Source organism: Pseudomonas sp. CH61 (assembly GCF_059429415.1).
In genome coordinates, this window is record NZ_CM182098.1 from 2,352,302 (window position 1) to 2,409,972 (window position 57,671).

The 57,671-nt window shown below is 59.8% G+C and carries 47 protein-coding genes, 1 tRNA gene and 2 pseudogenes (2 of these 50 running past the window's edge); 27 read left to right on the forward strand and 23 right to left on the reverse strand.

Going from position 1 to position 57,671, the window contains the following annotated elements; all coding sequences use genetic code 11:
• From AC5SEM_RS10510 to AC5SEM_RS10525, 4 genes are all read right to left on the reverse strand, one after another.
• Positions 1-157, reverse strand: the 5' portion of a protein-coding gene (locus AC5SEM_RS10510; protein ID WP_016984229.1) for a hypothetical protein. 140 nt of this gene lie to the left of the window's left edge; 157 of the gene's 297 nt are visible here — the first part of the coding sequence; it begins with the start codon at positions 155-157; its stop codon lies off the left edge, out of view.
• A 187-nt stretch (positions 158-344) separates the two neighbouring features.
• The gene (locus tag AC5SEM_RS10515; RefSeq protein ID WP_495472889.1) at positions 345-1,688 is read right to left on the reverse strand and encodes a cation:proton antiporter; all 1,344 of its coding nucleotides are present in this window, start codon (positions 1,686-1,688) and stop codon (positions 345-347) included.
• A 160-nt stretch (positions 1,689-1,848) separates the two neighbouring features.
• Positions 1,849-2,706 carry a glucose 1-dehydrogenase gene (locus AC5SEM_RS10520; RefSeq protein WP_108224535.1) on the reverse strand — a complete coding sequence of 286 codons (858 nt, stop codon included), beginning with the start codon at positions 2,704-2,706 and terminating at the stop codon, positions 1,849-1,851.
• A 212-nt stretch (positions 2,707-2,918) separates the two neighbouring features.
• A complete protein-coding gene (locus AC5SEM_RS10525; protein WP_495472890.1) occupies positions 2,919-4,073 on the reverse strand; it encodes a MalY/PatB family protein in 1,155 nt (384 codons plus the stop codon).
• Between the two features lie 323 nt (positions 4,074-4,396).
• Between AC5SEM_RS10525 and fdnG the strand changes: the two genes are divergently transcribed.
• From fdnG to AC5SEM_RS10560, 7 genes are all read left to right on the forward strand, one after another.
• Positions 4,397-7,462 carry a formate dehydrogenase-N subunit alpha gene (fdnG, locus tag AC5SEM_RS10530; RefSeq protein WP_495472891.1) on the forward strand — a complete coding sequence of 1,022 codons (3,066 nt, stop codon included), beginning with the start codon at positions 4,397-4,399 and terminating at the stop codon, positions 7,460-7,462.
• A 14-nt stretch (positions 7,463-7,476) separates the two neighbouring features.
• Positions 7,477-8,412 (forward strand): formate dehydrogenase subunit beta, encoded by a 936-nt coding sequence (fdxH, locus tag AC5SEM_RS10535; protein WP_008082738.1) that lies wholly within the window; start codon positions 7,477-7,479, stop codon positions 8,410-8,412.
• Positions 8,409-9,074, forward strand: coding sequence for a formate dehydrogenase subunit gamma (locus AC5SEM_RS10540; protein WP_495472892.1), 666 nt, complete (start codon positions 8,409-8,411; stop codon positions 9,072-9,074). The genes fdxH and AC5SEM_RS10540 overlap by 4 nt, the downstream gene beginning before the upstream one ends.
• A 3-nt stretch (positions 9,075-9,077) precedes the next feature.
• Positions 9,078-10,004, forward strand: a complete 927-nt coding sequence (fdhE, locus tag AC5SEM_RS10545) for a formate dehydrogenase accessory protein FdhE (RefSeq protein WP_495472893.1) — start codon at positions 9,078-9,080, stop codon at positions 10,002-10,004.
• 180 nt (positions 10,005-10,184) lie between these two features.
• On the forward strand, positions 10,185-11,597 hold the full coding sequence (gene selA, locus AC5SEM_RS10550; protein ID WP_495472894.1) for an L-seryl-tRNA(Sec) selenium transferase: 1,413 nt from the start codon (positions 10,185-10,187) through the stop codon (positions 11,595-11,597).
• Entirely contained in the window at positions 11,594-13,510 is a 1,917-nt protein-coding gene (selB, locus tag AC5SEM_RS10555; RefSeq protein ID WP_495472895.1) for a selenocysteine-specific translation elongation factor, read from the forward strand. Before selA ends, selB begins: the two co-directional genes overlap by 4 nt.
• Positions 13,511-13,516: 6 nt before the next feature.
• Positions 13,517-13,612, forward strand: a tRNA-Sec gene (locus tag AC5SEM_RS10560).
• Between the two features lie 157 nt (positions 13,613-13,769).
• Here AC5SEM_RS10560 and AC5SEM_RS10565 read toward each other — a convergent pair.
• From AC5SEM_RS10565 to AC5SEM_RS10600, 8 genes are all read right to left on the reverse strand, one after another.
• Positions 13,770-14,129 (reverse strand): DUF6124 family protein, encoded by a 360-nt coding sequence (locus tag AC5SEM_RS10565; protein WP_371043435.1) that lies wholly within the window; start codon positions 14,127-14,129, stop codon positions 13,770-13,772.
• Positions 14,130-14,601: 472 nt separating this feature from the next.
• The gene (locus AC5SEM_RS10570; protein WP_150811839.1) at positions 14,602-14,961 is read right to left on the reverse strand and encodes a DUF6124 family protein; all 360 of its coding nucleotides are present in this window, start codon (positions 14,959-14,961) and stop codon (positions 14,602-14,604) included.
• A 621-nt stretch (positions 14,962-15,582) separates the two neighbouring features.
• Complete coding sequence (locus AC5SEM_RS10575) at positions 15,583-16,104, reverse strand: hypothetical protein (RefSeq protein WP_495472896.1); 522 nt, start codon at positions 16,102-16,104, stop codon at positions 15,583-15,585.
• Positions 16,101-16,622, reverse strand: a complete 522-nt coding sequence (locus tag AC5SEM_RS10580; protein WP_495472897.1) for a hypothetical protein — start codon at positions 16,620-16,622, stop codon at positions 16,101-16,103. Before AC5SEM_RS10580 ends, AC5SEM_RS10575 begins: the two co-directional genes overlap by 4 nt.
• On the reverse strand, positions 16,619-17,272 hold the full coding sequence (locus tag AC5SEM_RS10585; RefSeq protein WP_495472898.1) for a hypothetical protein: 654 nt from the start codon (positions 17,270-17,272) through the stop codon (positions 16,619-16,621). Before AC5SEM_RS10585 ends, AC5SEM_RS10580 begins: the two co-directional genes overlap by 4 nt.
• A 290-nt stretch (positions 17,273-17,562) precedes the next feature.
• Entirely contained in the window at positions 17,563-18,858 is a 1,296-nt protein-coding gene (locus AC5SEM_RS10590; protein WP_495472899.1) for an OprD family porin, read from the reverse strand.
• 331 nt (positions 18,859-19,189) lie between these two features.
• A complete protein-coding gene (locus AC5SEM_RS10595; RefSeq protein ID WP_495472900.1) occupies positions 19,190-20,893 on the reverse strand; it encodes an amidase in 1,704 nt (567 codons plus the stop codon).
• A 306-nt stretch (positions 20,894-21,199) separates the two neighbouring features.
• Positions 21,200-22,582: an aspartate aminotransferase family protein gene (locus tag AC5SEM_RS10600; protein ID WP_495472901.1), complete on the reverse strand. Its 1,383-nt coding sequence runs from the start codon at positions 22,580-22,582 to the stop codon at positions 21,200-21,202.
• Positions 22,583-22,739: 157 nt separating this feature from the next.
• Here AC5SEM_RS10600 and AC5SEM_RS10605 point away from each other — a divergent pair, with 157 nt between their 5' ends.
• The 5 genes from AC5SEM_RS10605 (at position 22,740) to AC5SEM_RS10625 (ending at position 26,800) form a co-directional block, all read left to right on the forward strand.
• Complete coding sequence (locus tag AC5SEM_RS10605; protein WP_460110596.1) at positions 22,740-23,345, forward strand: TetR/AcrR family transcriptional regulator; 606 nt, start codon at positions 22,740-22,742, stop codon at positions 23,343-23,345.
• A 105-nt stretch (positions 23,346-23,450) separates the two neighbouring features.
• Complete coding sequence (locus tag AC5SEM_RS10610) at positions 23,451-24,566, forward strand: AI-2E family transporter (RefSeq protein WP_331695735.1); 1,116 nt, start codon at positions 23,451-23,453, stop codon at positions 24,564-24,566.
• Between the two features lie 109 nt (positions 24,567-24,675).
• Positions 24,676-25,464: a DUF2092 domain-containing protein gene (locus AC5SEM_RS10615; protein WP_495472902.1), complete on the forward strand. Its 789-nt coding sequence runs from the start codon at positions 24,676-24,678 to the stop codon at positions 25,462-25,464.
• Between the two features lies 1 nt (position 25,465).
• Entirely contained in the window at positions 25,466-26,044 is a 579-nt protein-coding gene (locus AC5SEM_RS10620) for a hypothetical protein (RefSeq protein WP_495472903.1), read from the forward strand.
• 111 nt (positions 26,045-26,155) lie between these two features.
• Complete coding sequence (locus tag AC5SEM_RS10625; RefSeq protein ID WP_495472904.1) at positions 26,156-26,800, forward strand: nucleotidyltransferase domain-containing protein; 645 nt, start codon at positions 26,156-26,158, stop codon at positions 26,798-26,800.
• Here AC5SEM_RS10625 and AC5SEM_RS10630 read toward each other — a convergent pair.
• The gene (locus AC5SEM_RS10630) at positions 26,774-27,436 is read right to left on the reverse strand and encodes an NADPH-dependent F420 reductase (RefSeq protein WP_495472905.1); all 663 of its coding nucleotides are present in this window, start codon (positions 27,434-27,436) and stop codon (positions 26,774-26,776) included. The two genes, AC5SEM_RS10625 and AC5SEM_RS10630, sit on opposite strands and share 27 nt — an antisense overlap.
• 99 nt (positions 27,437-27,535) lie before the next feature.
• Between AC5SEM_RS10630 and AC5SEM_RS10635 the strand changes: the two genes are divergently transcribed.
• A complete protein-coding gene (locus AC5SEM_RS10635; protein WP_495472906.1) occupies positions 27,536-28,423 on the forward strand; it encodes a LysR family transcriptional regulator in 888 nt (295 codons plus the stop codon).
• Positions 28,424-28,450: 27 nt separating this feature from the next.
• On the opposite strand, the gene proP is transcribed toward AC5SEM_RS10635, so the two are convergent.
• The 3 genes from proP to AC5SEM_RS10650 all read right to left on the reverse strand — a co-directional run bounded on the left by proP (position 28,451) and on the right by AC5SEM_RS10650 (position 31,187).
• On the reverse strand, positions 28,451-29,953 hold the full coding sequence (proP, locus tag AC5SEM_RS10640; protein WP_116030251.1) for a glycine betaine/L-proline transporter ProP: 1,503 nt from the start codon (positions 29,951-29,953) through the stop codon (positions 28,451-28,453).
• Between the two features lie 263 nt (positions 29,954-30,216).
• Positions 30,217-30,876 (reverse strand): DUF3313 domain-containing protein, encoded by a 660-nt coding sequence (locus AC5SEM_RS10645; protein ID WP_116030252.1) that lies wholly within the window; start codon positions 30,874-30,876, stop codon positions 30,217-30,219.
• Positions 30,876-31,187 carry a hypothetical protein gene (locus tag AC5SEM_RS10650; RefSeq protein ID WP_077572959.1) on the reverse strand — a complete coding sequence of 104 codons (312 nt, stop codon included), beginning with the start codon at positions 31,185-31,187 and terminating at the stop codon, positions 30,876-30,878. The genes AC5SEM_RS10645 and AC5SEM_RS10650 overlap by 1 nt, the downstream gene beginning before the upstream one ends.
• 147 nt (positions 31,188-31,334) lie before the next feature.
• Between AC5SEM_RS10650 and AC5SEM_RS10655 the strand changes: the two genes are divergently transcribed.
• Positions 31,335-32,057, forward strand: coding sequence for a response regulator (locus tag AC5SEM_RS10655; RefSeq protein ID WP_116030254.1), 723 nt, complete (start codon positions 31,335-31,337; stop codon positions 32,055-32,057).
• The gene (locus tag AC5SEM_RS10660) at positions 32,054-33,382 is read left to right on the forward strand and encodes an ATP-binding protein (RefSeq protein ID WP_495472907.1); all 1,329 of its coding nucleotides are present in this window, start codon (positions 32,054-32,056) and stop codon (positions 33,380-33,382) included. Before AC5SEM_RS10655 ends, AC5SEM_RS10660 begins: the two co-directional genes overlap by 4 nt.
• Before the next feature lie 113 nt (positions 33,383-33,495).
• Here the strand turns inward: AC5SEM_RS10660 and AC5SEM_RS10665 are convergent, their stop codons facing one another.
• A complete protein-coding gene (locus tag AC5SEM_RS10665) occupies positions 33,496-34,599 on the reverse strand; it encodes a GlxA family transcriptional regulator (protein ID WP_495472908.1) in 1,104 nt (367 codons plus the stop codon).
• A 47-nt stretch (positions 34,600-34,646) separates the two neighbouring features.
• Here AC5SEM_RS10665 and AC5SEM_RS10670 point away from each other — a divergent pair, with 47 nt between their 5' ends.
• The 9 genes from AC5SEM_RS10670 (at position 34,647) to AC5SEM_RS10710 (ending at position 47,406) form a co-directional block, all read left to right on the forward strand.
• Complete coding sequence (locus AC5SEM_RS10670) at positions 34,647-35,630, forward strand: ABC transporter substrate-binding protein (protein ID WP_495472909.1); 984 nt, start codon at positions 34,647-34,649, stop codon at positions 35,628-35,630.
• A gap of 60 nt (positions 35,631-35,690) precedes the next feature.
• Positions 35,691-36,809: an aryl-sulfate sulfotransferase gene (locus AC5SEM_RS10675; RefSeq protein WP_495472910.1), complete on the forward strand. Its 1,119-nt coding sequence runs from the start codon at positions 35,691-35,693 to the stop codon at positions 36,807-36,809.
• Between the two features lie 78 nt (positions 36,810-36,887).
• Complete coding sequence (locus tag AC5SEM_RS10680) at positions 36,888-38,177, forward strand: NAD(P)/FAD-dependent oxidoreductase (RefSeq protein ID WP_495472911.1); 1,290 nt, start codon at positions 36,888-36,890, stop codon at positions 38,175-38,177.
• A gap of 13 nt (positions 38,178-38,190) precedes the next feature.
• Positions 38,191-38,748 (forward strand): helix-turn-helix domain-containing protein, encoded by a 558-nt coding sequence (locus AC5SEM_RS10685; RefSeq protein WP_212622113.1) that lies wholly within the window; start codon positions 38,191-38,193, stop codon positions 38,746-38,748.
• Between the two features lie 21 nt (positions 38,749-38,769).
• Positions 38,770-40,116: a glutamine synthetase family protein gene (locus AC5SEM_RS10690; RefSeq protein WP_495472912.1), complete on the forward strand. Its 1,347-nt coding sequence runs from the start codon at positions 38,770-38,772 to the stop codon at positions 40,114-40,116.
• A gap of 167 nt (positions 40,117-40,283) precedes the next feature.
• Entirely contained in the window at positions 40,284-40,772 is a 489-nt protein-coding gene (locus AC5SEM_RS10695; RefSeq protein ID WP_495472913.1) for a DUF2867 domain-containing protein, read from the forward strand.
• 139 nt (positions 40,773-40,911) lie between these two features.
• Positions 40,912-42,069, forward strand: a complete 1,158-nt coding sequence (locus tag AC5SEM_RS10700; RefSeq protein WP_495472914.1) for a response regulator — start codon at positions 40,912-40,914, stop codon at positions 42,067-42,069.
• A 43-nt stretch (positions 42,070-42,112) separates the two neighbouring features.
• A complete protein-coding gene (locus AC5SEM_RS10705) occupies positions 42,113-46,501 on the forward strand; it encodes a response regulator (protein ID WP_495472915.1) in 4,389 nt (1,462 codons plus the stop codon).
• Positions 46,502-47,034: 533 nt separating this feature from the next.
• Complete coding sequence (locus AC5SEM_RS10710; protein WP_495472916.1) at positions 47,035-47,406, forward strand: hypothetical protein; 372 nt, start codon at positions 47,035-47,037, stop codon at positions 47,404-47,406.
• Positions 47,407-47,673: 267 nt separating this feature from the next.
• Here the strand turns inward: AC5SEM_RS10710 and AC5SEM_RS10715 are convergent, their stop codons facing one another.
• The 3 genes and pseudogenes from AC5SEM_RS10715 to AC5SEM_RS10725 all read right to left on the reverse strand — a co-directional run bounded on the left by AC5SEM_RS10715 (position 47,674) and on the right by AC5SEM_RS10725 (position 50,243).
• Complete coding sequence (locus AC5SEM_RS10715; RefSeq protein ID WP_495472917.1) at positions 47,674-47,868, reverse strand: transposase; 195 nt, start codon at positions 47,866-47,868, stop codon at positions 47,674-47,676.
• An 815-nt stretch (positions 47,869-48,683) separates the two neighbouring features.
• A complete protein-coding gene (locus AC5SEM_RS10720; protein WP_495472918.1) occupies positions 48,684-49,058 on the reverse strand; it encodes a hypothetical protein in 375 nt (124 codons plus the stop codon).
• A 227-nt stretch (positions 49,059-49,285) separates the two neighbouring features.
• Positions 49,286-50,243, reverse strand: a pseudogene (locus tag AC5SEM_RS10725) (IS4 family transposase).
• A gap of 281 nt (positions 50,244-50,524) precedes the next feature.
• Between AC5SEM_RS10725 and AC5SEM_RS10730 the strand changes: the two are divergent.
• Entirely contained in the window at positions 50,525-50,785 is a 261-nt protein-coding gene (locus tag AC5SEM_RS10730; RefSeq protein WP_163013585.1) for a hypothetical protein, read from the forward strand.
• A 63-nt stretch (positions 50,786-50,848) separates the two neighbouring features.
• Here the strand turns inward: AC5SEM_RS10730 and AC5SEM_RS10735 are convergent, their stop codons facing one another.
• A complete protein-coding gene (locus AC5SEM_RS10735) occupies positions 50,849-52,147 on the reverse strand; it encodes a carbohydrate porin (protein WP_455805483.1) in 1,299 nt (432 codons plus the stop codon).
• Between the two features lie 105 nt (positions 52,148-52,252).
• Complete coding sequence (locus AC5SEM_RS10740; protein ID WP_495472919.1) at positions 52,253-54,658, reverse strand: glucose/quinate/shikimate family membrane-bound PQQ-dependent dehydrogenase; 2,406 nt, start codon at positions 54,656-54,658, stop codon at positions 52,253-52,255.
• A 373-nt stretch (positions 54,659-55,031) separates the two neighbouring features.
• Here AC5SEM_RS10740 and solA point away from each other — a divergent pair, with 373 nt between their 5' ends.
• Positions 55,032-56,210 carry an N-methyl-L-tryptophan oxidase gene (gene solA / locus AC5SEM_RS10745; protein WP_495472920.1) on the forward strand — a complete coding sequence of 393 codons (1,179 nt, stop codon included), beginning with the start codon at positions 55,032-55,034 and terminating at the stop codon, positions 56,208-56,210.
• Positions 56,207-56,986, forward strand: a complete 780-nt coding sequence (locus tag AC5SEM_RS10750) for a MetQ/NlpA family ABC transporter substrate-binding protein (RefSeq protein WP_495472921.1) — start codon at positions 56,207-56,209, stop codon at positions 56,984-56,986. The genes solA and AC5SEM_RS10750 overlap by 4 nt, the downstream gene beginning before the upstream one ends.
• A 42-nt stretch (positions 56,987-57,028) precedes the next feature.
• On the opposite strand, the pseudogene AC5SEM_RS10755 reads toward AC5SEM_RS10750, so the two are convergent.
• A pseudogene (locus tag AC5SEM_RS10755) lies at positions 57,029-57,671 on the reverse strand (bestrophin family protein); it runs 261 nt beyond the window's last position.

Below are 57,671 nucleotides of genomic sequence, written 5' to 3' on the forward strand. Positions count from 1 at the left end.
GGTAGTGCTCAAACTGTTCAATGTCCATATCAGCCACGTCAAGCAGCGCATTGGCCGCTCGATTAAGCGTATGGGCGTTATCGAACAATTGACGATTGCGTTCCAGAGCCAGTGCTCTGCAAGCCTTGATTTGTGCCGGAGTCGAGCATTCTTTCATGACCGTAACCTTATTCTTCAAGGATTCCTTTAACAGGCTTAAACGCCGCAGTGGAACCGAACCTGCCGGGCCCCGCCTGATGTTTCCGGCGAGGGGTTATGCTTGTGACTGCCGGCCATTACGCAGGGATCCATTTTTTTACAGAAAAAAATTCGATCAATCAGCCGATAAAGCTCTGAATTAAAAATCAGGTTTTTAGTTTCTTGTGCTGCTCATAGCGAGCGAGGATCGGTTGCGTGCTGATCCCGTGGAGCAAAATGCTCAGCGCCACCACCGACAAGGTCAGGTCGGTACACACGCTGGCCACGGTGTCGGTCAGCCCGTGATTCAAGGCATAAAACAGATAGAACAGGCTACCGATCCCGCGAATGCCGAACCAGCCGATCAACAGCTGTTGCCGCCCCTCCAGCAACGCGCCCCACGGCATCAGTGCGACGCAGGCCGGGCGGATCAGGCAGAACAGCACGCCGCCCACCAGCAACGCTCGCCAGTCCCAGTGCGCCACCAGCACCACGCCGAGCAGGGTCACCAGAAACACCTCCATGGCGCGTTCGACCAGACTGCCGAACGACAGCATATCGCCCATCATGATCCCGGCGGCGACCTGGCTGCTTTCCAGCCGTTCGGTGTCGCCGTGCACCGCGTGTTGCGGTTCGACGTTCTGATGGCCGACCACCGGTTGCACCAGATGCTCGGCAGGTGTTTGGCTGGCGCCGGTGGATTTCACCTCGACCTGACGCAGGCCCAGCCCGGCCGCGAACACCGACAGGAAGCCGTAACCGCCGATGGCTTCGGCGACGACATAGGCTAGGGCAATCAACGACAACGCCAGATAATCATTGGGGCTGAGCGTTCTGTCGTCATTGTGGATACGCAGCGACAAAGTCACGCGGCCAATACCGCGCCCCATCCAGTAACCGGTGAGCAATCCGGCAGGCACCGCCCACAATAAACTGCGCAAGACCCAGCCCTGCCACTCGGCGGCAGAGCCGTCGCCGTGAATCAGCAACAAACCGAGTATCACGAACGGAAACGCCACCCCGTCATTGAGCCCTGCCTCACCCGACAGGCCGAAACGCACGCTGTCGACATCCCTGGCATCGTTGACCTGCACCAGCGCCGCCAGCACCGGGTCGGTCGGCGCCAGAATCGCGCCGATCAACAGCGACGGTCCCCACGGCAAGCTCAAGCCAAAGTGCAGCAGCAGACAAACGCCGACAATGGTCAACACCATCACCGGTCCGGCGAGGCCAAAAGCAATCCGCCAACGCTTGTCGCGCAGGGGCAAACGCAACTTCAAACCGCAGACGAACAGGGAAAACAGCACCGCGACTTCCGTCAGGTGCTCCATCCACAACGAGGCGTTTTCCAACGACAGTTTCAGCAGATCGAGGCCGCTGGGGCCGATGCCGATTCCCAGCAGCAAACATACAGCTGAAGTGGTCACCGGCATCCAGCGCAGGTACGACGAGGTCAGTGCCAAGGTCAACAGCACGGCGCCGAGCACCGCCACCCACACGACAAAACTCATGATGTGCCGCCCTCAGTGATTAATGACGGCCGCCTGCAGAGACCCTTTCGCTTCTGACGCCGCTCCTGTAGAAGCTGCCGCAGGCTGTGATCCTTTGACCTTGTTTTTAACATCGAAATCAAAAGATCGCAGCCTGCGGCAGCTCCTGCAGTGCGTTTACTCACAGCATCGGTTTACCACCGGTCACGCCATAGCGCTGGCCGGTGATGTAACTGGCTTCGTCCGAGGCCAGCAGCACGTAGATCGGCGCCACCTCCACCGGTTGCCCGGGGCGGCCGAGCGGTGTGTTTCCGCCGAAGTTTTGCACTTCTTCATCGGGCATGGTCGAGACGATCAGCGGCGTCCAGATCGGTCCGGGTGCCACGCAGTTCACGCGAATCTCTTTCGGCCCGAGCATTTGCGCCAGACCGCCGGTGAAGTTGGCAATCGCGCCTTTGGTGGTGGCGTAGGCGAGCAGGGTGGGTTTGGGCATGTCCGAATTGACCGAACTGGTGTTGATGATCGATGCCCCTGCACCCATGTGTTTGATCGCCGCCTGACACAACCGGAAAATCGCGGTGATATTGACGTCGAAGGTCATCACCCATTCGTCATCGGGGATTTCCTCGAAGGTTTCGTGGGTCATCTGGAACGCGGCGTTGTTGACCAGCACGTCGATGCGGCCGAAGCGCTCGACGGTCTTGTCGACCAAGGCCTGGCAGTGGGATTTCTGCGCGATATCGCCGGGCAACAACAGACACTGACGCCCGGCTTGTTCGACCCAGCGTGCGGTTTCTTTGGCGTCTTCGTGTTCATTCAAATAGGCCACAGCGACGTCAGCGCCTTCCCGGGCGAATGCGATGGCCACCGCGCGGCCAATGCCGCTGTCGGCGCCGGTGATCAGGGCAATCTTGCCGGCCAGTCGCCCGGAACCGACATAGCTTTGCTCGCCGCAATCGGGATAGGGCTCCATTTTGCGTTGCGAACCTGGAACGGCTTGGGCTTGTGCGGGGAAGGGTGGTTTTGGATAGTCGGTCATCGCGGGTCTCCGAGGTCTCATGGCTGGTATGGGTGGTTGACCCGGTGCGTTTGCCGTGAGTTCGATCGGATTTACGACGAAGATTTTGCGTGAACATACATTCCCTGTAGGAGTGAGCCTGCTCGCGATAGCGGTATTTCAGTCAACAATGATGTTGAATGTCAGGACGCTATCGCGAGCAGGCTCACTCCTACACGGGGGATGTGGTGCTCTTAAATGTTGCGGTGGGTCAGCGCGCGCTCCATACGGGCGATGCCTTCTTCGAGCAACGAGCGCGGGCAGCCGAAGTTCAGGCGCACGAACTGCTGATGTTGATCGCCAAAGTCCAAACCTGGGCTGAGCCCCACTTTGCCCTGCTCAAGGAAGAACTGCTGCGGGTTGTCCAGATCCAGCGCCGAGCAATCCAGCCAGGCCAGATACGTGCCCTGCGGCACATTGATGGTCACGCCCGGCAAGCGGCTGCGTACGGCGTCAACCAGCCAGTCGCGGTTGGCCTGCAGATAGGTTTTCAACTCGGCCAGCCATGGCGCACCTTCGCTGTAGGCGACGCGGGTGGCTTCCATGCCCAGCGGGTTGACGCTGTCGACCATGCCGCAACGGGCGTGGTTGACGCGTTCGCGCAGGGCGGCATTCTGGATGATCATGAACGAAGTCTTCAGGCCGGCGATGTTGTAGGCCTTGCTCGCCGACATCAGGGTGATGGTACGCTCGGCGATCTCCGTGCTCAGCGACGCGGTCGGAATGTGCACGCGACCGTCGAAGCACAGTTCGGCGTGGATTTCGTCGGAGATGATCCAGGCGTCCTGCGCCGCGCAGATATCCGCCACCGCTTGCAGTTCCTCACGGCCAAACACCTTGCCGATCGGGTTGTGCGGGTTGCTCAGCAACAGTGCGCCGCCACCGTTCAGCGACTCACGCAGTACGTCCAGCGGGGTGGCGTAGGTGCCGTCGGCTTGTGCGACGAACTCCAGCTCGACCTTGTTCAACCCCCAATGCCCCGGCGCGTGGCGCAACGGTGGGTAGTTCGGCACCTGCACCACGACATTCTGTTGTGGCTGCATCAACGCTTTCAAAGCCATGTTGAAACCGGACTCGACGCCTGGCAGAAAGATCAGCTCTTGCGGTTTGACCTTCCAGGAAAACTTGTTCCAGAGGTCGGCGACGATGGCTTCGCGCAGGTTGTCCTGCGCCACGCTGTAGCCCACCAGTGGATGCAGCAGGCGTTGTTGCAGCGCCTCGATGACCACCGGCGGCGCGGCGAAATCCATATCAGCGACCCACATCGGCAACACCTCGGCCGAATAGCGGCTCCACTTGGTGCTGCCGGTGTTGTGGCGGTCGAATACCTGATCAAAATCGAAAGTCATGCGCGGTCTCGTGAAGGCGGGATTGGTCCTGCGGGCATGATAAGCCCATGGCCGTGCAGGAGCACACAAAACCTGTGGGAGCGAGCCTGCTCGCGAAGGCGGTGTGCCAGTCAATATTTGTCTCAACTGAAAGGGCCTCTTCGCGAGCAGGCTCGCTCCCACAGGTTTTCCAGTGCATGACCGATTGTCGCCGACGGTCGGTTTTCACACGGATCGTGTGGTCATTGTCTACAGTGAAAAGGTCGGCACTCAATTGCCGCAACCGTGATTGTCCAGATAAAACCCGGCTCAAGTACCGGGTTCCACCTGATCAGGAGTGCACGATGGATCTCAGCCGTCGTCAGTTCTTCAAGGTCGCCGGTATCGGCCTTGCAGGCTCGAGCCTGGGCGCGTTGGGCATGGCCCCGACGTCAGCCTTTGCCGAGCAGGTGCGCCACTTCAAGCTTGCCCACACCCATGAAACCCGCAACACCTGCCCGTATTGCTCGGTCGGCTGCGGTTTGATCATGTACAGCCAGGGCGATACCGCGAAGAACGTAGCGCAAAGCATCATTCACATCGAGGGCGACGCCGACCACCCGGTCAACCGCGGCACCCTCTGCCCGAAAGGCGCAGGCCTGCTCGACTTCATTCACAGCCCCGGCCGTTTGCTCTACCCGCAAACCCGCAAACCGGGCAGCAGTGAATGGACGCGGATCAGTTGGGACGAAGCGCTCGATCGCATCGTCGACCTGATGAAGACCGACCGCGACGCCAACTTCATCGAGAAAAATGCCAACGGGCAAACGGTGAATCGCTGGCTGAGCACCGGGTTCCTCGCAGCCTCGGCGGCGTCCAACGAAGCCGGTTACATCACCCAGAAGGTGATTCGCAGTCTCGGCATGCTGGGGTTCGATAACCAGGCGCGTGTCTGACACGGCCCGACGGTGGCAAGTCTTGCCCCGACGTACGGCCGTGGTGCCATGACCAATACCTGGACCGATATCGCCAACGCGAATCTGATCCTGGTGATGGGTGGCAACGCAGCAGAAGCGCATCCGTGCGGCTTCAAATGGGTGACCGAGGCCAAAGCGCACAACGCTGCGCGGCTGATCGTGGTCGATCCGCGTTTTACCCGAACCGCTTCGGTGGCCGACTATTACGCGCCGATCCGCACCGGCACCGACATCGCCTTCATGGGCGGGCTGATCAATTACCTGCTGACCGAGGACAAGATCCAGCACGAATACGTGCGCAACTACACCGACGTGTCGTTCATCGTCAAAGCAGGCTATGGCTTCGAAGACGGCATCTTCAGTGGTTACGACGTCGCCAAGCGCAGCTATACCGACAAGTCTGGTTGGGGTTACGAGCTGGGCGACGACGGCTTTGCCAAAGTCGACCCGACCCTGCAAGACCCGCGCTGTGTCTATCAATTGATGAAGGTGCATTACAGCCGCTACAACATCGACCTCGCCAGCCAGATCTGCGGCATGCCGGTCGACGCCATGCAGAAAATCTGGGAAGAGATCGCCACCTGCTCGATGCCGGGCAAGACCATGACGATTCTTTACGCCTTGGGCTGGACGCAGCACTCGATCGGCGCGCAGATCATTCGCAGCGCGGCGATGGTGCAACTGTTGCTGGGCAACGTTGGCATGCCCGGTGGCGGCGTGAATGCCTTGCGCGGTCACTCGAACATTCAGGGCCTGACCGACCTTGGCTTGCTCTCCAATGCACTGCCGGGCTATCTGACCTTGGGCCAGGACAGCGAGCAGGACTACAACGCCTTCATCCACAAACGCACGCAAGTCCCGCTGCGCCCGGGGCAATTGTCCTATTGGCAGAACTACAGCAAATTCCACGTCAGCCTGATGAAGTCGTGGTACGGCGCCAACGCCACCGTCGAGAACAATTGGTGCTACGACCATTTGCCGAAACTCGACATCCCCAACTACGACGTCCTGAAGATGTTCGACTTGATGAGCCAGGGCAAGGTCAACGGCTACTTCTGCCAAGGCTTCAACCCGATCGCTGCACTACCGGACAAGAACCGCGTGATGGGCGCACTGGCCAAGCTGAAATGGCTGGTGGTGATGGATCCGCTGGCCACCGAAACCTCGGAGTTCTGGCACAACGTCGGGCCGTACAACGATGTGAAAACCGACGAAATCCAGACCGAAGTCATTCGCCTGCCGACCACCTGTTTTGCCGAAGAGGACGGCTCGCTGGTCAACAGCAGTCGCTGGCTGCAATGGCACTGGAAGGGTGCCGACGGCCCGGGCGAAGCGCAGACCGACATCCGCATCATGAGCGAATTGTTCCTGCGCCTGCGCAAGCGCTATCAGGCCGAGGGCGGCAAATTCCCTGATCCGCTGTTGAAACTGACGTGGCCATACAAGATCCCTGACGAGCCTTCGCCGGAAGAGCTGGCCAAGGAAATCAACGGCAGCGCTGTTGCCGATTTCACCGACGCCACGGGTGTCGCGGTCAAGGCCGGCTCGCAACTGGCCGGATTCGGCTTGCTCAAGGATGACGGCAGCACTGCATCCGGCTGCTGGATCTTTGCCGGTAGCTGGACCGAGGCCGGTAACCAAATGGCGCGGCGCGACAACAGCGATCCGTTCGGCATGCACCAGCATCTGGGCTGGGCGTGGGCCTGGCCGGCGAACCGGCGGATTCTCTACAACCGCGCTTCGGCGGACGTCGCCGGCAAACCGTGGGATCCGAAAAAACGCTTGGTGTGGTGGAACGGCAAAACCTGGGGCGGCACCGATGTGCCGGACTACAAGGCCGATGTGCCGCCAGAGGCGGGGATGAACCCGTTCATCATGAACCCCGAAGGCGTGGCGCGGTTCTTCGCCGTCGACAAGATGAACGAAGGCCCATTCCCCGAGCACTACGAGCCGTTCGAAACGCCGATCGGCATCAACCCGCTGCACCCGCAAAACAAGAAGGCCACCAGCAACCCGGCGGCGCGGATCTTCGATTCGGTCTGGGAAACCCTCGGCGAGGCCAAGGACTTCCCGTACGCCGGCACCAGTTACCGGCTCACCGAGCATTTCCACTTCTGGAGCAAGCACTGCAAGTTGAACGCGATTGCTCAACCCGAGCAGTTCGTCGAAATCGGTGAAGTGCTGGCGAAAGAGAAGGGCATCGCCGCCGGTGATCGCGTGCGCGTCAGTTGCAAACGCGGCTTTATCGAAGCGGTGGCGGTGGTGACGAAGAGGATCCGGCCGTTGCGGGTCAACGGCCAGGTCGTGCATCAGATCGGCATCCCGCTGCACTGGGGGTTCACCGGCCTGACGCGTCACGGTTACCTGACCAACACCCTGGTGCCGTTCCTCGGCGATGGCAATACACAGACCCCGGAATCCAAGTCATTCCTGGTCAACGTGGAGAAGCTCTGATGGAGAATCTTTAAATGGCCAGCCAAGACATCATTGCCCGCTCGGCCACCACCACGGTGCCGCCATCGGTGAGGAATCAGGAGGCGGTCGCCAAGCTGATCGACACCACCAAATGCATCGGCTGCAAAGCCTGCCAAGTCGCCTGCTCGGAATGGAACGAACTGCGCGACGAGGTCGGCCACAACCACGGCACCTACGACAACCCGCAAGACCTCAGCGCGGAAACCTGGACGTTGATGCGCTTTACCGAGCACGAAACCGACGCCGGCAACCTCGAATGGCTGATCCGCAAGGACGGCTGCATGCACTGCGCCGAGCCCGGTTGTCTGGCGGCGTGCCCGAGTCCCGGCGCGATCATCAAGCACGCCAACGGCATCGTCGATTTCGATCAGGATCACTGCATCGGTTGTGGTTATTGCATCACCGGTTGCCCGTTCAACATTCCGCGCATTTCGCAGAAGGATCACAAGGCTTACAAATGCACCTTGTGTTCGGATCGCGTGGCGGTAGGGCTGGAACCGGCCTGTGTGAAAACCTGCCCGACCGGCGCCATCGTTTTCGGCACCAAGGAAGACATGAAGGAACACGCCGCCGAACGCATCGTCGATCTGAAAAGCCGTGGCTTTGAAAACGCCGGTCTGTATGACCCGGCCGGTGTTGGCGGGACGCACGTGATGTACGTGTTGCACCACGCCGATACGCCAACCATCTATGCCAATCTGCCGCAGGATCCGGCGATCAGTCCGTTGGTGGGCTTGTGGAAAGGCATCAGCAAACCGTTGGGCCTGTTGGCCATGGGCGCGGCGGTGCTGGCCGGGTTCTTCCACTATGTGCGCATCGGTCCGAATCGCGTTGAAGAGGATGAACATCCGACGCCACCCGACACCTCGGTGCACGTCGTCGACCCGGCGGTGCACACCTTCGATCCACGCGGGGAGGACCGGCCATGAGCAACAAGACGATCCTGCGTTACACCGCCAACCAGCGCACCAATCACTGGCTGGTGGCGATCCTGTTTTTCATGGCCGGGCTGTCCGGGCTGGCGTTGTTTCATCCGTCGCTGTTCTGGCTGAGCAACCTGTTCGGCGGTGGGCCGTGGACGCGAATTCTGCATCCTTACATGGGCGTGCTCATGTTCGTGTTGTTCCTCGGACTGGTGCTGAATTTCTGGCGGGCGAATTTTTTCATCAGCAACGACGGTAAATGGCTGCGGCGCATTGATCGGGTGCTGGTCAACGACGAAGAAAGCGTGCCCCCAGTGGGCAAATACAACGCCGGGCAAAAGCTGCTGTTCTGGACTTTACTGCTGTGCATGCTCGGTTTGCTGTTCACCGGGCTGGTGATCTGGCGCGCCTGGTTCAGTGCGTATTTCGGCATCACCGTGATTCGCTGGGCAATGTTGTTGCATGCGCTGGCCGGGTTCATTCTGGTGCTGAGCATCATCATTCACATCTACGCCGGGCTGTGGATCAAGGGTTCGGTCGACGCGATGATGCACGGCTGGGTGAGCCGCGCCTGGGCGAAGAAACACCATGGACTCTGGTATCGCGAGATCACCCGCGATGAACGCCAACCGGACGTGCCGGAGCGACCGATCACCAAAAAGGGCTGACGTTTGCCAACCATTCTTGAACCTGGGGAAATCGAAGCGGCGGCGAGTTCGCCGCCGTTTCTGCATCTGCCGCCTTCGAATCTGTTTGCGCTGCGGGCTGATCGACTGGAGCAACTGGCCGAGGGGCATGCGCTGGCTGACTATCTGCGGCTGATTGCCGGGTTGTGTCGGGTGCAGCAGCAGGTATTCGATGATCCGCCGCTTGTGGCGCCTTTTGATCAGCAACGGATCGAGGCTTGTCAGCAGCATGGTTTGCCGCCGTTTGCGGCTGATACCTTGGTGCGCGAAGAGGGCTGGCAGGCTTATCTCGAAGCTTTGCTGCAGCGTTATGAACCTGATGAACAGCCCGCCGTCATCGAGGCGGTGACAACGTTGCGGGTCGCCAGTCCCGGCCAGTTACGTGCATGGGCCGTGGCGTTGGTCAGCGGTCAATATTCGATGGTGCCGGCGCAGTTGGTGCCGTTTCTTGGCGCGGCACTGCAAGTGGCGTGGAGCCACTGGCTACTCAGCGCGGCGAATCTGCAACTGAAACCCGGCGACAGCCTCAGCCAATGCCCGGCCTGTGGTTCACCGGCCATGGCCGGGGTAATCCGTCATCGCGGCAAGCACAACGGTTTGCGTTATCTGGTCTGCTCGCTGTGTGCCTGTGAATGGCATGTGGTGCGGGTCAAGTGCGTGTACTGCGAGTCGAGTAAGGGGCTGGATTATTTCAGCCTTGAGAACGATCGCCATGCGGCCAATCAGGCGCCGATAAGGGCGGAGGTCTGTCCGGGTTGTAACAGTTATCTGAAACTGGTGTATCTGGAAAACGATGCTGATGCGGAGGCGTTGTCGGCGGATCTCAGCAGTTTGTTACTGGACATGCGTCTGGCCCAGGACGGTTATCAGCGGCTGGCACCGAATCTGTTACTGGCCCCGGGAGACGAATGACGAGAGCAAAACTGTGGGAGGGAGCCTGCTCCCGAAGGGGCCATTTCAGTCACATCCACACTAACTGGCACACCGCTTTCGCGAGCAGGCTCGCTCCCACAGTGCGTCTACACTTCTGAAACCCTTGTGGGAGGGAGCTTGTTCCCGAAGGGGCTGTTTCAGTGGAATCAGGAGTGGCTGATGTCTTCCAGCGTTGCCCTGCGGTTGCCGTCTATTGACGGCTTGTTGCGTCACCCGGCGTGCGCGCCGTTGGCCGAGCGTTACGGCCGGGATTCGTTACTGACGGGGCTGCGTCAACTGCTCGATGAGCTGCGGCCCGGCGTGTTGAGCGGGCAGTTGTCCGCCGTTGAAATCGGCGCCGAAGTCCTTGCCGGCCGAGTCGGCGAACGCTTGGCGCAACAGCAGCGCAGTCAGGTTCGTCGGGTGTTCAACCTCACCGGCACCGTCCTGCACACCAACCTCGGCCGCGCCTTGTTGCCCGACGAAGCCATCGACGCGGTGCAAATGGCCGCGCGATATCCGCTCAATCTGGAATTCGATCTGGCCAGTGGCAAACGCGGCGATCGCGATGACCTGATCGAAGGCCTGATCCGCGAGCTGACCGGCGCCGAAGCCGTCACCGTGGTCAACAACAATGCCGCCGCCGTGCTGCTGACGCTCAACAGTCTGGGCGCGCGCAAGGAAGGCATCATTTCCCGTGGCGAGCTGATCGAAATCGGCGGCGCCTTCCGCATCCCCGACATCATGGCCCGCGCTGGCGTGCGTCTGCACGAAGTCGGCACGACCAATCGCACTCATGCTCGTGACTACGAAGCAGCGATCAGCCCACGCAGCGGTTTGATCATGCGTGTGCATGCGAGCAACTACAGCATCGAAGGTTTTACCGCGCGGGTGCCGACCGCTGAACTGGCGGAGTTGGCCCATCGACATGGCTTGCCGTTGCTGGAGGATCTGGGCAGCGGCAGCCTTTTGGATCTGACCCGTTGGGGGTTGCCGGCCGAACCGACGGTGCGTCAGGCGCTGCTGGAGGGCGCGGACATCGTTACCTTCAGCGGCGACAAACTGCTCGGTGGCCCGCAGGCGGGATTGATCGTCGGGCGCAAAGAACTGATCGCGAAGATCAAGAAGAACCCGCTGAAACGCGCATTGCGGGTGGACAAGTTGACCTTGGCGGCGCTGGACGCGGTGCTGGGGTTGTATCGCGATCCGGATCGCCTCGCTGAACGTCTGCCGAGTCTGCGGCTGTTGACCCGCCCGCAAGCTGAGATATTCGCCCAGGCTTCACGCCTGCAACCGGCGTTGGCTGAAGTTTTGGGTTCGCTGTGGCAAGTCAGCGCAGTCGAGGCCTTGGGCATGATCGGCAGCGGCAGCCAACCGGTCGCGCGTTTGTCGAGTGCGGCGCTGTGCATGCTTCCGCAAGTATCGAAGCGTTTGCGCGGTCGCTTTCTGCTTAGTCTGGAAGCGGCGTTGCGGGCCTTGCCGATCCCGGTGCTCGGTCGTATCGACGATGATGCGCTGTGGCTGGATTTGCGTCAGCTCGACGATGAGCCGGCGTGGCTCGGGCAATTGCCGCAGTTGCAGGTCGATTCATGATTGTCGGCACAGCAGGGCACATCGACCACGGCAAAACCTCGCTGCTGCAAGCCCTGACCGGACAGACCGGCGACCGCCGCCCGCAGGAACGCGAACGCGGCATGACCATCGACCTTGGCTATCTCTATGCCGAACTGGAACCGGGCGCGGGGCTGACCGGGTTTATCGACGTCCCCGGCCACGAGAAATTCACTCATAACATGCTGGCCGGCGCCCAAGGCATCGATCTGGTGTTGCTGGTTGTTGCCGCAGATGACGGCGTGATGCCGCAGACCCGCGAGCATCTGGCGATTGTCGAATTGCTCGGCATCCCGCGCGCTTTGGTGGCGATCAGCAAATGCGACCGCGCCGAAGCGGGCAGGGTGGAAGAGGTTCAGCGGCAGGTGCTCGATCTGCTGGCCCTAGGACCGTTTGCCGAGGCGCCGATCCTGACCGTGTCGAGCCTGAGCGGGCAGGGTATTGATGGGTTACGCGCGGTGTTGCTGCAGACGCAAAGTGAAGTGCACCAACGTAGCCGTGAAGGTGGTTTCCGCTTGGCCATCGACCGCGCGTTCAGCGTTGCCGGTGCGGGGATTGTCGTGACCGGAACGGCGTTGTCGGGCGCGGTCGCTGTCGGCGACAAACTCACCCTCGGGCCATCCGGGAAAACCGTGAGAGTGCGCGGCTTGCATGCGCAGAATCAGCCCGCTGAACACGCCGTCGCCGGGCAGCGAGTGGCGTTGAACCTCACCGGCGAACGCCTCGAACTGGCGCAGATCCATCGCGGTCAGTGGCTGCTGAGCGAGTGGCTGCACGCGCCGACGCAACGGGTCGACATCGACTTTCAACTGCTGCCCGGCGAGCGCACTTTCGAACACTTTCATCCGGTACACGTGCACATCGGCACGCAAGATGTGATCGCAAGGGTGGCGTTGCTCGAAGGCCCGCGCTTGAGTCCCGGCGAGCGCATGTTTGCGCAACTGCTGATCAACGCGCCGGTGCACGCGGTGAAAGGTGATCGCTTGATCCTGCGCGACCAGAGCGCGCAACGCACCTTGGGCGGCGGACAGGTCCTTGACCCGTTCGCCCCGGCGCGACAACGTCGCAGCCCCGAACGTCTCGCGCAACTGCACGCCTTGGTTTCGGGCGACGAGTTCGAACAGGTCCTGCCCGTGTTGCTCAACTACAGCGCGGGTGGCCTCGACCCGCAGCGGCTTGAACGCCAATTCAATCGCCCGCGCGCAACCTGGTCGTTAGCGGAAAACGTGCGCCTGATCGACACCCGCCAAGGCCCGCTGCTGTTCAACGTCCAGCGCTGGGCACAGTTGAAATTCACCTTGCTGGAACAACTGGCGCAGTTCCATGAACTGGAACCCGATCAGATGGGCCCGGACCGCGATCGCCTGCGGCGCTTCAGTGGTCTGGCGCTTGAGCGTTCGACGTTTGTCAGTTTGCTGGATGAATTGCTCACCGCCGGATCGATCCAGTCAAGCGGCCCGTGGCTGCATCTGCCGGATCATCAGGTACGCCTGAATGCCGAGGACGAAAGCCTCTGGCTGGAATTACAACCGTTGTTCGAACAGGCCGGTTTCGACCCGCCATGGGTGCGCGACATCGCGAAACTGCTCGGGCAGGACGACGCCGTCGTACGCCTGCTGCTACGCAAACTGGCCCGGCTCGGTCTGATGCATCAAGTGGTACGCGACCTGTTCTTGAGCGACGTGCAACTGCGCCAAATGGCCGAAGTGCTGGTCAACCTCGCCAAGGAAAATCCGCAGATCCAGGTGACAACCTTCCGCGATGCGCTAGGCTTGGGACGCAAACGCAGTATTCAGTATCTGGAATATTTCGACCGCGTCGGCCTGACCCGACGCCTCGGCGAATCCCGCCAGATCCGCCCCGACAACGCACTGGCTAACGCCGACGCACAATAAGTTAAAGGAAGGCAATCGCGCCCGGTGGCGCGGCCGGGCTTCAAACCCGGTTGGGGACGGCATCCGTTCCCGGGCAGGTTCGACTCCGGCTGCCTTCCGCCAGTTTCCAAAAAGCCAAAGAACGGCTGCCGTAGATTGATCGTTCCCACGCTCCGCGTGGGAATGCAGCACGGGACGCTCTGCGTCCCATCCAGAGCCGAACGCGGAGCGTCCGTTGAGGCATTCCCACGCAGAGCGTGGGAACGATCATTGAGGCCCGCTACTGTGGCACCTCCAGATTATCCATCACCCGATTCACCGCCAGCTCCCCGAGCATGATCAATTGCGCGATCCCCAACAGCGTCCTGCGCTGCGACGCGGGGATGAGGTGGGCGAAGTCATGGGCGATGGTTCTGGCGGAGGCGAGTGTTTCGCTGGCATCGGCCAGCAGTTCCTCGTTTTTGAAGTCGGCGGTGACGGCGTACATCCGGCGGGTTTTACGCGGTGGTGGCGTGGAACCGGGTGGGCAGAGGTAGTGATCGAGGGCGCGTTCGGCGGCGTCGTTGAGCTTTTTTGAATCGAGGGATTCGTAGGGGGAGGCGAGGTCGGTTTCGGGTGGGTTGGGTGTTGGTTTGATCATGGTGAAGCTCCTTGAGATGTGGAGCCGTCATTCCATCGCTGCTAAACGGATAGGGTGGCGGCTGTACGCGGGTTAGCAGACCAGGCTCAAGGATCCCGGCGCACCGAAGTGCCCCACGCAAAGCCGCCATAACGTAATGGCGAAACTCGCCTGCCTTGAAATTTGCCGAGCTGCTAAACCCGATCGCTGATTCGTCAGCGACCGCACCACAATAGAACCCGCCCCCAAGGCGCACAAGCCGGCGGATTCTGGCGTAGCTGTAGGCAATGGCGCAAGGGTGTGTAGCCTAGAAGGCGTGTCGGGAGGTGTCTTTTAAACGCCTGAGTTTAAAAGCCGATTTGCGCTGACCTCACTGGCCCCTTCGTGAGCAAGCTCACTCCCACACTTGGAATGCGTTTCCCTGTGGGAGTGGGCTTGCCCGCGAAGACGTCAGCCGCTGCACCGACTCATTCAAGGCTTGTCACAGCCCTTGCTACTGGGGCAACTCCAGATTATCCATCACCCGATTCACCGCGAGTTCGCCAAGCATGATCAGCTGCGCGATGCCCAACAGCGTCCTGCGCTGCGACGCGGGTATGAGGTGGGCGAAGTCATGGGCGATGGTTCTGGCTGAGGCGAGTGTTTCGCTGGCATCGGCCAGCAGTTCCTCGTTTTTGAAGTCGGCGGTGACGGCGTACATCCGGCGGGTTTTGCGTGGCGGAGGGGTGGAGCCGGGTGGGCAGAGGTAGTGATCGAGGGCGCGGTCGGCGGCGTCGTTGAGCTTTTTTGAATCGAGGGATTCGTAGGGGGAGGTGAGGTCGGTTTCGGGCGGGTTGGGTGTTGGTTTGATCATGGGTAAAGCTCCTTGATTGCTGGAGCTGACACATTTCGCTGCGAAACGAAGAGAGGTGGCAGCTGTACGCAGGTTCGCAGACCGGGAATCAAGGTACCCGGCATACCCGAAGGTATCCCGCGCACAGCCGCCATGAAGCACCGTTGCATAAATCTTGATAGCAACGATTGGGAGCGCTGTGCGCCTTGATTGGTCCGGGCTGCGAAACCCGATCGCTGATTCGTCAGCGACCGACCCACAATAGAGCCCACCCCCATGGCGCACAAGCCGGCGGATTCTGGCGTAGCTGTAGGCAATGGCGCAAGGATGTGTAGCCTCGAAGGCGTGTCCAGAGGTGTCTTTTAAACACCTGAGTTTAAAAGGCGATTTGCGCTGATTTCACTGGCCCCTTCGCGAGCAAGCTCGCTTCCACAGGGAAACGCATTCCAGATGTGGGAGCGAGCTTGCTCGCGAAAGGGCCATCCCGGTCAGCAGAAAAACGTCGATCAAGCCCCACTGTTTAAATCACTGGTTAAATAAATCTTTACCCTTTTCTCTGGGGGCAAACGGGGTCTGTCCCTGATAAAGGGCTCGCTCCCACAGGGGATTTGCGTTGTTCCAGTTGAATCCGCGTTCATCCCCTCACGGCTGATACGGAATCACCTTGTCTTTGTCCATTTCCACCAGCAACTGATCAAGCATCTGCCGCTTGTTTTCAAACGCTGGAATCGGCACGTACCAGGTGATGACACTCCAGCCTTCGCGCGAGTAGTTGTAGGTCTTGAGCAGTTCGCCGTCCTTGAAGACCGAGCCGCGCAGGTTGTCCTGGTAGTGATAAGGCATGGGAAAGGTGAACAAGGTGAAGACGTTCACCAGCGCCAGCCAGTTGACCTTGCCGTCGTGCGGTTCGGTGATCAACAGGCTGTAGCCGTTGCGGCTGTAGCCACCGTCGAGCATGGAAAAGGCACCGGTGTTTTTCAGGGCACTGATGGTTTCGCGCTGATGCTGTTCGTCGATTCGGCTGTAGGCCGGTCCGAGCCCGAGTGTGACCGGTACGTAGGCGGTGCTGGCCTTATAGTCGAGCGGTTGCAGGGTATTGGCGCAACCGCCCAGTGTCAGCAGGGCGAAGAGCAGGGCGGCGGGTTTGATGAAGTTGAGGTTCATTGCGCAGCCCCGGCGGCAGGGATCAGACGATCATGCTGGACGTCCTGGGCAAACGCGCGGGCAATGCGGCTCAGGTTCTGGCCTTCCAGTTCGCCGCCCTGATCCAGCAGCCAAGTGTATTTCTGCGTGGTGTTGCGGTAGCTGTATTGCTTCAGGCGCTTATCGCCCTGATACACGGAGAACTGCGCCTCAGTGTTGTATTCCTTGGACAACGGCAGTGTGAACAGGGTAAGGCAGCTGAGCATCACCAGCGGAAACGGCGGAAACTCACGCTGCATGTTCAGTTTGATCTGCACGCTGTATTCGTCACCTTTGGCGGTACCGGTCTGGACGTCACGGAACACCCCGGTCTGGCGCAGATGATTGCGCAGGGTCGAGGAGTTCATCGGGTCATCGACCATGACGTGGATCGGCATCAGATAATCCTGACCGTCGGCGAGGGTGCGCTCAGGCAAGGTGTTGGTGGCCGTGCAGCCGGTTAACAGCGCGGCGGTACTGAGGGCGATGATTTTTTTCATGGTTTGACGTCCACGGCCACACCCGGAGTGGGGCCGGTAAAGATGTAGGGTTCGGCGCGTTTCAGATCGAGTTTCAGCGGTTGCAGCGTTGGCAGCCCCTGGGTCATGCGCTGAGCGATCGCTGCGTCACGGGCGTTCTGGTCGCTCCAGCGGAACGCGCAGAAACCGGCGGTCAGGCAGAACGAGCGAAATTCGCCGATGTAATAGGCCTTGCCGGGTTCAAGGCGCATCGGCAGGTTGAATTTCTCTCGCGCTTCGGCCGAGGTGAAAACAGTGCCGAGCCCAGGCTGGTATCGGGCGGAAAAGAACTGGAAGTCATAGAACTCGTAGTCGCCCGGCTTCAGTGGCAGTACGAATACACTCGCCGCGCCGACGCCATCCTGAATGTCCTGAGGCGTCGAGTAGGCACCGGCCAGTTTCCAGATACCGGCCGCGCCATATTCAGAACCGCGCTTGCGGAAAAAAATGCGCTGGTTGTCAGCGGCAGGGAATTTGACTGACTGCGGCCCGATCGAGCCGACGAGGTAGCTGACCGGCTCGTTGGCTTTGGGTTGCAACGGCTCGCTGACCCACGAGGCGCTTTCGGTAATGCAGCCGCTGAGCGTCGCGGCAAGCACAAGCGCGGCGCCTAGTTTGAATAACTGGAACATGTACTTCCCTGAATCTGCGTGTGTTGATTGACGACAAATCGGGAAGGTCAATCAATGCCTTCCTGGCTTGGCGTTTTTTGGCGGGTGCGCAGGATAAGGGAGGTGATGGCATTTGGCTAGCTGTGAAAGGTATGTTGCGTACACGGATGTTTGGCTGAAACTCAAACCTGTGGGAGTGAGCCTGCTCGCGATAACGGTGTATCAGTCAGCATGAATGTTGCTGGAAAAACGCTATCGCGAGCAGGCTCACTCCTACAGGGATAGCGTTTCAAATCGGGATGGGTGGTGGGTTAGAAACCCAGCGGGTACTGGATCACCACGTAAATCCGGTCAATGTCATCACCGGCCTGTGCCTCATTGGCCCGATGTGAAACATGCGAGACCTGCACCGACAGATCCTTCGCCGCGCCCGATTGCACGATGTACTTCAAATCGATATCGCGTTCCCAGTGCTTGCCGCCGTCACCTTGCTGCGGCTGGTAACTATCGCTGTCAGGATCGAACGGGTTATAGGCACCACCCTTGGGCGCGTGGGTGCCGTCGATGTGGCTGCCGGAGACGTAGCGGGTCATGAAGGTCAGGCCGGGGATGCCGAAGGCGCCGAGGTCGAGGTCGTAGCGCGCCTGCCAGGAACGTTCGTTGGCGCCGTTGAAGTCGGCGTATTTGATCGAATTGGCGAGGTAGATCGAGTCGCCGCCAACGAAATCAAACGGCGTGTCGCCGTTGATTCTTTGCCAGCCGAGCATCACCGCGTGGGGGCCGAAGGCGTATTTGCCGGACAGGCTGAACGCGCTGTTGTCGATGGCGCCGGCCAGTGCGCGGCCGGTGTCGCGGGTGTGGTAGAGGTTGGCGTCGAGCAATATGCCGGATTGCTTGAAATGCAGATTGCCGTAGTACTGGTGCCAGGTGTCGCTGAGTTCAGACACGTACAACGCGCCGCCAATCGGGGTGTCAGCGAACAGGTCGGCGCCGAGAAAACTGATTCCACCGGCCTCGGTATTGGCGCCGTAACCGTAGAAGTCGCCTTTGCCGGATGAGCTGTCCTGATTCTTGAACGCGGTGAAATGCCCTGCTACCAGATTGAGGTGATCGAACTCGGCGCTGTTGAGCAGAAAACCTGTGGCGTACTCCGGTTGCAGGCGTTTGTCGGAGGTGTCGAACACCGGGGTTTCCACGGTCATTTCGCCGAAGGCGAGGGTGGTGCGCGAGGCTTTCAGCTTGAGCGCGCCGCCGGCGCTGGAGTAATCGTTTTCGCTGCGACCGTCGCTGTCGACTGGCAGTAGACCGGTGCCGGAATGGCCCCGACCTCCGTCCAGTTTCAGCCCGGTGAAGGCGTGGGCGTCAATGCCGAAACCGACTGTTCCCGCTGTGAAACCAGATGAGAAGGTGCCGATAAAGCCCTGAGCCCATTCCTGTTTGTAGTTTTTGCCGGACGGTGAGGGAGAGCGGTAGTCGTTGCTGAGGAAGAAGTTGCGGCTGAGGATTTCGCTTTTGGCGTCGTCGAAAAAACCGCTGGCGTGGGCGGTTGGGTTCAGACCGCAGAGCAGCGCGAGGAGGGTGAGACGCAAAGGGGCGCGGTCGATCATGGTCGGTGGCCAGCGGCAATGAAGGTGGCCTGGATGATCGAGGGATTTCAGCGCCGGGGATTGAGCGGATGTGCTGAATGAACGGCATCACACAACCCCCTGTAGGAGTGAGCCTGCTCGCGATAGCGGTGTGTCAGTCTCGATAAATTTAACTGACAGACCGCTATCGCGAGCAGGCTCACTCCTACAGGGATTTGGGTTGAATGGGGATTTTGTGGCGGAGCTGAAACCTGTGGGAGCTGGCTTGCCAGCGATGGCGGTGTGTCCGTCAAGTTTATTCTGGCTGACACACCACATCGCGAGCAGGCTCACTCCTACAGTTTTGATCGCGTTACGACAGTGGCGGCGTACGCGGCGGGATCTGGCGTTTGCTGCCGGTCGATTCAAACGCAGCGGCGAAACGCAGCAGGTTCGAGTCGTCGTAGGCGCGGCCGGCGAAGGTCAGGCCGACCGGCATGCCGATGTCGGCCATCACGCCCATCGGCACGGTGACGGTCGGCACGCCGAGGTGACGGATCGCGAGGTTGCCGTTGGCCACCCAGATGCCGTTGCTCCAGGCGATGTCGGCTGACTCAGGATTGACATCGGCGTCCACCGGGCCGACATCGGCGACGGTCGGGAACAGCACGGCGTCGAGGCCCAGCTTGTCCATCCACTCCTCAAGATCAATACGTCGAGTCTGCTCGAGACCGCGCAGGCCGTCGGGTACGGTAGAGATTTCATTCCACGGCGTGATGCCGCGTTCAGCCATGCGCACGTATTCATCCATGCCCGCAACCAGATCGCCCTCACGGTTAGGCAGCGTGCCCGGTTCGTGCGGGAAGATTTTCGGCCCGTCGACGTCGACCAAACGATTGAGTTTCGGGTCGCCGTTGGCTTGCAGGAAGTCGTCGAACGCCCACGCAGTCAGGTCCCACAGCTCATGGTGAAGGAACTCTTTCGAGACCAGACCACGGGTGAATACGGTTGGCGCACCGGGACGATCGCCTTCGCAGTTGGAGACCAGCGGGAAATCGGTTTCGACGACTTCGGCACCGGCCGCTTCGAGGGCCTGGCGCGCCTGCTTCCACAAGTCGATTACCGAAGCGCGGGTATTGATGCGCTGGCCGGTCGGGCCACCGATGCCCGGTGCTGCGCTGGTGCCGGCTTCAGGGTCGGCATTGATGAACATGCGCGGCACGGCAAACCGTTTGCCGGCCAGCGCTTTGGCGTCGGCGGCCAGATCGGCGTAAGCGACGGGGCGCACTTCGTTGACGCTCGGAATCGGCACCCACGGTTGCAGGCGCCAGAGGTCGCCACGGGTGTCCGGGTCTTCGGCGACGACGATGTCGAGGACTTCGAGCAGGTCAGCCATGGTCCGCGCGTAAGGCACGACCACGTCCATGGTCGGCGTCAACGGCCAGTTGCCGCGCACCGAGATCACCCCGCGCGACGGCGTGTAGGCGCACAAACCATTGTTCGACGCCGGGCCACGCCCGCTCGACCAGGTTTCTTCAGCCAGACCGAACGCAGCGAAACTCGCGGCCGTGGCGGTACCGGCACCGTTCGACGAGCCGGAGGCAAACGGCGCAGTCAGGTAATCGGCGTTGTAAGGGCTTTCAGCGCGACCGTAGACGCCGCGCTGCATGCCGCCATTGGCCATCGGCGGCATGTTGGTTTTGCCCAGGCAAATTGCCCCGGCCGCGCGCAGGCGTTCGATGGTGAAGGCATCGCGATAGGCGACCAGATCAGCGAAGGCCGGGCTGCCGGACGCGGCGGTGAGGCCCTTGACCAGATAGCTGTCTTTGGCGGTGTAGGGAATGCCATCGAGCGGGCCAAGGGTTTCGCCTTGGGCGCGGCGGGCATCCGATGCGAGAGCCTCGTTCAACGCTTCAGGGTTGCGCACGACCACGGCATTCAGCGCCGTTGGGGTGTCGGCGCCATCGTAGGCATCGATGCGTGCGAGATATGCCTGCACCAGTTCGACCGCAGTGGTCTGGCCGGACTCGAGCGCGGCGCGCAGTTGGGCAATGGAAACTTCGGTGACTTCGATCATGCGCTCACCGCTGTTTGAATTTGGGTGTTTTTCCTGGAATGGGTGTTCATATCGGTTCTCGTTGCACAGCTTTACGCGACAAGGTTTAAGACTGGCGCCTATTTAACACCAAGCGGCGTGCGGAGTAATCGACGGGATTGATCTCCCACCGAGTTTCTCTCCGGCCGGCCCCTTCGCGAGCAGGCTCGCTCCCACAGGATCGCATTTCAAACAGGCATCCAGGCTGCCAAAGTGGAATGCATTCCAAATGTGGGAGCGAGCCTGCTCGCGAAAGCGTCAGCCCGGCCAACCCATCACTTGAGCCGATCACAAAACGCCGTACTCCCGCGCCGTCCGATCCACCGCAATCCGCGTCCTGTCGATCAGCTCATCCAGCTCCGCACGCGTGGCCACCAGCGCCGGCGCCATGATCATCCGCCCCAATGTCGAACGAATGATCAGTCCTTCCTCAAAGCCAATCGTGCGGCAACGCCAGGCGATATCATTTTCATTGGCAAAGCGCTTGCGGCTGGCCTTGTCTTCAGCAAACTGCAACGCCGCCACCAGACCAACGCCCTGAATCTCACCCACCAACGGGTGATTGCCGAACACCTCGCGCAGGCAGTTTTGCAGATATGGTCCGGTATCGGATTTCACCCGAGTGACCACGCCTTCATCACGCAAGGCCTTGAGGTTGGCAATCGCCACGGCAGCCGCCACCGGGTGCCCTGAATAGGTCAGGCCGTGGGCAAACACGCCGCCTTTTTCCACCAGCGCCTCGGCCATGCGCCGCGACAGAATCAAACCGCCCATGGGGATGTAGCCGGAGGTCAGGCCTTTGGCGATCGACAACGTGTCCGGCTCAAACCCGAACGTCTGATGCGCAAACCATTCGCCGGTACGGCCAAACCCGCCAATCACTTCGTCAGCACACAGCAACACATCGTACTTACGGCAGATACGCTGAATTTCCGGCCAGTACGTCACCGGCGGAATGATCATCCCACCCGCACCCTGAAACGGTTCGGCGACAAATGCGGCGACCTTGTCGGCGCCCAGTTCGAGAATCTTGTCTTCCAGTTGCCGCGCGGCTTGCAGGCCAAATTCTTCCGGGCTGAGATTACCTTCGTGGGCGAACCAGTACGGTTCATCGATATGCGCCACATCAGGAATGGTGCCGCCCATCTCGTGCATGAACTTCATCCCGCCCAGCGCCGTCGCGGCGAGGGTCGAGCCGTGGTAGCCGTTCCAGCGGCCGATCATGATTTTCTTCTCGGGCTTGCCCATCACCTGCCAGAACTTGCGTACGGTGCGGATCAGCACTTCGTTGGCTTCGGAGCCGGAGTTGGTGTAGATCGCGTGGCTGTAATGCTTGGGCAGCAGGCTGAAGAGCAGCTCGGACAGCTCGATCACCGCCGGGTGAGTGGTGTGGAAGAACATGTTGTAGTAGGGCAGTTGTTCCAGCTGCGCGGTCGCAGCGGCGGCGAGATCCTTGCGCCCGTAACCGAGGTTGGTGCACCACAGGCCGGACATGCCGTCCAGGTAACGCTTGCCGTCGTTGTCCCACAACGCCAGCCGATCGCCGCTGACCATCACCCGCGGGCCTTCCTCGTTGAGGGCCTTCTGATCGACGAACGCGTGGATGTGGTGAGCAGCGTCAGAGGCTTGGTAATCGCGGGTACTGCGGGTCGAATCGAATTCGGCGGACATGGCGGATCTCCAGAGCAAAGGGTAAGTGAGTGAGTTCGTTGCAGCGCTGCACGGAGAAAGTTTTGTCATCTAAAAATATTTTTGTAAAGAAAATGTTTGTCGGTGAAAAAAGATCTCCGTAGGCTGAGGGCCATTGGCAAGGATCATCAGAGGCAACATGAGCGGACTCAGAGAACGGCAGAAGGAACAGCGCCGGCAGGTGATTGCCGAAGCGGCGCTCGAGTTGTTCAAGCGCAACGGCTTTGCGGCCACCACGCTGGACCAGATCGCCGTGCAGGCCGGCGTTTCCGCACCGACCGTGGTGAATTATTTCGGCGGCAAGCAGGAGATTCTGCTGGCCCTGCTCAAGCAACCCGACGAGCAAGCCATGCGCGAGGCGCGGGCGAATCTGGACGAGAACAGCGATCCCCTGGAGGCGCTGTGCGAGTTCGAAGGGCTGATGACCGATTACCAGCTACAGGCGATGCCGGCTTCGTTGTGGCGGGAACTGGCGCCGTTTCTGTTGACCGGCGAACTGGCCGAGGCGATGAGTCCGTGGAATGCCGCCGTGATCGAAGAGACCAAAGCGCTGCTCCTGCATTTCCAGCAGACGGGCAAAGTGCGCGAATCGATCGATCTTGACGTGGTGGCGACGCTGTTCAACCAATACGCGAACATGGCGTTCATTCGTCTGGCGACGCAGGAAGTCCCGGACCGCACCGCGCATGCCTTGCACATGCGCGGGGTCTTGAATCTGTTGTGTCACGGCATGCTGGAGCGCTGATCGCCGCCATCAAGCGCGACTCGTGTCGGGCAACCGTCGAGACGATGTGCCAGAGGTGAACTAGGCTCACAGCGGTTCAACGCTGGCCCAATCAGGAGAGCCGACATGGAAGACAAACCGCTGATAGCGTTTCAAAGTTCCAGAGCGCTGCTGGATGTGCTCATTCGAGCGGGGCTGATCACCGTTCTGGTGCTGTTCTGCTACGACATTTTCCATCCGTTTCTCAATGTCATGCTCTGGGCGTTGATCCTGGCCGTCACGCTGTATCCGCTGAATCAGCTGCTGGGCGCGAAACTCGGCAATCGCTACGGCTGGGCGGCAATCATTCTGGTGCTGCTGGGCCTGGTGATTCTGATGCTGCCGTTAAGTCTGTTGGGCGCGTCGATCGCCGATTCGATCAAGGGCAGCATGCACACGTTCGAGGCCGGGCAGTTCGAAATTCCGCCGCCCCCGGCCAGTGTGGAAGGCTGGCCGCTGATTGGCGCGCCGCTGTACGGCATCTGGACGCATGCGTCACAGGATCTGAGCTGGGTGTTTCAGGAACTGGCGCCACACCTCAAGGACTGGAGCAAAGTGGTGTTGCATCAAGCCGCCGGTGTCGGAGCGGGCATTGTGGTGTTCGTGGTTGCCTTGATCGTCGCCGGGCTGATCATGCATCACGGCGAGCGCGGCCACCGCACAGCGGTGGCTGTCACCACACGCATTTCCGGGCCGGTGCGCGGCCCGCAGATTGCCGAACTGTGCACGGCAACCATCCGCGCCGTGGCGCAGGGCGTGGTTGGCATCGCGTTTATTCAGATGCTGCTGGTCGGCGTGGCGCTGGTGGTCATGGGCGTACCAGCGGCCGGTGTTCTCGCCTTGATGGTGTTGCTGCTGGGCATCACCCAATTGCCGGTGTTGCTGATCACGCTGCCCATCGTGATTTATGTCTTCGCCGTGGACGGGGTCAGCGCCGGCACGATTATCTTTGCGGTGTGGATGGCGATTGCCGGGCTTGCCGACAACGTGCTCAAGCCGATGTTGCTGGGGCGCGGCGTCGCGGTGCCGATGCCGGTGGTGCTGATTGGCGCACTGGGCGGCATGGTCACCAGCGGCATTATCGGTTTGTTTACCGGGCCGGTGATTCTGGCGGTTGGCTATGAATTGTTCATCGGTTGGGTGTATCAACCGGCCGATGTCACCGAGCTTCTGGAGAGCCAGCGCAAAGAACATCTGCCGTGACATTCACCCCCTCTCGCTGATGCATTGGCGTACCCCCGGACTGAGGTCTAGGCTGGTCAATCAGTCGCCCTTCGGGCGCAACGCCCACCCAGGGACAGGAGCGGAACCGATGAAAGCCCCAGCCAGTATTGTCTGCCTGATGTTCACACTGGTTCTCGCGCCGGGAGCCCGCGCCGAAGACCCGCCGGCTGCGCCCACTGCCGAGGCCACGGACGACGCGCCATTGATCAACCCGCAAGTGGTCGACAAGCTCATCGACATGGGCAACTACTTGCGCAGCCTGCCGAAATTCCAGGTCGATGCCCAAGTCTCGCGCGACACGGTTCTGGAGTCCGGGCAGAAGATCAAGACCGAGTCCGCCAATACCCTGAAAGTGCTCGGCCAGGATCGCCTGTATGCGAAAAGCGAAGGCGATGTGCGCACCCGCGAGTTTTTCTATAACGGTAAAAAACTCACCCAGTATTCGCCGTACCTGAAGTACTACACCACCGTCGACGCCCCGGCCACCGTCGCGGAAACCCTGCACAAGGTCGAGAACTTCTACGGTGTGCAGGTACCGATGGAGGACCTGTTTCTGTTCGGCAGTGATCAGGCGCAGATCGATGCCTTGAAAGCCGCGCTGTACGTGGGTCCATCGGTCATCAAGGGCCAGCTCTGCGACCATCTGGCGTTTCGTCAGGAAGGCATCGACTGGCAATTGTGGCTGACCCGTTCCGACAAACCTTTGCCGTGCAAACTGGTGATTACCACCACCGACGAGAAGAGCTTTCCCGAGTACAGCGCGGTGTATCAGTGGAACCTCAAGCCGACCATTCCGGACACGCAGTTCACCTTCAAACCGGGCAAAGGCGATGTGGCGATTGCGTTTAAAAAAGCCAGCGATCAGGGAGGGCAGTGACATGAACAAGTCGATGATGTGGAGTCTGTTGTTATCGCTGGCCGTCGCCACGCTGCTCACCGCCGGTTATGTCGCCGAAGCCGGCGCCCGGGGGCAACGCGCTCAGGGACATGCCCGCGCCAACGTCAACCGCGCCCCAGCGCCGAACGCGCAACGGGCGCAGCGCATCAATGCGCCGCAGCGCACCAACAATGTCAGTGCCGGCAATCGGGTCAATTCGGGCAATCGGGTCAATGCCGGCAACAATGTCGGCAACCGCACGAACGTCAATAACAGCAATCGCAACGTCAACCGTAATGTCAACATCGATAACAGTCGCGATGTCGATATTGATGTCGACGGCCATGGCCGCTATGGCTACGACGATCACTACCATCCGCTGGCGGCCGCAGCGGCGGTCACGGCAACCGTCGCGGTCACGGCGGCGGTGGTGGGCTCGATCTTTACCCCGGCGCAAATGCCCAGCACTTGTGTGCAGGTGATTCAGTACAACGTCGCCTACATGCAGTGCGGTTCGACCTGGTACCAGCCGCAGTATCAGGGCAGTGATGTGACGTATGTGGTGGTCAATGCGCCTTGAGTCACGTGCGATCGGATTCAAGGCTAGCTGATAAAAATGTTGAGTCGGGTGGTGAAAGCAGGTCGAATGGCGCCGTTACGAAGCCCTTCGATTAATCTACGAGCCCCAGACATGACAACAGCCCATCCGGTGGTGCCCGACCAAAAGCAATGGCAAGCCTGGACACCCGATGAGTTGGCGCGGCGACTGCGTTCGGTAGACCGCCCATGGTGTGTGGTCGGTGGCTGGGCGCTGGACCTTTGGCTCGGTCGGCAAACCCGCGCGCACAGTGACCTGGAATTCACGGTGCTTCGGGCCGATTTCGCCTGTTTTCGCCAGGCACTCGGTGATCTCGATTTCTATGCAGTAAAGGACGGTACGTTCCAGTTTCTGTCAGCGACTTGCCTGCCCGCCGAAGACGTTTTTCAGATATGGGCTTACGACCGCGCCGCACCGGCCTGGCGCGTGGACGTGATGATCGAGCCGGGCACCCCGCAAACCTGGGCCTATAAACGCGATCCGTCGATTACCGGTCCACGCGCGGAAATGGTTCTGCAAAGCACGGGCGGCATCCCGTATCTGCGACCTGCCGCCGTTCTCTTGTTCAAAGCCAAGCACACGCGCCCCAAAGACCGCAGCGACTTCACGACGGTCTGGCCTGATTTGTCTGCGCCGGAGCGCGCGTGGCTAATTCGGCATCTGACGCTGTTGCACCCAGAGCACGACTGGCTGAGCAGCGTTCAGGTGTTATCAGCGCCGCCAACTGCCCAAGGGTAATTCGACCTCGCGCTCGGCAGCAGCCAAGGCGATCTCCAGCCCGGACTTGTCCAGCGGCGCGCAGTAAGCCGGTTTCGCCCGCTCGAATCGCCAACTGTCATCGAGGCTTCCGGCGTCGACCGCATCGAAGCCAAGTTCGTCCAGCAAACCCACGACCAACGCCTTGGCGTCAGCGTCATCTGCGGCGACGGGCAGGGCGCGCCGCTCGCTGGAGCCGTGCGGCCGGGTATCGGTGAGCAGGTCTGCGGCGAGGATGGCATTGAATACCTTGACCACCGTGGCGCCGCGCAAATGCTCGGCAAGCAAACGGCTGGTGGTGGTCTGGAAGGTGTCGAATGCGGCGATGTGGCCATCGCGATCGGGGTAATAGTTGTTGGCATCGAGGACGGTTTTGCCCTCGAACCACGCCGGCGGCAGGCTCGGGATGTGTGCGTAGGGGATGGCCAGCAACACCACGTCGGCAAACTGCGTGGCCTGTTCGGCCGTGCCGATCTGGCAACCGGTGATGCCGGCGAGCACGCTGCTCATGGTCTGCGGGCCGCGGGAGTTACTGAGCAGCACTTCGTGCCCGGCGGCGAGGGCGATTTGCGCGACGGCGCGCCCGATGAAGCCGGCTCCAACGATTCCAATGCGCATGGTGTGTTCCTCTGTCAGGTGGGGAGCCACTATGATGATTGCTGACCAGATGCAGATAAATTGCACTCTGTTACTTACTTTCGCTAACAGGAGTTTCGAATGGATCGGCTGACCAGCATGGCGGCTTTCGTGATGGCGGCCGAAGCCGGCTCGTACGCCAGTGCCGCGCAACGCCTCGACATGTCGGCGCAAATGGTCGCCAAACACGTAACCGCCCTTGAGCAACGGCTCGGTGCCCGGTTACTCAATCGCACCACGCGCCGGCAAAGCCTGACCGAGCTGGGCCAGGCCTATTACGAGCGCTGCAAGCACATCGTCACTGAGGCAGAAGCCGCTGATTCGCTGGCGCAGATCATGAACGACACGCCGCGCGGCAAGCTCAGGATCAGCGCGCCGGTGAGCTTTGGCTCTTACAGTCTGATGCCGTTCGTGACTGCGTTTTTGCGCGAGTACCCGGAGGTGGAAATCGACCTGCACTTGACCGACCGTGCCGTGGATCTGGTGGAGGAGGGGTTTGAGGTGGCTTTTCGGATCGGCCCGCTGGCGACGGCCAGTCTGACCGCCAGACCGTTGGCTGCGTATCGCTTGATCGTTTGTGCGGCGCCACGTTATCTGGCCGAACACGGCACGCCGCAAGTGCCCGCCGATCTGCAACAGCATGAGTGCTTGGGGTATGCCTACTGGTCACGGCCCGCCGACCACGAGTGGTCGTTTTTCAACGGCGCCCAAGTCGAGCGTGTGCCGGTGCGCAGTCGCTTGCACGTCAACGAGAGCAAGGCGCTGTTGTCAGCGGCGATTGATGGGTTCGGGATTGTGCTGGGGCCTGCCGATTTTCTTGAGCCGGCATTGCGCAGGGGGGAATTGGTGAGGTTGTTGGAGGGCTTTGAGGCGCCGAGCAGAGCGATGCATTTGCTGTACACCGCGCATCGGCAGAAGACCGCGAAAGTTCGTCAGTTCATCGATGCCGCAGTCAGCCGATTTGGCTGACCGGGCGATTCGAATGAATGATGTGACTTAGTTAATTCGCGGATGCTGCTGCACCAGCTCCTTGCGCTTGGCTTCCAGCGCAGCGATTTCAGCGTCGATGTCTTCGATTTTCTGCTCGATGTTGTCGTGGTGTTCTTGCAGCAATTCCTTGGCCTCTTCAAGATCAGAAGCGGCCGGCGCTGCGCCACGCAACGGCTTGTTGGCGGTTTCCTTCATGGTCACACCGGTGACCAGACCGACCACGGCGATGACCATCAGGTAATACGCCGGCATGTACAGATCGTTGGTGCTTTCGACCAGCCAGGCGACCACGGTCGGGGTCAGGCCGGCAATCAATACCGAGACGTTGAAAGCCGCCGCCAGCGCGCTGTAGCGAATGTGCGTGGGGAACATCGCCGGCAGCGTCGAGGCCATGACGCCGATAAAGAAGTTCAGCAACACGGCCAGCATCAGCAGGCCGGCGAAGATCAAACCGATCTTGCCGCTGTTGATCAACATGAAGGCCGGGATCGCCAGAATGAACAAACCGATGCTGCCAACCACGATGAAAGGCTTGCGGCCGATCTTGTCGCTGATGAAACCGATTGCCGGCTGCACGAAGAGCATGCCGACCATGATCGCGATGATGATCAGCACGCCACGGTTTTCGCTGTAATGCAGGTTGTGCGACAGGTAGCTCGGCATGTAGGTGAGCAGCATGTAATACGTGACGTTGGTTACCGCGACCACGCCGATGCAGGTCATCAGGCTGCGCCAGTGTTTGGTCGCGACCTCCTTGAACGAGACTTTCGGGCCACCGGCGAGGCCTTCGCGATCGCCTTGCTCAAGCTTTTCAACGTGCTGTTGGAAGGCAGGGGTTTCCTCCAGGGCGTGACGCAGATAAAGGCCGATCATGCCCAGTGGCAAGGCGAGGAAGAACGGCAGACGCCAGCCCCATTCCTCGAACTTCGCCTCGCCCAGCGTCGTCGAGATCAACACCACCACACCGGCACCGAGGACGAAACCGGCAATCGAGCCGAAATCCAGCCAACTGCCGAGGAAGCCGCGTTTGCGGTCTGGCGCATATTCAGCGACGAAGATCGACGCACCGGTGTATTCGCCACCGACCGAGAAACCCTGGGCCATTTTCGCCAGCAACAGCAGGATCGGCGCCCAGATGCCGATCGAGGCATAGGACGGAATCAGGCCAATGGCGAAGGTGCTCAGCGACATGATCACGATGGTCGCGGCGAGGACTTTCTGTCGTCCGTACTTGTCGCCCAATGCGCCGAAGAACAAGCCGCCCAGCGGCCGGATCAGGAAGGGCACCGAGAACGTCGCGAGCGCGGCAATCATCTGCGTGCCCGGGTCGGCGCCGGGGAAGAACACTTTGCCGAGCACATAGGCGACAAAGCCGTAGACACCAAAGTCGAACCATTCCATGGCATTGCCCAGTGCGGCGGCGGTGATCGCCTTGCGCATCTTGGCGTCGTCGACAATGGTGATGTCTTTCAGGCCAATCGGCTTGACGGTTTTCTTGCGTGATTTCATCCGGGTCTTCTCTTTGCTGATCCATCGTGCCGCGTAGATGCCATCTATTTGATGGCGCGTACTCTTTGGCTCAGATACATGAGGACACGAAATAATTCACTGCTCGCTGCTTTTTTTCCTGGCGCACCTGTGCAGGAGCTGCCGGAGGCTGCGATCTTTTGATCTTGCTTGATCGTTCACACGCTCTGCGTGGGAATGCAGCCGGGGACGCTCCGCGTCCCAACAAGATCGCAGCCTTCGGCAGCTCCTACAGGGGAATGCCGCTACCGGCGAAGGCTGGCGTAGGATTTGCCGAGGTCACTGGCCCAGCCATCCAGCACCACCTTGACGTCATCGGCAGTCAGCACCTGCTTGTCGTTCTCCAGCGGCACACCGGTGCCTTTGCGCACCACTTCGGCAATCACTTCGCCGGTCGAACCGTCCTCGAACGACACCTCGGTGGCAACCTTGCTGTCCTGATCACGGATGCCGGTCACCGTACTGACACCGGCAGCGACGAGGGTGACCGGCAGCCACTCATAAAAGCGCAAACCCTGAGTGCTGGTCGCCACTTGGGTGATAGCGGGGCGCACTATCAGGGTGTTCGGCCCGGGTTGATTGACCAGATGCATCACTTTGCTCAATTCCCGCCGCAGCGCCGCGTCGTAATAGTCAGTGACGCCGGACAGGGTGCTCAGCGGAATCCGTTGCGTCGGCTCGGCACTCGGGTAGAACTGACTCGGCGCCAGATAAACCTGGGTGTATCGACCCCGGGCGAGGGCCGGGCTGACCCACGCCAACACGGGCTGCCCGGACGGCGACTGGCGCTCGGTCAACACGCTGTAGTCATGCAGAAAGCCTGTGTGTTCCGGCGTTTTGTTGCTGCACGCCGCCAGGCTCAGCGTGGCGACAATTGACAGCGACAGCGAACGAATACGCGACATCAAACGGCTTCCTTGTTTTGCGCCAGGTTGTCCGAGCATTCGATGTGCAATCGGCCATGGGCCATGATCCAGTTCATGAGATCGGCGGTGTTGACGCTGTGCACGTATTCCACCCAGTGCGCATTGGTCGGGCTGAAATGCTCGAAGTAACGGCGCAGAACCACCGTACCCTGATCAATGGAAACCCCCAGGCACGATTCCTGAAAGACCACCGGTGTGTCCGGGCCGAGCGCGGCGGTGCGCTGGCTGAGAATCAGTGGTCGATTGCCGTTGTGCTGCGCGACGCCCGGTTTTTTGTTTATGACCTTCATGCCAATCCCCCTGCTTGAAATACCGGCAGAGTGCCCGCGAGGTTTTGCCAGAGAATGTCCGCTTGATGTCTGGCGCGTAGAAATGTTGCTCGATTGAAATAAATGACCCGGGCGGCAAAATGGCTTTAGATTGGCTTTTTTTGGTGCATGGATCCTGTGACTGTGAGCAGACTGCTGTTCGTCGACGACGACGTGGAAATCCTCGCGCTGCTGAAGAAGTTCTTCGTGCAGCACGCCTATGAAGTCGACGTGGCGCCGCACGGCGAAGCCATGTGGGCGGCGATCGCGCAGAACCGTCCGGACACGATCATTCTTGATCTGATGATGCCCGGCGAAAGCGGCCTGAGCCTGTGTCAGAAGGTGCGCGCGCAATTGGGCATTCCAATCATCATGCTCACCGCCATGGCCGAGTTGAGCGATCGCATTGTCGGGCTGGAACTGGGTGCCGACGATTACCTGACCAAACCTTTTGCCCCGCAGGAACTGCTCGCTCGGGTGCGTGCCTTGCAGCGCCGTGCCGGTGAACAGCGCAATCCGGTCGAGCCGTCACGCCCGGTGATTGCCTTCGCCGGTTGGCATCTGGACATCACCTGTCGCGAACTGCGCTCACCGGAAAACGTGATGATTCCGCTGTCCGGTGGCGAGTTCGATTTGCTCGTGGTGTTCCTCGATCACCCGCAGCGCATCCTCACTCGCGAACAATTGATCGATCTGACCCACGGCCACGGGCATGACGCCTTCGATCGCAGCATCGATGTGCAGGTCAGTCGCCTGCGGCGCAAGATCGAACCGGACAGCAAGCGCCCGGACCTGATTCGTACGGTGCGCAACGGCGGCTATCTGTTCACCGCCAAGGTCACTCGCTCGTGATTCGCCGGCTGTGGCGCGGCGACACCCTGCGCCGACACATCGCCCTGACCATCGTGGCGGCGATGCTCGCTTCGCTGGCGTTGAATGCGCTGTTCGTGCAAGTCGCCGGCATCTGGGCGCGACCACCGATTGAACGCACCGGCCTGCTGGAGCAGATTGCCGCGACCTCGCGGGTGATCGAAGCAGCCCCGGCCAACCTGCGCCCGCAACTGGCCGCGGCGGCGAGCAGCGCAATGCTGCAGGTGTCGTGGCAAGCGCAGCGCGCGGATTTCGATCTACCCAATGACGGCCTTCGCCTGCCAGCGAGCAGGGTGCCGGTGCTCCAGCAACTGTTGGGCAAAGATCGAAAAATCGAGGTGTTCAGCCCAGGCGACTGGCCGAGCGGCAGTCCCCAGGCGCATTACGCCGCCGTCGTGCAATTGGTCGATGGCAGCTGGCTGTCATTTATCCCGCCGGAGCGCAGTTGGGGTCTGGAATTTGGCGTGCGTATCGCGATCGTCATCGCCTTGGGACTGATTGCCACATTGCTCGTCGCCTGGGTCGCCACCCGGCAACTGGCCAACCCCTTGCAGCGTTTCACGCGGGCCGCCAGACGTTTCGGCACCGACCTTCGCGCACCGCCGATCAAGCTCGAAGGCCCTGACGAAATTCGCCAGGCGATCATCGCCTTCAACACCATGCAAGCGCAGATTCAGCATTTCATCGCCGAGCGCACGCACATGCTCGCGTCAATTTCCCACGACCTGCGTGCACCGCTGACACGCATGCGTTTGCGCAGTGAGTTCATGGAAGACCTCGATCATCAGGGCAAACTGATTCGCGACGTTGAAGAGATGCAGTCGATGATCAACGCTGCGTTGGCGTTCTTCCGCGAAGACACCCACCGCGAGCAAACCACCGCGTTCGATCTGTCGGAGCTGCTGCAAACCATCGTCGACGATTACCGCGATCAGCAGATCAATGTCGATTTCGATGGCCCGGCGCATCTGGTGTACGAAGGCCGGCCGCTGGGGATCAAGCGGGTGATCGTCAATCTGCTGGAAAATGCGCTGAAGTATGCGCAGCGTCCGGCCATTGCGTTGACGCGTGACGAGTATTCGATTCGCATCGAGGTCAGCGACGAAGGCCCAGGGATTCCCGAGGCAGCGCTGGAGCAGGTGTTCGATCCGTTCTTTCGTCTGGAGGCTTCGCGCAATCGTGACACCGGCGGTGTGGGCCTCGGGCTGTCGGCGGCACGGGCGATTGCGCGCGAGCAGGGTGGCGAGTTGACGTTGAGCAACCGCCACGCTGGAGGGTTGTTGGCGCGAGTCGAACTGCCACTCTAGGGCGGACAGCTTGTACGAAGTTCGCTGGAACACTTTGAAGCATTCGAGCGGCGTAGGCGTCTATCTGGAACATTGCCGGCGCTATGCGCTGCAGCATTGATCCACGCAGCGAGTCATTGGGCCAGCCCGGCGAGTGCAATGCCCAACGGCTGCGCCGCTCCCGTCGCAGCGGCTTTCATTTCACTGCGATAGCCGTGGGGACTGATGCCCAAATGCTTCTGGAAGGCCCGGCGCATACGTTCCTCGCGGCCAAATCCCGCCGTTTCGGCAATGCGCTTGATCGGCTCGCGGGTGGTCTTGAGTAGTCGAGTCGCCGTCTCCAGACGCAGGTTCTCCACCGCTTGCGCCGGGGTTTCTCCGGTGGCGGCGACATAGGCACGGGCAAAATGGCGCGGACTCATGCCGAATTGTTCGGCCAGCCGCTCGACGCGCAAGTCTCCGTTCAGGTTCGCCGCAATCCAGGCGTGCAGCCGCGCCAGACGCGCGTCCGGGTCGGTGCGCAGGGCCTTGGATTGAGCATTGAGCGAGGCACTGAGCTGCGGCTGTTCGGCATCACGCCACATGAACACCGTGAAGTACCGCGCCAGGGCCAACGCCGCGTCGGCACCGAGGTCTTGTTCAACCAGACCAAGGGCCAGATCGATACCGGCAGTGGCGCCGCCGCAGGTCCAGAGGTTGCCATCGTGCAGATACAGCGCATCGGTCTGGCAGCGTACCGCTGGGTAGCGCGCCTGCAGTTCGGCAGCGAATTTCCAGTGTGTCACCACTTCGCGACCATCGAGCAGGCCCGCTGCGGCCAAGGCAAACGACCCCGTACCGATCGAGCACAGCCGACGGATGTCAACCGAGCGGCGGCGTAGCCAAGCGCGCGCGGCTTCGTCAGCTTCAAGCGCGGCCATGCCCGGCCCACCGGCGACGATCAGCGTGTCGATCACCGGGGCCATGGCATCGATCTGGTCCAGCGAACAGGTGGTCACGCTGATGCCGGAAATGGACATCACCTGACCGCCGCGCGGCGATGCCACCAGCAAGCGGTACGGCGGACTTGCGCTGTAGGGCACAGCCAACACGCGCGGTATGGCTGCAAACACCTCAAGCGGGCCGGCCGCATTGAGCAGCAGCAAGTCATCGAACGCCAACACCACGACAGTGCGAGCAGGCAGCGGTGCGGCGTCCGTGATGGCAGCAAAGGAGGGGTGTTTGGCATGGAGCGACACGGCGGGCCTCGACATACTGAAATCAATGCACAAATGAGCGCACGACAATGCCGGTAAAACTTCCTGCTGCCAAGCGTCTGCTGGCACACCCTGTAAAAGCGCTGCTGTGCGGCGTTGCGTTGCTGCTCAGCCAGCCGCTGTCGGCCACTGCCGAGCCGTTGAAACTGGGCGATCAAAGCGGTTTGACCCAGGCATTGCTGCATGCCGCCGGCGAAGATCAACACCTTGCCTATGCGCTGTCCTGGCACCCGTTTCTGGCCGGGACCACGATGCTCGAAGCCTTGAGCGCCGGGGCGATCGATGCCGGTGTCGTCGGCAACGCACCGCCGGTGTTCGCGCAGGCCGGCGGCTTCGACATCCGCATCATCGGCGTCGCGAGCGGTGCACAAAACAACAATGCGCTGCTGGTTCCCGCAGGCTCCAGCGTTCAGCAGGTCGCCGATCTGAAAGGTCAGCGGGTGGCCGTGGCCAAGGGCAGCAGCGGGCATTATTTGTTGTTGGCCGCGCTACATAAAGCAGGCCTCACGCCTCGGGATGTGAACATCGCTTACGTCAGTCCGGTGGACGCACAGAATGCGTTTGCCAGCGGCAAGCTCGATGCCTGGGCGGTGTGGTACCCCTTCGTCGGCCAAGCCACATCGCGCGGTGCACGGGTTCTGGTCGATGGCAGCGCCTGGCCGGAAACCGGGCTGAATTTTACCGTCGCCAGTCTGCAGGCACTGAATGATCCGCAGCGGGCAGGGCCGTTGGGCGATCTGCTCGCCAGGCTGGCCCGCGCCCAAGCCTGGGCCACGGCACACCCTGAAGAATGGGCCGAAGTTTTCGCGCAAACCACCCGACTCCCCGTGGCGCTGGTGCAAGAAATGCTCGCGCATCAAGCTCTTCGCTATGTGCCGATCGAATCCTCGGTCATCGCCTCGCAACAGCATCTGGCCGACCTGTTTGCCAGCGAACGTCTGATTCCGCGACCACTGCAGGTCGGTCAGATCTTCGATGATCGCTTCAACCCTTTACTGCCAAGCCACCCATAACCCTTCAGTTCACCTTGCCGCGTTGCTCGCGGCGGGGGCTCATTCGCCCGGAGAAAAGCCATGCCAAACCTTGAAACCACCACACTCAAGCGCCGCAAAACCGGCCTGATCGCTGTCGATCATGCCCGCAGCGCTGGCGGCTACACCCTGTTCGCGCCACAAACAGCAGATGGCAATGTGTTCCTGATCGATCTCGATGGCGAGGTCGTCCACCGCTGGAAACTACCCCAGCGCCCCGGCCGCGACGCGGTGATCCTGCGCAACGGCAACCTTGGCTACAACGGCAACCATCCGGATTCACCGGATCTTTTTCCGGGCTGGTCGGTGTGGCATGGCGGCGCGTTCAGCGAAGTGACGCCGCAAGGCGAAGTGGTCTGGGAGCACACCGATCTGCTTCACCACCACGACGCGCAATGGCTGGACAACGGTAACCTGCTTTACACCACCGCCGAGCCGTTGAGTGCCGATTTGGCCCAGCGTGTGGTGGGCGGTATTCCCGGCAGCGAGGCGCCGGGCGGGGTGATTTATGCCGACGTGGTCAAGGAAGTCGATCGTCAGGGCAATGTGGTTTGGGAATGGCGCAGTTGGGAACATCTGCGACCTGAAGACTATCCGCTGCACGAATGCTTCGAACGCCATCACTGGCCAATGACCAACGCGGTCACGCCGGGTCGCGACGGTAAAGTGATCCTCAGCCTGCGCAGTGTTTCTTCGGTGATTGCCGTGCAGCGTGGCAGTGGTGAAGTGCTGTGGCGATTGGGTCACGATCTGGTCGCGCAGCAGCACTGCCCGAGTGAGCTGGAAAACGGCAACGTGCTGGTGTTCGACAACGGCATCTTCCGCCCGCACGTGAGCATGCCGCACTCGCGCATTCTCGAAATCAACCCGTCGACGCAACACATCGAATGGCAATACGCGGACACCCCGGGGTATGCGTTTTTCACCCCGTTCATGGGCGGCGCGCAGCGTTTGCACAACGGCAATACGCTGATCACCGAGGCCAACTTCGGCCGTTTGTTCGAAGTCACTCCGACTGGCGAAGTGGTCTGGGAGTACGTCAATCCGCACTTCGCCACGTACCCCGATGCGGCCTCGCGACGTTATTTGCCGGGGGAAAACAACGCGATATTCCGTGCTCACCGTTATCAGCGCGCAGACCTGCCTTGGCTGCGTGACTGAGCACCTTGGCTTGCCGGCGTGAAATATATTCTGTAGATTTTCATGAAATTATAAAAAGATAATTTCATGAGGTCGCGAATGTTCCTGCAATCCAGCCAACACGTCGACAGCTATTACGCCCACAGTTGCGCCGATCTTCTGCGTGATCGGTCGGCTCTGGAAGGTGAAGTTGACGCCGACGTGGTGATTGTCGGCGCCGGTTTCAGTGGTCTGCACACGGCGTTGCGTCTGGCCTTGGCGGGTAAACGCGTGATCGTGCTGGAGGCCAGTCGCGTGGCGTGGGCGGCCTCGGGGCGTAATGGCGGGCAGGCGATTCTCGGCTGGTCGTGCGACATGCCACCGCTGGAAGCTGCACTCGGTCATGAGCGGGCGAAACGCTTGTGGGACGGTATGCGCTGGGCTGCTCGGGAATTGCGTGAATTGCCGGGTCGTCACGGCTTCGACATCGATTATCGCCCCGGGCACCTGTGGACATCGGTAATGCCACGCCGGGTCAGTCTGCTCAGGGAATGGCAACACGAGGCCAGCCACAAGTGGGGCCACGATGGGTTGCAGTTCATTCCGCGTGAACAACTGCCGGAATGGGTGGCCACCGAGCGCTATCAGGCTGGGCTTTACGACCCCGAGGGCGCGCACCTCAATCCACTGAAACTGGCCCTGGGCCTGGCGGATGCCATCGAGCGAGCCGGCGGGCGTATCCACGAGCAAAGCAAGGCGTTGAGTTATCAGGAGCAGGGCGGTGGTTTCCGGGTCAACACCGAGCGCGGTTCAGTGCGCGCCGATGTGCTGGTGCTGGCGTGCAACGCTTATCTCGATGAACTCGACCCGCAGTTGTCCAGCTGCATTCTGCCGGTGGGCACTTACCAGGTCGCCACCGCAGCGCTGACGTCCGAGCAGGCCACTGCGCTGTTGCCGCGCAATGTCTGCGTGACCGACAACCAGTTCGTCCTCGATTACTTCAGGCGCACGCCGGACAACCGTTTATTGTTCGGTGGCGGCTGCACCTATCTGGGCGGCATGCCCAAGGACATTGCAGCAGCGACCCGGCCGTTTCTCGAGCGGGTGTTCCCGCAGCTCAAAGGCGTCGGCATCGAGTTTGCCTGGGGCGGGCATATCGACCTGACGATCAACCGCACGCCCGACGTTGGCGGCGCGGGTAATCGTTATTGGCTGCAAGGCTATTCGGGCCACGGCGTTCTGCCGACATTGGCTGCCGCGCGCGCGGTGTCCGATGCGATTCTTGGCGACGCGGATGAGCTGGCGTTGTATCAGGGCTTGAGCAATGGCCGTTTCCCCGGCGGCAAACATTTCGCGGCACCGCTGGAGGCCATTGGCAAGGCCTGGTATCGACTGCGCGACAGTATTTGATGAGATTTTGACGATGAACAAGCAAGAAGAAATCGCCGCACTGGCGATCCTTATCCATGACCTGCGCAAGCACAAGAAATGGACCCTGAAGGAACTGGCCGACAAGATCGGCCGTTCGGTGGGTTTTCTCTCGCAGGTCGAGCGCGGCTTGTCACGGCCGACCGTGGCGGACCTGACCGCGATCAGCGAAACCTTCGGCGTGCCGACCACCTATTTCTACAGTTTGCCCAAGCCCAAGGAATTGCCTTGGGTGACCCGTCCGGACGAGCGCCGCACGTTGTATTTCGCCAACGGCATCACCGACATTCTGGTGTCGCCGCAGATCCGCGCCTCGTTCTCCATGCTCGAAAGTCATCTCGAGGCCGGTGCGAGCAGCGGCGACCGCCATCTGACCGACAGCTCGGAGCAGGGCGGTTACGTCCTCGAAGGCGAATTGACGCTTTGGCTGGGCGACGACGAAGAACCGACGACGTTGAAGGCCGGCGACAGCTTTCAATTCGACAGTCATACCCGCTGCCGCTACGGCAACCTCACCGAGCAGCTGACCCGCGTGCTCTGGGTCTACACCTGATCACAACAAAGGATGAACACGATGGACGCTGTCTGCGCTGACCTGCTCGCCGAAGTGCGTGCCTTTCGCCAACGCTACCCCGAGGTGCGTTATGTCGACCTGATTTGCCTGGACATTCCCGGGCACTTCTATGGCAAGCGCTATCCAATCGACATGCTCGAAAAAGTCGCCGCCGGCAGCGTACTAAAGCTGCCGCAAAACTGCGTATTACTGGGCGTGCAGGGTGGTTTGTTTCCGATCGGCGATTACTGCTTCAACGACGGCGACCCGGATGCCGTGCGCCGTCTGGTGCCGGGCACGCTGAAGCCGGTGACCTGGGAGGCGCAGCCGCTGGGGCAGATGCTGATCACTTCGGACGGCACCGAAAAACCGATCGAATTCGAACCCCGTGAAGTCCTCGCGCAGGTGCTCAAACGCCTGGCGCGCAAAGGCATTCACCCGGTGGTGGCGTTCGAACTGGAGTTTTATCTGTTCGACAAAAAACTGCGCGACGGCCTGCCGCAATTTGCCCGCGACGATCTGACCGACGATGCTGATGATCAACCGAACTTGCACATCGAACGGCTCTCACGTTTCGCGCCGGTGCTGGATGACATGGTCGAAGCCACCCGGGCGCAAGGTATCGACGCCACGGTGATCACCGCAGAACTCGGCCCCGGTCAGTTTGAAATCAACTTCGGCCATCTCGACGACGGTTTGCGTGCGGCGGATTGGGCGGCGTTGTTCTGCCGCAGCACGCGCGGCGTTGCGCTTAAACACGGCTACCGCGCCAGTTTCATGGCCAAGCCGTACTTGCAGCATCCGGGCAGTGGCATGCATGTGCATGTCAGCCTATATGACGCTGAGGGAAATAATCTGTTGGCCGCCAATGATCAGCAGTCGTTGCGCCATGCAGTCGCCGGGTGCCTGGAATTGCTGCCGCACAGCATGCCGATCTTCGCCCCGAACCAGAACTCGATGCGTCGCTTGGGCGGTACGGTGAACACCGCGACCAAAGCCAGTTGGGGCTTTGAGGATCGCGATGCGTGTCTGCGGATTCCAGAGTCGGACGTGAAGAACCTGCGGGTTGAACATCGCTTGGCGGGCGCGGACGCCAATCCGTATCTGGTGCTGGCGGCGATTCTGGTGGGGCTTGAACACGGGCTGGAGTCGGGCAAAGAACCCATTGCGCCGCTGAATGAAGATCGCAGCAGCGGGATCGATTTTCCCAAGGATATGTTCGAGGCTGTGCGTGCGATGCAGCATCAGCCGCAGTTGCGTGAGGGGCTGGGCGCGGAGTTTGTCGATGTGTATTGCGAGAATAAACGCCAGGATCATTTGGCGTTTATGCAGGAAATCACTGCGCGAGAATATCGCTGGTATTTGTGAGGGCGAGGGCAATTTCTTGAATGTAATGAATTCACGCGAGCTTGCAGAGTGCCTGTGAGAAGAAGGATGTAACCCGTGCAATTATTCCATCGGCTCTCTGCCGAAACTCGAAGTGCCGGTCTCCGGCAGTACGGCAAGGGCAGGCGGATCACTGAAAGGAATCACGTATGACCACCCCATCACCTGCTCACACCCTGAGTGCATTGCCCGATCTTGATTACTATCACAGCAGATCGGTGCTGGTGCCTGTTGAAATCACCACTCTTGATGCCTGGAACTTCATGCGGGCCAAGCCGGGACGGTGCATGCGGCTGGCGTTTCGAACGAGGGATGCGATTTCTTCGTTATTCGGTGTGGAGCGCATCGGCGGGTTCTCCGGTGCCAGGCGAGAAACCGTACAGGCTGGCGAAAAGCTGGATTTTTTTCTGGTGGAGCATAGCGCCCCCGACTTGCTCGTTCTGAGTGTGAGAGACCGGCACCTGGATGTCATGATTTGTCTTTCGATAACAGATCGGGTGTTCACGATCACATCGTCTGTCGTAACGCATAACGTCTTTGGGCGCCTCTACATGTTGCCGGTGGGCTTGGTCCATAAGTTACTGGTCAATAGGGACCTCGAGCGTCTGAAACGCGAGACAGGCGCCGCCGCAACGTGATTGTCGACGCCAGCGTCGAGAGGGGTCGCTATCGACCAATTTCCACCTAGCGATTGCAGCTTTTCTAGCTACGCTTGCCAGCAAGAGATTGGTGCAAGTACGCCGACTCCTTAATTGTCTGGCAAGGGAGCCAACAACCATGGATAGCACTCACGGCGTTTACCCATCAGCTACCGTTCTGGTAGTCGACGATACCCCCGATAACCTGATGCTGATCGCCGAGTTGCTCAAGGACAAATATCGGGTCAAGGCCGCCAACAGCGGCGAAAAGGCCCTGCGCCTTCTACAGGCCGACCCGCTTCCCGACCTGATCCTGCTGGACATCATGATGCCCGGCCTGTCCGGTTATGAGGTTGCCGAGCAGCTCAAACTTGACGCTCGCATTCGCCATATTCCGATCATTTTCCTGACCTCGATGACCGCTACGGAGGACGAGATTCGCGGCTTGAGCCTCGGTGCTGCGGATTACATCACCAAGCCGATCATCCCGCCGGTGCTCATGGCCAGGGTCGAGACTCAGATCAAGCTCAAGGCCGTTGCCGATTTCCTGCGCAATCAGAACGACTTTCTGGAGCAGGAAGTGCAGCGGCGTACCCGCGAGGTGATCGCCATCCAGGATGTCACGATCCACGCCATGGCTTCGCTGGCCGAAACCCGTGACAACGAAACCGGCAACCACATTCGTCGCACCCAGCACTACATCAAGCGCCTGGCTGAACTGTTGCGCAATCACCCGCGCTTCCGGGACTTCCTCGACGAGGACACGATCAAGCTGCTCTTCAAATCGGCGCCGCTGCACGATATCGGCAAGATTGGCATTCCTGATTGCATCCTGCTCAAACCGGGACGGCTCACCGCCGAAGAGTTCGAGATCATGAAGACCCACACCACCTTGGGGCGCGACGCCATCCAGCACGCCGAGGATCAGTTGGGAATAAACGTCGACTTCCTTCATCTGGCCAAAGAAATTGCCTACGGCCATCAAGAAAAATGGGATGGCAGTGGCTATCCACAAGGCGTGGCCACCGATGACATCCCGATCAGCGCCCGATTGATGGCTGTGGCGGATGTCTACGATGCGCTGATCAGTCGCCGCGTGTACAAGCCCGGCATGCCCCACGAGCAGGCGGTGAAAATCATCCGCGAAGGCCGCGGCTCGCATTTTGATCCGGACATCTGTGACGCGTTTCTGGCCAATGCCGAGCAGTTTCGCGAAATTGCCGAGCGCTTCGCCGACAGTGACCAGGACATGGCCAGGCAGGTAGCTCTGCTTGAGCAGATTGCCGACCGTCCCTGAACCTCGCGAATCCGTTTGCACATCCAGTTGAAAGAGGCCGTTTATGAACAGACTGTTCGAGATGCTCGAGCGCCTGTCCCTGCGCAGTAAATTGATCATCGGCTTCGCCGCGCTGCTGATATTGATCCTGATACTGGGCGTGCAAAGCCTGCGCACCCAGTATTCGCTCAGAAATGAAATGCAGCAGTTGTACCAGCAGGATCTGGTGGGTATCCAGCATGTGCAGGAAGTTCGGGTGCAGTTGCCGCATCTGTTGCTCGCCATGCAACGCGCAATCGCTACCAACAACGCGGACATCCGTATCAGCGCCAGAGCCCAGATGGATGTCGCCCAGGCGCGACTCCATGAAGCGCTGGAGCAGGTCCGTCCAACACTGCGCCGACAGAGCAGCATCAGCAGCCTGCTGGAATTCGAACGGGTATTGCAGCGTCTGCAAAAAGATGGCGATGAAGCGTTGGAGTTCGCCGGCAAAGGTTCCTTGGGGCAGGCCTTGATGTTGCTCAACAGTAAGGACTTTCTTGCGTTGGAGCAGGGCGGCGACGGGCTGCTCAACCAGATCGAGAAAAACAAGGAAACCGACATCCACGATACAGCGAAGAACCTGGCTGAATACGCAGAGCGTAGTACTGCGATCACGTACATCTTGCTGTTGGGCGGTTCGACGCTGGCCTTGCTGTTGACCTGGCTGGTCAGTTATTCCATTCGCGTGCCGTTGAATCGCGTACGCGTGGCCGTGGATGAGTTGGCGTCGGGCAAGCTGGACGGCCAGATCCCGCACACCGACCTGCGCAATGAAACCGGTGATCTGGCGCGCGCCATTGCCACGCTGCAGGTGGAGGCTTGTCAACTTGAACGCCAGCGTTGGGTGAAAGCTCATGCCTCGCTCCTGCAAGTCGATCTGCAACAGGCCGAGACGCCGCAACAATTGGCTCAGGCTTTTTTCAGCCGCATCGCGCCCCGTTTGGGCATGTGCCAGGGGGCGCTTTACGTGCTCTATGAAGGCGCATCACGCCTGCGACTGGTCGGCGGTTATGCGGTGGACAGTGAGCACCCGTTGCCCGCCGAGCTTGAACTCGGTGAGGGATTGCTTGGCCAGTGCGCACTGGATCGCCAGCCCCGTCAGCTTGAGGATCTGCCCGAATCGTTCTGGCATGTGCGCGCGCAGTTGGGCGCAGCTGCCGCCAGCCACCTGATGGTGCAGCCGGTGCTGCGTGGCGAGCGCCTGCTCGGGGTTGTGGAAATGGCAGGCTTTCGCTCGCTGGAGGAGAACGAGGTGTTGCTCTTGCAAGAAGTCCTGCCCAGGCTGGCCGGTGCGATGGCCATTATGGAACGCAGCGAGGCAGCCCAGGCGCTGCTGCAGGAAACTCGACGCCAGGCTGACGAAATGGGCGCGCAAACCTTGCAGCTAGAACACCAGGCCAGAGAGCTGGAGGCCCAGCAGGCCGCACTGCGCGCCACCGAGGCCTGGTACCGCGGCATCATCGAGGCCGCACCGGACGGCATGCTGGTGCTGGGGGCCGACGGCCGTATTCTGATGACCAACCCGCAAATGGACACCTTGTTTGGCTACGCCCCGGGCGAGCTGATTGGCGCCAGCATCGAACGTCTGGTACCGCAGGCTGCCCGCGAGCGCCATGTCAAGTTACGCGATGGCTTCATTGCCAGCGGCGGAACCCGGCAGATGGGCGGCGATCTTGACGATCTGAGCGGGGTACGCAAAGACGGCAGTCTGTTCTCCGTGGAAATCGGCCTTTCTCATCTACCGCGTCTGGAGGGGCGTGGTGTCTGCGTGTGTGCCTCGGTGCGCGACGTGAGTGAACGCCGCGCGATGGAAGCCCGGCTGCGAACCGCCAGCGATCGCCTGAACCTGGCACAAGAGGCCGGTGACATCGGGCTGTTCGACGTCGATCTGGTCAGCGGCACAAATTATTGGACGCCTCAGCTCGAAACCCTGTTCGGACTTGAGCCTGGCGGATTCGGTGGCACGTTGGCGCACTGGCAGGCGCTGATGCATCCCGAGGACGTGGCACGCGTCAGCAGCGCCTTCGAGAGCGCCATCCAGAGTGGCAATGACCGCGTCGAGTTCGACTTCCGGATCGTCCGCAAAAACGATGGACGGGTGCGCACGCTGCGGTCGCTGAACCGCTTCTCGCGCACGCCTGACGGTAAGCCATTGCGCGCAACCGGCATCAACATCGACGTCACCGCTCTGGCAGAGGCAAGGGCCGCGGCCGAAGAGGCCACGCAGGCCAAGAGCGAGTTCCTCGCCAACATGAGCCATGAAATCCGTACGCCGATGAACGCCATCATCGGTATGAGCCACTTGGCACTGCGTACCGAACTGGACAAACGCCAGCGCAACTACATTGAAAAGGTCCACCGCTCGGCGGAGAACCTGCTGGGGATCATCAACGACATCCTCGACTTCTCAAAGATCGAGGCCGGCAGAATGAACCTCGAACAGGTGCCGTTCCGCCTCGAAGACGTACTCGACAGCTTCGCTGCCATGATTGGCCTGAAGACCGAGGACAAGGGCCTCGAGTTGTTGTTCCAGATCCCCCCCGACTTGCCCACGGCACTGCTGGGCGATCCCTTGCGGCTGGGGCAGGTGCTGATCAACCTCGGCAACAACGCGGCCAAGTTCACCGAGCACGGCGAGATCGTGGTCGGTCTGGAACAAGTGGAGGCGCACACGGACAGCGTGGAGCTGCATTTCTGGGTGCGCGACACGGGCATCGGCATGACCGTTGAGCAGTGTTCACGCCTGTTTCAGTCGTTCAGTCAGGCGGACACTTCGATCACCCGCAAGTATGGCGGCACCGGTTTGGGATTATCTATTTCCAAGAAACTGGTGGAGCTGATGGCCGGCCGAATCTGGGTCGAAAGTGAACCGGGAGTCGGCTCCACGTTCCACTTTCAGGTGCAGCTCGGCGTGCAGCAAGACGTGCAGCCGCGTCGCATGTTCAAGGCTGGCGAGCTGTTGGGCATGCGCGTGCTTGTCGTGGATGACAACACCAGTGCCCGTGAAATTCTCTCGGGCATGGCTCGCAGCTTTGGCCTGGAAGTGGATGTCGCGCAGAGCGGTAGTCTGGCGCTGCGCATGTTGGCCGACGCCGAGCACAAGGTCCTGCCTTACGATCTGGTCTTGATGGACTGGCGGATGCCTGGCATGGATGGCATGGAAACCGTGAACAGAATGCATTCCGCCAGTCTGCTGCGCACGCCATCGGTCATCATGGTGACGGCTTTTGGCCGCGAAGAAGCCCGCGAAGAAGCCGAACGCCAGGGCATCCAGCTGCCGGTGGTACTGACCAAACCCGTCACCCCGTCATCGTTGCTCGAAGCCATCGGTGTCGTGCTGGGCAGAGACACGCACAGCGACACTCGGGCTGGCGAACGCTCCCAACACAATGCCAGTACCGTCGCCAGTCTCAATGGAGCCCGGGTGCTTCTGGTCGAAGATAACGAGCTGAATCAGGAACTGGCCAGCGAACTGCTGGCGAGTGTAGGTATACGCTTGCGACTTGCCACGCACGGCCAGGAGGCCTTGGATATCCTTGGCGAGGATGGCGACTTCGACGGCGTGCTGATGGATTGCCAGATGCCGGTGATGGATGGCTACACGGCCACCCGGCACATTCGCCAGCAACCGCGCTTCAGCAGTCTTCCGGTGATCGCCATGACCGCCAACGCCATGGACGGTGACCGCGAGCGCGCGCTCGAATGCGGCATGAACGACCATATTTCCAAGCCATTGAATGTCGAAACCATGTTCGCGACAATGGCAAAGTGGATCAAACCAAGAGCCGCTCAAACACCGCTGAACGCCGGTTTTGCCGATGGCTTGCCAGATCATCTTGAGGGCATTGACCTGGCGGCGGGTCTCGCCACCTGCATGGGGCGGCGGGATCTCTACTTACGTCTGCTCTGCAAGTTTCGCGATACTCAGACAGACTTTACCGAGCAATTCCAGGCCGCACGAATCGATCCGGATCCTGCTGCCGCCGGGCGGCTGGCGCACAGTGTGCGCGGTACCGCCGGCAACCTCGGCGCCAAAGCCGTGGTGCAGGCTTGTGCGTTGTTGGAACAGGCCTGCCAGAACGGCGAGCCGGCTGCGGTAGTGCAAGCGCTAGCGATGCAGGTCGAGCAGTGCTTGCGCCCGATCCTCGCGGCTCTGGCCGACTTTAAGGCGGACACAACGGTCTCCACGGATGGAGACCTGCTGGACGAATCGGTAATCAGCGAGCAACTGAACAGGCTTGTTGTTCTGTTGGACGAAGGTGATACGGCGGCTTTGGACGTGCTGGCGGCACTGCGCAACAGGCCACTCGATCGAGCGTTGACAGCCCGTCTGACACTCGTCGCGGCGCAGGTGGAACTGTTCGACTTTGATCGCGCCTTGCAGCTTGTGAAAGGCTGCGATGGGCAGTAGACCGCTATTGGCGAACGTCTAATGCCGGCCAGAAGCGGACATAACCCAAAGGAAGCCTTCGGACCGAAAAAAGACCTTGTCTTAAAAAACCGATAGGCTCATGTACTTGTTATCAGTAAGAATCCAGGCGAAAGGACATGGCACTTTGTAAAGGCGATCTCATAAAACTAATCAGCGCTGATCAAGCAAAAGTAGTTTTAACTGATTGGATTAACTCTCGGGAGGCGGCACCGGGAGATATCGCTTTGGTGGAAGAAGTCTGTATCGCAGAGGATGGGCAGATCGTTCGCCTTCTGTGCGAGGACCGTCCTGGTTTTCTAGAGTGGCGAGCGTGCTTTTATGAGGCCGGGTTGGCCTATGAACTCCTTCCGGGCCCCGCTGACGTCGCCAATTGAATCTTTGCGTCAGACAATTATTGCTCCCCACCAAGAGCTGCTTATGGTCGATGGACACTCGTCGCGAACGACTGCTTTCGTCCAGCAGCAGGCCCTTACCTTGAAATGAGTAGAAGCAAGAAGATTCGGAGTAGGAAAATGCAATGTAGCTGCAACGCCAAGGGCGACCTGGTAGAGATTGGTCAGAAGTACACGGCGTTTGTCGCAGGAATGCGCTGCCTTGCAACGGCGGACTGGGTCAAACTATTGCAATGCCCCGGGTGTGGGCAGCTTTGGCGAACCGATGAGTGGGATAAATATCAACCGCTGTACGCGCGCAAGCTGGACTCGCCCGAGGGCTGGGAATCAGCTGATATGGAAACTTTGATAAAGCTGCGCATGGTCGAGAATCATGGCGGTCTGGATACTTCTGCTTGTCTGGCGAAGGACTGCGAGCAACGTGTACTCAAGGGAAGAGCCTATTGCGTTGACCATTTTTATGAAACCGGAGCGAGAGGTTGGAACCGCTGAAACTGGCCAGTAGAGCGGGATTAAAAGACAGACCCTGAGGGATCCCCACAAATCTACTCCAGGCTCTGCGCCTGATGACGCACCTCATCGCGCAGAGCTTTCTCCAATCTTTCCCAGTCTCCGCTGCCTCCGAACGCTATGCATCTACGCCAAGACTCCAGGCCCAGTCGCCACAATGAGAGCACGCGTCTTTCTCTGAGACTGTTGCTTTGATAGCGCCGCTCAAGGTTACTTTTTCGAGCCTGAAGTCCTGTTAAAAAGAGCAGGTCAATGGGCGAGAGCGGCAATCAACAGCAGTATCTCAATACGATGCAGGCAATGGCTTCGATGTAGATTCAGACCCAATCCCAAGTGCTCACTCTTCACATCCCTGAAGCCCTGCTCAATTTGCATACGGCGTTTATAAACCGCCACGATCTTTGCCGAATTCCACTCGCCCTGAGCCAGGTTGCGGGCAAGCAACCATGGTTCACGCTCGCGTCTGGCGGACTGTCGACTCAGTTTGTTTTTTTGCAATTGAACCCGTAACGCGTTGGTGTTTGCGGCGCTTGGCGCAGTGCCGTACGCAGTACCAGTCGATGAAGTGTGGGGCGCTTCGCGTCATCTCGACACGGCCAGGTGCCTTGGGTGAGGCGGCGGTCAAAGCATACAAATTCTTCACCGGTTGCCAGTCAGTTTCATCGCGCCGATAAAGTTCGCTATTCCTTATCGCGCGACGTAATACCAGCCTTGCGCAGCCACTGCCTTCATCCACGGTCGTCGAAAACCTGCACCGGTGACCAGAATCGCGACGCAGTTATCAGGTAGCAATTCGACCAGAGATTTGAGTAGGCGGTTTTGGTACTTGGGGCAGCTCTCGCGCTCATGAACGCTTTCATAAACAGGAAATGAGCGCCCCGCCAGAGGAGTCGATGCTCTTAGCAAAAAGGCTGTGCCTTAAGTGTCAATTCGAGACCAGTGACCAGGATCAAAGGCTCAGTGATGTCAGGCGGCGAGAATGGATAGAGGGCAGTGCTTGAGCGAGCGTTCTGGATGGCCTGCATGGGTTCGGTTTCTTGTATTTGTGTGGTGCAAATCAAGTTGCCGACTCATGCAGATCTCTCCAATATTCCAACTTCTTGATATTCTGCAAGAAAAATCGGGGGTCCCTCAGGATCTATCCTCCTGTTGATCAGAAAGAGAGGGAGTTATTAAAGAAGTCGATTAAATAAATCCCCTCTTTCTTCCGTTTTTTGATGACCTATTCAATACTGATACCAACCCCTTCATTAGGTAGTTTAATGATCACTCTTAATGTCATCAGTACGCCCTCCATTAGGAGGAATAATGAAACCATCCTCTTCATCAGGAGGCGGTTGAACGCTATCATTGTCATTAAAAATTCCACCAATTCCTTTATTAGACCGTTTAACGCTATAAATGTCATCTTTGTTGTATATAACGGCTATATGGGCATATTTTACATAAACTGAGACTGGCTTCATGTTGACCACTGTCTTCATTGTCAATCCGTAACTATCGGTCCCTTCAAGAGTCCCCCTATAACCTGATGCCTTTGTCTCCCACTGGCCCTTTTCATTTAAAGGTACGCTCAACTCATTACCAATACCAACCCTACTATCGGCAATTTTTTTTCCTTCATCATTTTCCATCACACTAATCTCCTAAGTATTTTACTGACAATAACAAATGGAATGCATATCCGTCTCACTGCCTTTCCTCGGATTACGCAATAAAACAGTAGGCTGTTATCAGCATTGGATCACCTGTAATAAATGACAGTTTTTAATACTTTTTTGCGATAAAGGGACAAGAGAAGAGAGAAAAGCGTGAAAAGGACAGAAGGAATAAGGGGCCAGATCTGAGGGATCCCCACATACTACTCCAACACCTGCGCCTGTTGATGTACCTCGGCTCGCAAGGCGCGCTCAAGTCTCTCCAAGGTTTTTCGAGAGTTTGAGCCGCGTCCACTGCGCCAGTATCCCAAGCCCAGTCGCCACAGCGACAACACCCGTCGGCGTTAAAGACTATTGCTTTGAAAACGATGTTCATGACCCGCTTCGCGGGCCTGCAACCCCGTTAAACAAATGATGTAATTGGCCAAAGCCGAGATCAGTAAAAGCACTTCGATTCGGCGTGGACAGTGACTCCGATGGCGAGTCACGCCAGCGCCAAAGTGCTCGCTTTTTACATCCCTGAAGCCTTCCTCTATCTGCATGCGCTGCTTGTAAATGGCCACGATTCTCGATGGATTCCATTGATCCTCCGGTAAGTTGCTGGCCAATAACCAAGGCTCTCGCTCACGATTGGCCGATTGCCTGCTGAGTTTGTTTTTGGCGATTGAACCGGTGACACGCTGATGCTTGCGACCCTTTGCAGAATGCCTGATGCAGTACAAATGGATGAAGTGCGGAGCGCTTTGGGTCATCTCGATCCGACCCAGTGATTTTGGTGCGGACGACGCCAAGGCGTAGAGGTTTTTAACCGGCAGCCAAATTTGTGCGTCGTTGCGGTAGAGATCCCGGTTACGCACTCGACCCACGTAATACCAGCCTTGCGCCTCGACGGCTTTGATCCATGGCCGGCGAAAACCTGCATCAGCTCCAAAACAGCGATCGCTCGGTTTGCAGATGCCGATTACCCAGCAACAGATCGACTCGTTTGATGGTGTGTTTGGGGCAGGCCTTGCCTGACATGAATCGACCAAGCCCCGTCAGAATGAGCCGACGTCCTTGGAGTAATGCGCTGACACAACACATCAATGTTTTCAGACGACGAGAATGGACAGCGGGAAGTGCTTGGGCGAGCGCGCAGTGTAAGAATCGGATGGCCTGCATGGGATTGGGATCTTGTTTTTGTGTGGTGCAATACAAGCTGCCGACCCATGCAGGTCTCTTCAATTACTAACTTCTTGATTTATTGTAAGAAAAAGGCTGGCAACAAAGCCTGATTAGCGGGCCATTGTTAAACGGTGGCGCTGACAATAGCCGGCGCTGCCTTTATTTGGCTTTTTTCGAACGCCTGAAAATAATCTGAACGGCCTCGGAACCTGCTCGCCTAATGATTAGCTTGTGGTCAATCGCACAGGCGCTGTGTCAATAACGGCACACTCCGAGAGGTGGTCAACGTGGCTAAAGACGAAAAGAAAAGCAAAGACAAAGGTGACGCTTCGAAAGCCAGCAAGGATTTGAAGGACAAAAAGTCATCGCCTGAGAAGAAATCAGCCGCAGCTTCGGCGCTTTCAAAGTCCTCCGACAAGGACAAGAAAGACAAGAAAAAAGATGCCGAGCCGAAGAAGTCTGCCAAGAAAGCCGACAGCAAGCCTGAGAAGGCCAAGGATTCGAAGAAGGCTGACAAGCCGGCTAAAAAGAAAAAGTGATCTTGAAGACAATAAAAAACCCGGCATTCAAACCGGGTTTTTTATTGCCTGCTATTCGGGGCCTCAGAGTGCAGCTTTCACCTGCAAACCAAACACCAGCGCATTGTCGATGTCCTGCCCGGAAAACGCGCCCGGCTCGATGATGTACTGCATATTCGGTCGCAGCGTCAGCCAAGGCGTGGCCTGATAACCGTAGCCGAGTTCGATCAATTGCTCGGCGCTGTCCAGGTTCGGAAACGCGGTGCCATTGTTCAAAGCGGCGTCCTGCAGCACGTCGCGGCTGCGCGGGTTCGGCACGGCGCGGCCGTAACCGAGAGCAACGGTGTCTCGCGGGCGACCTTCGAACGGTTTGTACAGGACCACGCCGGTGCCGTACCACTTGCTGAACGGCGAAGCCGCTTCGCTGGCCGCCGAGTACTGACCGAACGCGTGCAGGCTGCGGCCTTCGGAAGTTGGCGAGTTCCAGACCGCCTGATCGATCAGCAGGTAATGACCGCCGCGACCGGACACTTCTTTATCGCTGCCGATGCGTTTTACATCGGAGCTGTCGTAGTAATAGCCGAGTTTGTATTCGCCTGGCAGGGCGCCCGCGTGTTTGTAGACCAGCTCGATCGGCACCACGGTGCCAGTGGTGTGTTTCGGGCCAAGGTGCCAGGCACGGCTGGAGTTGCCGTTGCTTTCCGGGTCGACGTTGAACGCGGCCACGCGCAGTTGCCACGAGGACGACAGGTCGTATTTCACCCGCACGCCCAAATGGGCATTGGGGTAGTTGGTCCAGCCGCTGCCACCGGACATGTTCAGCGGATGGCCGCAGAAACCGGCGTTCATGAAGTTGCACAGAATGCCGCTGTCGAGGCCGCCGAGGTCATTACCCATGGCCATGTAACCGAGCTTCACGTTGAGCGCCGGGGTAAACAGGCTGCGCTCGTAACTCAGTTCGGTCAGGCGCGTGTACAGGCCACCGTAGTTTTCCTGGATCGGCAAGCGGTTGCCGACCAGATCTTCCGAGGCGCTGTTACCGCGACGGTCGTTGATGGTCAACTGGACCTTGCCGGCATTGTCGACGCCGTACAGTTTGCTCAGGTCGAACTGCACGCCGAGCTTGATGTTCTGCGAGTAGCGCGCCGAGCGATGCAGGCCGCCGTCGGCGTTGTAGGCCATTTCACCGCTGTAATCGCCGGTGAACTTGATGCCTTGTTCATCCATCTGGTGACGCAAGCCACCCCAGTCACCGGTAAGGGTGCTGCGGGTCAACAGATCAGAATCGTTGTCGGCCAGCGCGGGGAGGGTGGTGGTGCATGCGACGCCCAGCAACAGGCCTTTGAACAGGTCGGAACGGGAAAAACCAACAGCCGATAGCATGTAAATCTTCCTGCAGAAAACTTGAGCAATAGGGGGGAAAGCAGCGCGGCACCCGAAGGTGCCGCGCTCGAAGCAAGCGTCCGCGTTTAACGTGGACGCCGTGATTTACGGCAGGGCGTAAGCCATCACGTAGTCGCCGCGATCGGTCGACTGACGCGCGCCGCCCGCGGTGATGACGATGTACTGCTTGCCGGTTTTCGGCGAAACATAGGTCATCGGGCCGCCCTGGCTGCCGACTGGCAGACGTGCTTTCCAGACTTCTTCACCGTTGCCGCTGTTGAAGGCGCGCAGGTAGAAGTCCTGGGTGCCGGCGATGAAGATCAAACCACCTTGGGTCGACAGGGTGCCGCCGAGGGTTGGCAGACCGATCTTGATCGGCAGGTGCATGCGGATGCCCAGCGGACCGGTGTCTTCAACGGTGCCGACCGGAACCTGCCAGGCGATTTTCTGGGTCTTCATGTCGATCGCCGTCAGCGTGCCGAACGGTGGTGCCTGGCAAGGAATGCCGGCTACCGACAGGAAGCGGTTTTTGTTCACCGCGTAAGGCGTGCCTTTCAGCGGCACGGCGCCCATGCCAGTGTTCAGCGCTTCGCCACCGCCAGCGGCCTGGCCTTTGTTCTGCGACGGAATCATCTGAATCCACAGACCCAGACGCATGTCGTTGACGAAGATGAAGCCGTGTACCGGATCAGTGGAAATGCTGCCCCAGTTCATGCCACCCAGCGAACCCGGGAAGCTCAGCGATTTGTCCATGCCCGGCGCGGTGTACAGGCCGTCGTAGCGCATGCCTTTGAAGTCGATGCGGCAGAGCAGCTGATCGTATGGAGTAGCGCCCCACATGTCCGATTCAGTCAGGTGCTGAGCACCGATTTCTGGCATGCCCACCGATTTCGGCTGGGTAGGGGAGTACGGTTCGTTCGGGATGTTCGCCGCTTTCACCGGGACTTCTTTAACCTCGGTCAGCGGTTTGCCGGTGGCACGGTCGAGCACGTAGATCTGCCCAGCCTTGGTGCCGATGACCAGCGCCGGAATGCTTTTGCCGTCCTTGGTGAAGTCGATCAGGCTCGGCTGCATCGGCAGGTCGAAGTCCCAGAGATCGTTGTGCACGGTCTGGAATACCCAGCGCTCGTCACCGCTGGTGGCGTCCAGCGCGAGGATCGAAGCACCGTAGGTGTGATCGAGTTTGCTGCGCTCGACACCGTAGATGTCGGTCGACGAACTGCCCATCGGCAGGAACACGGTGTTGGTGGCCGGGTCATAGGACATCGGCGCCCAGCTGTTCGGCGTGCTGCGCACATAAGTGCTGCCTTCGGCCGGCGCGTTTTTATCCTGCGGGTTGCCCGGGTCGAACGCCCAGCGCATGGCGCCAGTCATCACATCGAAACCACGGATTACGCCGCCGGGCATGTCGGTTTGTACGTTGTCCGCCACGCGACCGCCAACCACCACGGTGGTGCCGGCCATCAGCGGAGCGGAGGACAGCTGATAGTAGCTGTCCGGCACGTTACCCAGACCGGCCTTCAGATCAACCTGGCCGTTGTTGCCGAAACCCTGGCAGAACTCGCCGGTGTCCGCATCGACCGCGATCAGGCGCGCATCGATGGTGTTGGTCAGCAGACGACGCTGGCAATTGGCGGCCGGCGCAGGCTTGGCTTCGATGATCGACGAGTTGCTCGGCTGAGCAATCGCTTTGGTGGCGTCGAAATAGGCCATGCCACGGCAGCGCTGCCAGACTTTCGACTGAGCGTTGATCGCGTTCTTCCACAGCTCTTTACCGGTGTCGGCATCGAGGGCGATCAGGTTGTTGTGCGGGGTGCAGATGAACACCTTGTTGCCAACCTGCAGCGGGGTCAGCTGATCTTCAGCACCGTTGCCATCGCTCTCGGCGACGTCACCGGTGTGGTAGGTCCACGCCACTTTCAGCTTGTCGACGTTGCTGCGGTTGATCTGGTCCAGCGCAGCGAAGCGACTGCCACCTTCGGTATTACCGTAGTGGGCCCAGTCTTTTTGCGCCTTGTCCGGCTCGACCGGGGTCAGGCCCGGGCCAGTGCCGGTTGCCGCCACGGTTGGATGGGCGACAAACATATTGCCGGCCGCCACAACCACGCCGACCGCCAGCACCGCAGCCACAGCGTAAGCGCCGCGACCCGCAACGCCACCGTTGGCACGCTTGAGCTGCGGATAAACCAGCGCCACGACCAAGCCGATCACACTGAACATGAACAGGCGCGAGAACACCGGCCAGAACACCAGCCCTGCATCGCTCACCGCCCAGATCGCGGTGCCCACCAGAAACGCGGCGAACAGCCACGCACCGGCAAGCTTGAAGCGCGCGATCAGCAGACCGGAAACGGCCATGACCAAGCCACCCACCAGGAAGTACCACGAGCCTCCCAGGCTGACCAACTTCACGCCGCCAGCAGCCAGCGCCAAGCCGAGCAGGGCGATGACGACGCCCAGCCCGATCAGAATGAATTTTGATATGCCCGAGAGGCGTTGACTCTGCTTCACGTTGAGTGTCCCGTTGAAATGAGGCGCGCATTATATAGTTAGGTAACTACCTAGTTAAATCACAAATTTCAACGTGAAGCGTAGTTCGAGGTTTTGACTCGCGCCTGAGGGTGTCTCAGATGGGGAAATGTCTGTCGAAATGAGCAAAAAAATAACTGTTCTGTCAGATTTATTGTGATTTGTGACAGATATCGAAAGCCGCGCCCTCTGGCGTAATTGATTTTCTCCGGGTTGTAAATGCGACGAATAACCGCCGGGCAGCCCGACCCAGAGCGGTCGATGGACGCATCGAGCTATATGGATATGCTTTTTTAATCTTGGAATTCGCCAAGGTTTAACGCTCAACTGGCGCCTTTTTGATAGGTGGCTATTTATGTCCGAGCGATGTGAGGTAGTGGTTCTGGGCTTGGGCGCCATGGGCGCTGCCACGGTTTATCAGTTGGCGAAAGCGGGAGTGAACGTTGTCGGTATTGATCGTCATCACCCACCGCACAACCTCGGTTCCAGCCATGGCGACACGCGCATCACTCGGCTTTCGGTCGGAGAGGGCGCGCAATATGTGCCCATCGTGCGCAATTCTCATCGCATCTGGCGTGAGCTGGAGGCACTGACCGGGGAATCGCTGTTCGAGCAATCGGGGTTGCTGGTGCTGACGTCGAGCGCCGAATTCGATCCTGAAGACCCGACCGACTTCACCTTGCGCACCATCGGCCTGGCGCGGACTTACGGCATCGAGCACGAAGTCCTGTCCGCCGAACAGATTCGCCAGCGCTTCCCGCAATTCGCCAACGTGCACGACTCGGCCATCGGCTATTTCGAACCGGGCGGCGGCTTCGTGCGCCCCGAGCGCTGCATCGACGTGCAGCTCAAACTGGCCGAGCAACACGGGGCGACGCTTTATAAAGGCGAGACCGTCACCGCTATCAGCTCAAACGAAGCAGGGGTCACAGTCACGACCAACCAGCGCACGCTACGCGCCGACAAACTGGTGATCAGCGCAGGCAACTGGAACGGTGAGTGGCTCGGTGAGCCGTATGAGAACCTGCTGAGTGTTTACCGGCAGAAACTGTTCTGGTTCGAACTGGAAGAGAACGCCGGACTGGTCGGCCACTCACCGACGTTCATCTTCACCCACGGCCGCGGCGACGACAAAATCAACTACGGCTTTCCCGCGCTACCCGGCGAAAGCAGCATGAAAATCGCCACAGCGCAGTACCACACCGCAACGTCACCTCAGGCCATCGACCGCACGGTTTCAGCGGCCGAAGCGCAGGACATGTACGAGCACCAGGTGCACGAGCGCATCGCCGGCGTGACCTCGAAAGTGCTCAAGACTGCGGTTTGCGCCTACACCGTGACCCCGGATCGCCATTTCATCATCGACGAGCATCCGTCGCTGCAACACACCCTGTTCGTCTCGGCCTGTTCCGGTCACGGCTTCAAGCATTCCGCCGCGCTGGGCGAAGCGTTTGCACAGTGGTGCATGCGCGGCTCGAGCCACCTGGATCTGTCCTCTTTCTCCCTGAAACGCTTCGAAGGAAAACTATCGTGAAACGCGTCGCGCTCTCCGTAGCACTGCTGGTCGCCGCCCTGGGCAATGCCTATGCCGAAACCCTGAAAATCGCCGTGGTGCCTGTGCCCCATGCCGAGATCCTCGAGTTCTTGAAACCGGAACTGGCCAAGGAAGGGGTGACGCTGGACGTCAAAGTGTTCTCGGACTATATCCAGCCCGACCGGCAGACGGATGAAGGCTTGCTCGACGCCAATTACTTCCAGAGCAAACCGTATTACGAGGCCTACAAAAAAGACCGGCCGAGCAGCGATCAAGTGCCGATCGTCGCCGTGCACATCGAACCGTTTGGCGCCTATTCGAAGAAGATCAAAAGCATCAGCGAACTCAAGGATGGCGCGACGATCGCCATTCCCAACGACCCGGCCAACTCCGGTCGGGCGCTGCTGCTGATCGCCAAACAAGGCCTGATCACTCTGAAGGATCCTGACAACATCATGGCCACGCGCCTGGACATCGTCAGCAATCCCAAGCATCTGAAGTTCCAGGAACTCGAAGCGGCCATGCTGCCGCGGGTGTTGAATCAGGTCGACATGGCGTTGATCAACGCCAACTACGCGCTGGAAGCCAAACTGGTGCCGCACAAAGACGCGCTGTTTATCGAAAGTTCGGAGTCGCCGTACGCCAATTACCTGTACGTGCGTCGCGACAAGGCCAATGCGCCGGCGGTGCAGAAGCTCGGCGCGCTGCTCAATTCACCGCAAGTGAAGCAGTTCATTCTTGAGCGTTATCACGGTGATGTGGTGCCGGCGTTCTGATTGACTCGGGAACCGTCAGAAGCCCTGACGGTTCCCGCCCCCTTAAGCGTTCTCTTCAATTCGGCGCACGTCACCCAACGAATCACGCTGCATCGACTGCAGGTTCTTCTCGATGGTTTCGCACAGCGCTTCCATCTGAATCTGGTGCTCGCTGTGGCGAAACGGGCTTTGCAGATCGGTGCCGATGCGTTCGATGGCCAGCAGCATAAAACCGACCACGGTCGAAGCCAGCGGCGTGAACCAGCCCAACGATTCCACCAGGCCGACCGGGACGATCAGACAGAACAGCGAAATAAACAGCCGTGGGAAATACACATAAGGGTAGGGCAGCGGCGTATTCGCGATCCGTTCCATGCCGCCCTGACTGTTGGACAAATCCACCAGCGTCGACTCCAGCCGTGCCAGACGAATGCTGTCCAGGCGCCCGGCCTTGTATTCCCGCGCGAGCAAAGTCGCTGATCCGGTGAGAATATCGTTGGCAAAGTTATTGGTCGTGCCACTGCGGGCGAATTCTTCGGCGGGAATGAACGCGCGGACTTCCTCGGGACAAGGCTGACCTTGCAGGTGCGCCGCGAGGCAGTTCACATAGGCGACGTGGCGGCGTAACAGGGTCGACTTGACCGGATTGACCTCGCCATCGGCGATCATCCAGCAAAGTCAGCACTTGGCGGGCGAAGCTGCGCGA

What these genes read in the sequence shown, in the direction of transcription:
- AC5SEM_RS10515 (WP_495472889.1), bottom strand. Translation starts at nt 1,688, where the DNA reads ATGAGTTTTGTCGTGTGGGTGGCGGTGCTCGGCGCCGTGCTGTTGACC.
- AC5SEM_RS10540 (WP_495472892.1), top strand. Translation starts at nt 8,409, where the DNA reads ATGAGCAACAAGACGATCCTGCGTTACACCGCCAACCAGCGCACCAAT.
- AC5SEM_RS10625 (WP_495472904.1), top strand. Translation starts at nt 26,156, where the DNA reads ATGACAACAGCCCATCCGGTGGTGCCCGACCAAAAGCAATGGCAAGCC.
- AC5SEM_RS10695 (WP_495472913.1), top strand. Translation starts at nt 40,284, where the DNA reads ATGACCACCCCATCACCTGCTCACACCCTGAGTGCATTGCCCGATCTT.
- AC5SEM_RS10630 (WP_495472905.1), bottom strand. Translation starts at nt 27,436, where the DNA reads ATGCGCATTGGAATCGTTGGAGCCGGCTTCATCGGGCGCGCCGTCGCG.
- proP (WP_116030251.1), bottom strand. Translation starts at nt 29,953, where the DNA reads ATGAAATCACGCAAGAAAACCGTCAAGCCGATTGGCCTGAAAGACATC.
- AC5SEM_RS10700 (WP_495472914.1), top strand. Translation starts at nt 40,912, where the DNA reads ATGGATAGCACTCACGGCGTTTACCCATCAGCTACCGTTCTGGTAGTC.
- AC5SEM_RS10670 (WP_495472909.1), top strand. Translation starts at nt 34,647, where the DNA reads ATGCCGGTAAAACTTCCTGCTGCCAAGCGTCTGCTGGCACACCCTGTA.
- AC5SEM_RS10635 (WP_495472906.1), top strand. Translation starts at nt 27,536, where the DNA reads ATGGATCGGCTGACCAGCATGGCGGCTTTCGTGATGGCGGCCGAAGCC.
- AC5SEM_RS10705 (WP_495472915.1), top strand. Translation starts at nt 42,113, where the DNA reads ATGAACAGACTGTTCGAGATGCTCGAGCGCCTGTCCCTGCGCAGTAAA.
- AC5SEM_RS10735 (WP_455805483.1), bottom strand. Translation starts at nt 52,147, where the DNA reads ATGCTATCGGCTGTTGGTTTTTCCCGTTCCGACCTGTTCAAAGGCCTG.
- AC5SEM_RS10645 (WP_116030252.1), bottom strand. Translation starts at nt 30,876, where the DNA reads ATGTCGCGTATTCGTTCGCTGTCGCTGTCAATTGTCGCCACGCTGAGC.
- AC5SEM_RS10620 (WP_495472903.1), top strand. Translation starts at nt 25,466, where the DNA reads ATGAACAAGTCGATGATGTGGAGTCTGTTGTTATCGCTGGCCGTCGCC.
- AC5SEM_RS10605 (WP_460110596.1), top strand. Translation starts at nt 22,740, where the DNA reads ATGAGCGGACTCAGAGAACGGCAGAAGGAACAGCGCCGGCAGGTGATT.
- selA (WP_495472894.1), top strand. Translation starts at nt 10,185, where the DNA reads ATGTCTTCCAGCGTTGCCCTGCGGTTGCCGTCTATTGACGGCTTGTTG.
- AC5SEM_RS10585 (WP_495472898.1), bottom strand. Translation starts at nt 17,272, where the DNA reads ATGTTCCAGTTATTCAAACTAGGCGCCGCGCTTGTGCTTGCCGCGACG.
- AC5SEM_RS10570 (WP_150811839.1), bottom strand. Translation starts at nt 14,961, where the DNA reads ATGATCAAACCAACACCCAACCCGCCCGAAACCGACCTCACCTCCCCC.
- AC5SEM_RS10690 (WP_495472912.1), top strand. Translation starts at nt 38,770, where the DNA reads ATGGACGCTGTCTGCGCTGACCTGCTCGCCGAAGTGCGTGCCTTTCGC.
- AC5SEM_RS10610 (WP_331695735.1), top strand. Translation starts at nt 23,451, where the DNA reads ATGGAAGACAAACCGCTGATAGCGTTTCAAAGTTCCAGAGCGCTGCTG.
- AC5SEM_RS10600 (WP_495472901.1), bottom strand. Translation starts at nt 22,582, where the DNA reads ATGTCCGCCGAATTCGATTCGACCCGCAGTACCCGCGATTACCAAGCC.
- fdxH (WP_008082738.1), top strand. Translation starts at nt 7,477, where the DNA reads ATGGCCAGCCAAGACATCATTGCCCGCTCGGCCACCACCACGGTGCCG.
- AC5SEM_RS10590 (WP_495472899.1), bottom strand. Translation starts at nt 18,858, where the DNA reads ATGATCGACCGCGCCCCTTTGCGTCTCACCCTCCTCGCGCTGCTCTGC.
- selB (WP_495472895.1), top strand. Translation starts at nt 11,594, where the DNA reads ATGATTGTCGGCACAGCAGGGCACATCGACCACGGCAAAACCTCGCTG.
- AC5SEM_RS10685 (WP_212622113.1), top strand. Translation starts at nt 38,191, where the DNA reads ATGAACAAGCAAGAAGAAATCGCCGCACTGGCGATCCTTATCCATGAC.
- AC5SEM_RS10680 (WP_495472911.1), top strand. Translation starts at nt 36,888, where the DNA reads ATGTTCCTGCAATCCAGCCAACACGTCGACAGCTATTACGCCCACAGT.
- AC5SEM_RS10710 (WP_495472916.1), top strand. Translation starts at nt 47,035, where the DNA reads ATGCAATGTAGCTGCAACGCCAAGGGCGACCTGGTAGAGATTGGTCAG.
- AC5SEM_RS10595 (WP_495472900.1), bottom strand. Translation starts at nt 20,893, where the DNA reads ATGATCGAAGTCACCGAAGTTTCCATTGCCCAACTGCGCGCCGCGCTC.
- AC5SEM_RS10655 (WP_116030254.1), top strand. Translation starts at nt 31,335, where the DNA reads ATGGATCCTGTGACTGTGAGCAGACTGCTGTTCGTCGACGACGACGTG.
- AC5SEM_RS10650 (WP_077572959.1), bottom strand. Translation starts at nt 31,187, where the DNA reads ATGAAGGTCATAAACAAAAAACCGGGCGTCGCGCAGCACAACGGCAAT.
- solA (WP_495472920.1), top strand. Translation starts at nt 55,032, where the DNA reads ATGTCCGAGCGATGTGAGGTAGTGGTTCTGGGCTTGGGCGCCATGGGC.
- AC5SEM_RS10525 (WP_495472890.1), bottom strand. Translation starts at nt 4,073, where the DNA reads ATGACTTTCGATTTTGATCAGGTATTCGACCGCCACAACACCGGCAGC.
- AC5SEM_RS10565 (WP_371043435.1), bottom strand. Translation starts at nt 14,129, where the DNA reads ATGATCAAACCAACACCCAACCCACCCGAAACCGACCTCGCCTCCCCC.
- AC5SEM_RS10615 (WP_495472902.1), top strand. Translation starts at nt 24,676, where the DNA reads ATGAAAGCCCCAGCCAGTATTGTCTGCCTGATGTTCACACTGGTTCTC.
- AC5SEM_RS10675 (WP_495472910.1), top strand. Translation starts at nt 35,691, where the DNA reads ATGCCAAACCTTGAAACCACCACACTCAAGCGCCGCAAAACCGGCCTG.
- AC5SEM_RS10580 (WP_495472897.1), bottom strand. Translation starts at nt 16,622, where the DNA reads ATGAAAAAAATCATCGCCCTCAGTACCGCCGCGCTGTTAACCGGCTGC.
- AC5SEM_RS10575 (WP_495472896.1), bottom strand. Translation starts at nt 16,104, where the DNA reads ATGAACCTCAACTTCATCAAACCCGCCGCCCTGCTCTTCGCCCTGCTG.
- AC5SEM_RS10720 (WP_495472918.1), bottom strand. Translation starts at nt 49,058, where the DNA reads ATGGAAAATGATGAAGGAAAAAAAATTGCCGATAGTAGGGTTGGTATT.
- AC5SEM_RS10520 (WP_108224535.1), bottom strand. Translation starts at nt 2,706, where the DNA reads ATGACCGACTATCCAAAACCACCCTTCCCCGCACAAGCCCAAGCCGTT.